The sequence below is a fragment of the Brevibacterium sp. HMSC08F02 genome (genome assembly GCF_001807555.1).
GTDB lineage: Bacteria > Actinomycetota > Actinomycetes > Actinomycetales > Brevibacteriaceae > Brevibacterium > Brevibacterium ravenspurgense.
Map to the genome: position 1 here is coordinate 9721 of NZ_KV789367.1, position 57671 is coordinate 67391.

The window sequence follows — 57671 nt, forward strand, 5'->3', positions numbered from 1 at the left end:
CCTGGGAAGGTGAGCGGCACCTCGTACTTTTTAGGACTGGATCAGCGGTGGGACTCGCGGCCGAGTTTCTTCAGAAGCTCAGCTTCGGCATTCGGTCCCGGCTGCACACCGCCGGGCAGGCGGAGCATGAGGGCGACGCCGACAGCCAGCCACAGGCCGAACATCAGCCACGACGGCCATGCAAGCTGAGCCGACCACGGGGTGACCGGCAGGTACAGCACGAACAGGAACAGGCAGAGAACGGCCGAGATGGCACCGATGACGATGCCGCCGTTGCCCTTGCCGCCTACGCGCATGGGGCGTTCCATCTGGGGTTCCTTCTTGCGCAGCTTGATGAATGCAATCGACACAAGGAAGTAGGTGATGACGATCATCGGCGAACCGGCATCGACAACCCAGCCGAGCATTGCCGAACCGAGGAACGGCGCGATAACCGAGAGCGTGCCGATGAACAGCAGAGCGTTGATCGGGGTGCGGTAGGTGGGGTGGATCTTGCCGAACCATGCCGGCAGCATGCCCGACTGAGCAAGTGCCCACATGAGGCGGGATGCTCCCATGAGGAACGCGTTCCAGCTGGTGATGATACCGGCCAGACCGCCGGCGATCACGATCTTGCCCCACGTGGGGTGACCCAGCATGGCCGAAAGAGCATCAGCCGTGACGAGCCCGCCGTCGGCGTTAAGCGCCGCGATGTCGCTGTGGGGCATCGAAATCGAGGTGGTGAAGATGATGACCACGTACCAGGCGGCGGCCATGAGCACGGCCATGACGACGAGCTTGCCGATCTGACGCGGTTTGACGTTGATCTCCTCGGCGGCTTGCGGCAGAACATCGAAGCCGACAAAGAGGAACGGCACGGTGGTCAGCACGAGGGCGAAACCGCTGAAGCCGCCGGAGAACCACGGTTCGACGTGCTTCATGTCGCCGCCGACACCAGCACCGGTGACCAGCAGCAGACCGACGATCAGCAGGAACGACACAACGAACGTCTGGACGAGGGATGCGACCTTCACACCGCGGATGTTGATGTAGGTCAGAATGACCGCGGTGACAACGCCGATGAGCGCCCACGTCAGATACACGTCAAAGCCCGCAACGTTCCACAGGAGGATCTTTTCGATATCCGGCAGCAGGTACAGCGCGGTCTTCGGCACTGCGACGGCTTCGAACATCACCACCGTGATGTAGCCGCCGACAATGCACCACGAACCGATCATCGACAGCTTCGGTCCCATGGCTCGCATGAGGTAGTTGTGCTCACCGCCGGCCAACGGCATAGCGGCCACGAGTTCGGAGTACACAACACCGACGAACGCCATGATGACGCCGCCGCCTGCGAATGCCAGGAGCGCACCCATCGTGCCGGCTTCTTCGATCCAGCCGCCGGCCAGAACAATCCAGCCGAAGCCGATCATGGCGCCGAAGCCCACGAACAGCGCGTCCAGTCGGCCCATGGCCTTTTTGAAAATTGAGTCGTGGGAAACCTCGGTATAGCTTCCCGACTGCTGTCCCGGTGCGTTCATGCTGTCTCCTTTGTCAGCGGCCGCCGCTCGTGTGCGACGAGACTGACTTCTGTGGAACTGTGCACCGCAACAATACGGTCTTTTATGTCGAAATTCACATTGTTTTTACCCAGCATGTTAGAGAACAGGCGGAATCTGCACCGGGATCGAGGTGAATTCCGCAGGGATCAGAGATCCTGCGGCCGAGGTGGTCTGGGGACTTTCGCATAAAGAAAACCGGCGCACAGCAGATGCTGTGCGCCGGCATTTCAGTGGTTCAGATGCCGCGGTAGGTCAGTCGCCGCGGGTGTCCTCCCATTCAGGGCGACGCGCTTCGGGCTTGGTCTCCAGTGCGCACATGATGTAGACGACGATGCTGGCAACAAAGCTGATGAACGTCAGCGCACCGGGGAATCCGGCGTCCTGCAGGCGGCGCCAGGCGACTGACAGCGTCGGGATCAAAGTGGCAAGGCTGAACAGGAATATGAAGCCCCACAGGAGGAACAAGACGATGCCTGTGAGCCCGACGACCGCACCGGCGGCATCGGGGTCTGATGCTGATGCCGCGGCGAACGTGACGATTATCTGAATGGCAAACAACAGCAGGGCTGGAACAAGCATGATGATGCTGTTGATCAGCGCAGGCCACCAGAATTCGGATCTTGAAGCGTATCCGGCGAACCGGAAAGACTTCTTCCAGAAGCGCTTGTACGCCTCCATCATGGAAACGCCGTAGACGGGCTGGCTCAGCGGCAGCGGCACGCCCTTCGCACGGTAGTCATCAGCTGTCAGCAGCTGAGGTGCCGGCTGGCCGTAAGCTGCGTTCGCACCGAACGGGCCGGGCTGGGCAAAGGGGTCCTGCTGGCCGGGCTGACCGTAGCCGCCAGGCTGCTGAGCGCCGGGCTGACCGTAGCCACCGGGCTGGCTGTGGGGTGTCTGTCCGCCGTATGCGCCAGGCTGCGATGGCTGGCTGGGCTGTCCGTACGCACCCGGCTGGCTGGCTGCGCCCTGCTGCTGGCCGTAGTCAGGCTGGTTCGGCTGTCCGTACGCACCCGGCTGGCTGTAGGGGTCCTGCTGACCGTACGGGTCTTGCGGGTTGTTCTGGCCGGCGCCGTTCTGCTGATTGAAGTCCGGATTGTAGGGATCGTTGCTGCCTGGGTAGCTGCTCATAGTCTTTGCTTTCTTAGCTCGCTTGGCGCTCTTGGCCAGTGTGTCGTGCAGTTATCGTAAGGTCAGCGGCCGGAGCGTAACCAGCAACCATTATGCAGATCTCGTCAACCGCGGATTATCAGGCGATGGTCAGCTGTCGGGCCCGCGGGTGCCGGAATCATCATGTTGTCGATCAGGCGGACCGGACCGACGTGAGCGGCAATGAGCGCAAGAGCGGGCAGGTTTTCGGTCACCTCGAGAGTTGCCGGATCGACCAGGGTCAGGTAGTCAAGCGTGACCCCTTCTGTGCTGTCGACCTCTTCCCGCACGCGGTCGAGGTGGAGCTCACCACCGGCCTGAGCGCGTTCGGCTAGCTGGGTGAGTGCGCGGGACAGGACGAGCGCGGTTTCGCTTTCCTCAGGGCTCATCCGCTGGTTGCGGCTGGACATGGCCAGGCCCTTGAGGCTGCGTTCAGTGGGGACGGGCTCGATTTCGACTTCCATGTCGAGGTCAGCAACCATGCGCTTGATGATCATGAGCTGCTGCGCGTCCTTCTGCCCGAAGTAGGCGTGCAGTGTGGCAGGGGAGCTGAAGATGTTGAACAGCTTCGCCACAACCGTTGTCACACCGTCAAAATGGCCGGGCCGTGATGCGCCTTCGAGCACCCTGCCCATACTTCCTGCGGTCACGCGGACCAGGGGACCGTCCGGGTAACCGGGATACATTTCTTCGACGCTGGGGGCGAAGACAAGGTCAACACCGGCACGATCAAGCACCTCGACATCAGCGTCCAGGGTGCGCGGATAGTTGTCGTAGTCCTCAGCATCGTCAAATTGCAGAGGGTTGACGAAGATCGACGCGGCAACCACGGAATTGCCCTGGGCGGCGCGGAACAGCGCTTCGTGCCCCGAATGCAGCGCACCCATCGTGGGGATAAGGCCGACAGTGTCGCCGCCTCGTTCGCGCAGCAGACGCCGCAGGGCAGCGCGCAGCTCTTTTACGGTGCGGGCAACGACAACAGACATACAACCTCCCAGGCACAGCCGGCGTTCAACCAGCCGGACCAATGGTAGACCTGCGGATACAGCGGGTGGGGACAGGCACCTCGGCAGTTTCGCGGCGGTAGGCTGGAAGCATGAGTTTGCCACGCGAAGACGTTGACCCGAACGGCCTGCAGGAATTCTCGGTGGTCTTCACCGACCGGGCCGTCAACCACATGTCCCAGAAGTTCGTCGATGCAATGCAGGAGTTCTACGGCCTGCTGCGCGAAACCTACAATGCAGACGCGGCAGTCGTCGTGCCCGGCAGCGGTTCCTTCGGCATGGAATCGGTGGCCCGCCAGTTCATGGAAGGCCAGCCCACACTGGTCGTGCGCGACGGTTTCTTCAGCTACCGCTGGTCGCAGATCATCGAAATGGGCAAGCTGACCGACCACGAAGTCGTGTCCGCTGTCGCCGCCGATGATTCAGCCACGCCCGGCTTTGCCCCGCCGGCAGTCGACCAGGTGATCGACGCAATTAAGAAGCAGGGTTCCAAAGTCGTTGCCGCAGCACACGTGGAAACCGCATCCGGCATTGTGCTCACTGATGAATACATCAAGGCGCTCGCCGACGCCGTGCACGAACAGGGCGGACTTTTTGTGCTCGACTGCATTGCCTCCGGTGCGCTGTGGGTCGACATGAAGGAACTCGGCGTCGACGTGCTCATCTCTGCACCCCAGAAGGGCTGGAGCGGCTGGCCGGGCATGGGCTACGTCATGCTGAACGAACGTGCGCTCGCCCGGTTGGAGGAAACCGAATCCAGCAGCTTCTCGATGGACCTGAAGAAGTGGCACACCGTTTCGGAAACCTACCGTGCCGGCAAGCACATGTACCACGCGACAATGCCGACGGACGCCATGCTGCACAACCTCGACGTTATGCGCGAAGCCAAGGAGCGCGGGCTGGACAAGATCATGCGCCAGCAGGTCGAACTTGGTGAGCGCGTACGCGTTGGCCTGGCCGAACGCGGCTACAAGTCGGTTGCCGCTGAAGGGTGGGAAGCACCCTCGGTTGTTGTCGTCTACACCGACGACCCGCAGGAGCAGTCCGGTGCGAAGTTCAAGGCCGGTGACCTTCAGGTGGCTTCGGGTGTTCCGCTTCAGGTGGGCGAACCGGAAGGCTTCAGTACGTTCCGCGTGGGACTTTTCGGCCTGGATAAGTGGGACGACGTCGAAGGCACCGTGCAGCGTCTGTTCGACGGAATCGACAAGGCTCTTAAGGCTTAAGGCCAGTCAGGTTTAGGGCCGTTCAGGCCTGAGTTTTCGCGTGTGCGCCGCTGGGTGGCCAGCGGCGCACACGTGTTTTCACACCGTGCCGGTCTCATGCATCTGCGCGATCTGCTCTGCAGTGAATCCGAACTGCGCGAGGACTTCGTCGGTGTGTTCGCCCAGTGCCGGCGGTGCCGTGGCGTCGGCGTTGTCTTCAACGAGCGGGCTGCGGACCATCGGCACCTGCCCGTAGCGGCCTTCGGCTTCGATCTTGATGCCGCGGTGCTTGACCTGCGGGTCTTCGAAGACTTTGTCCATCGTGTTGATCGGTCCGAACGGCACACCGGCCTCGTCAAGCACGTGCGTCCAGTAGTCCATCGGCTTCTGCTTCATGATCTGCGCGACGATGGGGCGCAGTTCGCCGATCAGCCGAATGCGGTCGCGGTTGTACTGGAAGCGGTCGTCACCGCGCAGCAGCTCGAAGTCTGGCAGTTCTGTCAGACGGCGGTACTGTTCGTCGTTGCCAACCCCCAGGATCATGTGCCCGTCTGCGACTTCGAAGACGTCGTACGGGGCGACGTTGGGGTGCGAGGTGCCGGTCTGGGTTGGCGGGACACCGCCGACCAGGTAGTTGGATGCCTGGTTTGCGTTGAGTGCAACCGAAACATCGGCCAGGGTGACGTCGATCTGCTGGCCCTTGCCGGTGCGTTCGCGTTCGTGCAGGGCCGCAAGGATTGCGGTTGTGGCGTACATGCCGGTCATGAGGTCGATGATGGCAACACCGGCGCGGATGGGGCCGGCGCCTTCTTCGCCCTTGGCGCGGCCGGTGTAGCTCATAAAGCCGCTCATGCCCTGGAACACGTAGTCATAGCCGGGGTTTTCAGCCTTCGGGCCGGTGGGGCCGTAGCCGGTAATGGACACCCAGATGAGTTCGGGGTTGATTTCGCGCAGAGTGTCGTAGTCCAAGCCCAGCCGGGCAAGGGATCCGGTCTTGTAGTTCTCAACAACGACATCGGCGTTCTTGGCCAGCCGTTTGATGACGTCTTTGCCCTCTTCGGAGCGGAAGTTGACGGTGATGGACTTCTTGTTGCGGTTGGCCGCAATGTAGTAGGCCGAGTAGCCGTCTTCGGGTGTTGTGCCTTCGAGGTAGGGAGGACCCCAGCTGCGAGTGTCATCGCCGGGACCGGGCCGTTCGACCTTGATGACGTCGGCTCCCAGGTCGGCAAGGTTCTGGGTGCACCACGGGCCTGCCAGCACGCGGGAAAGGTCGAGAACTGTGATGTCCTGCAGTGAATTCTTCATCCGGCCTAACACTCCTTAGCTCTGCGGCCTAAGCTGTCGCAGTCCGCATCGTCGCGGCTCGCGATGTCCGCCCCCATCGTATGTGGTGGCGTGGATCACCTCCCGGCGGGTGTGCTGAATGTCCCGGCGCAGGTTGGTGAAAGCATCGGCGCGGATGAACTGCCGGTGCTCAGCCCCGGTGAGCCTTCAGCTTTTCCACGAGCATGTCGATGGCGTGATCCGGTGTGTCCCACGCGCACATGAAGCGGTAGCCGCTGGGCACGGCCGGCCAGGCGTAGAACAGGAGGCCTTCAGCCTGCGCAGCCTGTGCGACGTGCGGATCGATCTGTGCGATGACAGTGTTCGCATGCACGTTCATGGGCACTGTGAATCCGGCGGCGGACAGTTTGTCTGCCAGCTGGGCGGCCTGCCGATTGGCGTGCTGGGCATTGCGCTGCCAGAGGTCGCCTTCAAACATGGCCAGCAGCTGTGCCGACTGGTAGCGAGCCTTTGAGGACAGCTGCAGCAGCACTTTGTGCAGGTATTCAATGCCGGAGACCTGTTCGGGCTGGAGCACCACCACGGCTTCTGCGTTCATGGCGCCGTTCTTCGTGGCGCCGAGTGACACGATGTCGGCCCCGGCGGTCATGTCCGGAAGCTGGGCCTCACAGCCGACTGCTGCATTGGCCAACCGTGATCCGTCCAGGTGCACGGCCATGTCGAGTTCATGAGCGGTGTGGGCAATCGCCTGGAATTCATCCGGCGAATACACGGTGCCCAGTTCGGTGGAGTTGCTCAGCGACACCGCGCAGCTTTGGGATTCGTGAATGAACGCGCGGTTCGATGCGGCCGCCCGCACGCCCTCCGGGGTGATCTTGCCGGCTTCTGCCTGCGCGGGCAGGATCTTCAGTCCGGCAGTGATTTCCGGAGCGCCGGTTTCGTCGGAGTTGATGTGTGCGCTGGGTGCCGCAATCACACTGCCCCAGCGCGGAACAACAGCTGACAGGGACAGCAGATTGGCGCCCGTTCCGTTGAACACGGGGTAGATGAGGGCCTGCTGGCCGAAGGTGTCGCGCGCCCAGTCGCGCAGCCGCACGGTGTAGGGGTCGTCACCGTAGGCGGGCACGTGTCCGCCGCTGACCCGCGTGAGCGCTTCAAGAACTTCCGGGTGCGCTCCGGCGTAGTTGTCCGACCCGAAGTGGTAGACGCTCGGGTCGTGGGATTTAAGTTCGGGAGTGTTGGATTCAGTCATGTGGGCCTTGGGATTGCTCGTAAAATTACTCGAGGAAGCTGTGTTCTTCGGACGGGAAGACGCCGTCGGCGACTTCGGAGGCGTATTCGACCGCGGCTTCGCGCAGCAGCGAACGGGCGTCAGCGTACTTCTTGGTGAATCGCGGTGTGCGGCCTGAGCCCATGCCCGCGAAGTCGGTCCAGACGAGCACCTGTGCATCGCAGTCCGGTCCCGCGCCGATCCCCACGGTGGGAATGTGCAGCGCTTCTGTTACGGCGCGGGCTGCGGCCACCGGCACCATTTCCAGGACAACTGCGAACGCACCGGCATCCTGCAGCGCCAGGGCGTCGTCAACGAGCTTCTGCACTGCGGCGTCACCGCGGCCCTGGACGCGGTAGCCGCCCAGGCCGTGTTCAGACTGCGGGGTGAAGCCCAGGTGCGCCATGACGGGGATGCCGGCGTCGGTGAGCAGTTTGACGGTGGGCGCCATCTGCACGCCGCCTTCGAGTTTGACCGCGTGGGCGAGCCCTTCTTTCATGAGCCGCACAGCGGAATGGAAGCCCTGTTCGGGGCTGGCCCCGTAGGACCCGAAGGGCAGATCCGCGACAACCAGTGTGTGGGGTGCGGCTTCGACGACGGCGCGTGTCAGCGGGATCATCTGGTCGAGTGTGACGGGCAGAGTGGTGGAGTACCCGTACACATTGTTGCCCGCGGAATCGCCGACGAGCAGAGCGGGAATCCCGGCTTCGTCGAAAATGCTGGCCGTGAATTGGTCGTAGGACGTGAGCATGGCCCACTTCTGACCGGCGTCCTTCATGCGCTGCAGGTGCACAATCCGGGTGCGCCGACGCGGCTTCTGCGCACTGTCGGATGAGGGCGAACCGCCTTCTGTCGAGGCGCCGTCCGGCTGATGCTGCTGACTTGCGGGGGTCGTGGGCCGGCTGCCGTAGGGATTCGGCTGTTCTTCTGCGCTCTGAGCGTTCATGGCCCTAACCATAGTCGGGGGGTCTGACATGGTTCAGCGTCTGACGTGCACTGAGATGCGCGGCACGATCCGCGCCTGAGAGCCTGCCCCTTTGCCCCGGCGGCAGCTTGCCGGAATGATAGGCAAAGATCCCACGGGACCTAAGCTCCGCCTCGTGATTTCGGCGGCCCGGAAACCCGGGCCCACTCCCGCGACAGGCGCGTGGAAGCGTGCGAAAGGACAGTATGAACAACGACGGCGTCAAGACCGGCTGGCGCAATTACCGGTTCCCCATCTTCGTGTTATCGGGGATTATCCTCGGCGCGATCATCGGGCTGGTGTTCGGTGAGCGGGCGGTTGTTCTCAAGCCCCTGGGCACGCTGTTCATCAACTTCATGTTCACGCTCGTGGTGCCGATGGTGTTCTTTTCGATCGGCTCCGCCGTGGCGAACATGGATTCGGCTAAGCGTCTGGGCAAGATCATGGGCTCGATGATGGCGGTGTTCATCAGCACCGGCATTGTCGCGTCGATTGTCATGCTGGCAGCGCTGGGCATTTTCCGGCCGTTCGAGGGGCTGACGGTCAGCATGGACGAAAAGCCCGATGCCGGCGAAGAGATCTCGCTGGGCGATCAGATGGTCGGCGCGTTCACGGTCGATGACTTCAGCAAGATCCTGTCGGCCGAAAGCATGCTGCCGCTCATCATCTTCGCGGTGCTCGTGGGTCTGTCGTGCGGCTCGATCGGCAGGCTGGGCCAGCCGTTCAAGGCGTTTCTCAATTCCGGCAACGAAGTCTTCATGAAGCTCACGAGCCTCGTGATGTTCTACGCCCCCATCGGCCTGGGCGCCTACTTTGCAGCGCTGGTCGGTGAGCTCGGTCCGCAGCTGGTCGGCGGCTACGTTAAGGCTTTCGCCGTGTACTACCCGGTGGCGATTGTCTACTTCTTTGCGGCTTTCACTCTGTATTCCCTGCTGGCGGGCGGTGTCCCGGCTATGCGCCGCATGTGGCGCAACATTCTGGAGCCGGCTGCGGTGTCGTTGGGCACGGGCAGCTCGGTTGCGTCGATTCCGGCGAACCTGCGCGCGGCCAAGCGGATCGGTGTTCCGCAGGACGTGCGCGAAACCATCATTCCGATCGGCGCGACGATCCACATGGAGGGTTCGTGCCTGTCGGCGATTCTCAAGATCGCGTTCCTGTTCGCCGTGTTTGAGCGCGACCTCTTCACTCCGCAGGCGCTGCTCATCGCGATTCTCATTGCCCTGCTGTCGGGAATGGTCATGTCCGGTGTTCCGTCGGGTGGTTTCCTCGGTGAGCTCATGATCATCACCATGTACGGCTTCCCGCCGGCTGCTCTGCCGGTCATTTCAGTGATTGGCACCGTGGTCGACCCGCCGGCCACCACGGTCAACGCGGCCGGCGACAACGTGTCGTCAATGCTGGTGGCACGGGTTGTCGACGGCAAGGACTGGATGAATAAGAAGGACCGGACGGAGGTTGCCGAGGCGCCGGACGCCTGACCGTTTTCTTGCCCATTTTGGGCCGCCGTCAGCAGGGTGCTGCACACTCTCGTGAGGTGGCTGTGTGACCCACCGCGCACATTTTTGGTGGTTTGCGTCACACGATGTAAGGTTCTGCCATTCCTTTCAGAGTAAATGCTCAGAAAACACACATACTCACGGAGAACATGATGGTTGATGCGATTAACACCTTCTTAGTTGCGGTCAAGGATTTGGTGTGGGGACCCTTCCTGCTTATTCCCCTGCTGCTCGGCACCGGTCTGTACCTGACCATCCGCCTGGGTGGTCTGCAGTTCGTCAAGCTGATCCCGGCAATGAACCTGGGTCTGATCAAGCGTCGCGACAAGGGCGAAGAGGAAGGCGATATTTCGCAGTTCCAGGCGCTGACCACCGCGCTTGCGGCAACCGTCGGCACGGGCAACATCGTCGGTGTTGCAACGGCCCTGAGCATTGGCGGTCCCGGTGCTCTGTTCTGGATGTGGATAACCGGCCTGGTCGGTATGGTCACCAAGTACGCCGAAGCGTTCCTCGCAGTGCGCTTCCGCACCACTGACACCGCCGGTGAGAAGAGCGGTGGCCCCCAGTACTACCTGGAGCGCGGCATCAAGGGCCCGCTGGGCAAGGTTCTCGGCCTGTCGTTTGCCATCTTCGCCGCGGTTGCCTGCTTCGGCATCGGCAACCTCACGCAGGGCAACTCGATTGCTTCGAACGTTGAGAACTCCTGGCACGTGCCCACCTGGGTCACCGGTCTGGTTCTGACCGTTCTGGCCCTGGTTGTTCTGGTCGGCGGCATTCGCTCGATCGGTTCGGTCACCTCGGCTCTCGTGCCGGTCATGATCGTCTTCTACGTCGGCGCTGCCATCTACATCCTCATTGCGAACATTTCGGGTCTCCCGGCTGCTTTCGGTGAAATCTTCCGAGGTGCCTTCTCCGGTACCGCTGCCGCAGGCGGCTTTGCTGGTTCGGTCATCCTGGTTGTCATCCAGATGGGTGTTGCCCGCGGTCTGTTCTCGAACGAATCCGGTCTGGGTTCGGCGCCGATTGCCGCCGCTGCCGCCAAGACGACGCACCCGGTGCGTCAGGGTCTGGTTTCGATGACCCAGACCTTCATTGACACGATCATCGTTGTGACCTTCACCGGTCTGGTCATCATCACCACCGGTGTGTGGAAGGCAACAGACGAAGCCGGTGAGCAGATCTCGGCATCGCTCATGACCGGTGAGGCCTTCACCTTCGGTCTGCCCGGCCAGTGGGGTCATTGGATCGTCACGGTCGGCCTGGTTCTGTTCGCCTTCTCGACCATCCTCGGCTGGTCCTACTACGGCGAGCGCAACCTTGAGCGCCTGTTCGGCCGCCGCGCGGTTGTTCCGTTCCGCATCCTCTTTTCGCTGGTCGTGTTCGTCGGCTGCACCACGGAGCTCGAGGTCGTGTGGAACTTCTCCGACGTGGCCAACGGCCTCATGGCTCTGCCGAACCTCATCGGCATCCTGATCCTGTCGGGTCTCATTGCTCGCGAAACCCGCCACTACCTCAAGCACGACCCCAAGCTGGTCGCTTCGAAGGAAGAAATCGAAGCCTTCATGGCCGACCAGCCGGGTTGGGCCGAATGGAAGGCGGGCAACCGCGTAGGTTCTTCGCGCGGCTGAGTGCCGTGTCAGTGGGCAGTGACATGATGGGTTCATGCGAACACCGCGCCTGTTGCTGCCCGCTGTTGCCTACCGGGACCTGACCTCACGCTTCGATTCCGGTGCGCTCAACCGCGGTATTGCCTACGCGCAGGAACAGCGCTTGGCAGCGGTGTCGTGGTTTGCCGACGACAGCGTGATCGAAGCCGAGGTTGTCGGCACTGATTCCTATTCCGTACACGTTGAGCTCGCGGGGGCTTCTGCTCCCCGCGAGCTCGACCTTTTGGATTTGCCCATGCCTGCACGCAGCCGGGCTGAAGAACTCCAGTGGTTCACTCCCACAGCGTGCATGTGCACCTGCCCAGTGGGCAGGGACTGCAAACACGCGGCAGCGCTTCTGCGCTGGACTACTTCGCTGGCCAGCGTCCAGAAGTTTGGGGGAGTGGGCCACCTGTCGCCATTGGCGAGTGCTGACCTGAGCTTCGTCGCGGACTGCGTCGAAAAGTCCACGGGACACATTGACGAACTTGACGTTCCCATTCGCCAGCTGGCCCCCGTTCCACATGATCGGCGCACCACTCCGGCGTGCGAAAACCCCGTCGGCTGGCCCACGGGTCTCAGCGGACCCGGGCAGACAGCGGAAGTCGACTCCACCTCGGCGGCTTGGGGTGGGGAGCCAGTCCTAGTTGAGGACGGCGGAGAAGTCGATCCCGACCTTCTGTTTACCGACCTGCCGACCGAAGACCCCGTGCGCGCACCCGAACCGCAGTGGCGGCAGGCCTTGCGGTTCCTCCAAGCGCCGGAAGCTCCGGCGCGCGGCGGTCTGGCCATTGCCTTTGAACTGCAGCGGCGCATCAGCTGGTTCGAACAGCGGGCTGGTGGCGGGACCTCGGTGTCTGCCGAGGATGCCCTGGACCCCAATGTGCAGCTGGTCATCCGTCCCATGCGGCGCGGCCAGCGCGATGCCTGGATCAAAGGCGGGCTGACCTGGCGCTCGCTTATGTCCGGCGGTGATCCTGGGCTCGACCCCGAACAGGCCACAATTCTGGGGCAGATCTACCGTCTGCACCTGTCCGAAGGTGTGGGCCGGGCCATGCGGGAAGATCACATCGATCTGGCAGACACCGGCAGCAGGCTCATGTGGGAACTGCTGGAGAGCGCCCTGCAGACCGGGGTCGAATTCATTGGACTGGCCCCGATTGAATCGGTCCGTTGGGGAGGTACGGCTTCGACTGAATTCTCCATTGCCAGCGCGGAGGGCACGCGGGCACACGGCGGGCTGCAGCTGACACCCGCCCTCAGCATTGACGGTGAACCCGTCCGGCGGCCCAAGTTCTTAGGACCGTACGCGCTTGCCGACATTGTTCTTCCCGGTGATGGGGCAGATGAGGGTGGTCACGGATCCGGTGCTGCGGGTGGTTCTGGTGTTCGTGTTCGCATTGCGCGTTTAGACCGTCCGGCGCACGAAGGCCTGCAGAGGCTGCTGCTGTCCGACGGCTTCAGTGTGCCCGCTGAGGATCGGCAGGAGTTCTTCGATGAGGGTCTGACCGTGCTGAGTCAGTCGGCTGCCGTAGTGAGCGCGGATTCCTCGGTGGAACTGCCGGACTCGACAACCCCGCAGCTGAACCTCACGGCCTCTTTCACCGGCGATCACGTCGACCTTTCGTGGCAGTGGCGGTATCGGATGCCCAATCGGCGTCTGCCGCTCAACCCACCCGCCGGCAGTGGGGCTGGCGGTGCTGCCGGAGGTGCTTCCGGCGGTGCCGGAGGCGCCGGAGGTGCCGGTGCCAGCGGGCAGCGCAATATCGAGGCTGAACGCGACATCCTCGTGGAAGTCCACCGGCAGTGGCCCGATCAGGCGCGCGAAGACACGTTGTCTTTTGACGGTGTTGAAGCCGCCCAGTTCACGGCCGAAGTTCTGCCGCAGCTGGAAGAATCGCCGCTCATCGAGGTGTCGGTTTTCGGCACACGGCCCGATTACGTGCACATTGAGGGAACACCGAATGTCAGTGCGGTGGTCAATGAGCGCAACGACTGGTTCGACCTCGCCATGTCAGTGCACGTGGGCGATCGCGAACTTCCCTTCGCCACGGTGTTCACGGCGCTCGCCCGCGGACAAGACGCTGTGCTCATGCCGGATAAGTCCTACCTCAAATTGGACCACCCGGTATTCGACAAGCTGCGCGACCTCATCCGCGAAGCAACGGTCCTGCAGGAATGGTCGCCCACCAAACAGCGCATCGACAAACACCAGGTGGGTCAGTTCAAAGCGCTCGAAGACATCGCGGACACCATTGAAGGCGACACTGAATGGTTTGAGCGCATTCGCGCGCTCGCCCAAGTGGACGAACTTCCGACCGCCCCGCTGCCTGCGGGGCTGAAAGCCACACTGCGCGATTACCAGCGCGAAGGCTTCCAGTGGCTGAGCTTCTTGTACGGGGCTGGTCTCGGCGGAATCCTCGCTGATGACATGGGCTTGGGCAAAACCATTCAAACGCTCGCGCTCATTGCCCACGCCCGCGAAACCGCGGCGGGTGCGGTGGCAGAGACCCCTGCCGGCACCTCGGCCCCGGCAGGCACAGACCACCCGGCAGAGGCAGACGACCGGGCCGGCTCCTCGGCCCCGTTCCTGGTGGTGGCGCCGTCATCGGTTGTGGGCGTGTGGCAGGCGGAAGCCGCCCGGTTCACCCCCGGGCTCGATGTGCGGGTGGTCAGCCAGACCAGCAAGAAACGTGGAACTTCGCTGGAAGAAGCGCGCAGCGGCGCGGATGTCATTGTCACGTCCTACACCCTCATGCGGCGCGATTCCGAAGAATACACGAAGCTGCCGTGGGCCGGTGCGGTGTTTGACGAAGCGCAGGCGGTCAAGAATCGGCAGTCCAAGGGCTTTGGTGCGGCCTCAAAGATTCAGGCGCCGTTTCGCCTGGTCATCACGGGTACGCCCATGGAAAACGCGCTAGCTGATTTCTGGTCGCTGCTGCGGATTGCGGTGCCGGGGCTCGTGGGGCCCTATCGGCGGTTCAACGAGGAGTTCGCCAAGCCGATCGAATCCGGTGAAGCCCCAGAGCGCATGCTTCTGCTGCGGCAGACGGTGCGGCCTTTCATGCTGCGGCGCACCAAGGAGCTCGTGGCGAAAGACCTTCCGGAAAAGCAGGAGTCGATTATCAGCGTCGAACTCACTCCCGCACACGCCAAGGCGTACAACACGCTTCTGCAGCGTGAGCGCAAAAAGGTTCTGCGGCTGTTGGACGACATGGATGTTGACGGCAACCGGATGACGGTTTTCCGGTCGCTCACGCTGCTGCGGATGATGGCGCTCGACCCGGCGATTGTCGAAGGCGGCAGCTATTCATCGATCGAATCGTCGAAAATGCAGACACTCCTTGAATCCCTGGGCCGGGTGATCGACGAGGGTCACCGGGTGATCGTGTTCAGCCAGTTCACGTCGTTCCTGCAGCGCATTTCGGACGAACTCACTTCCCGAGGTGCCGCCCACCTGTATCTGGACGGCTCGGTTCCCATGAGCGAACGAGCGGATTTGGTGACGGCGTTTCAGGAGGGCAGGGCGCCGGTGTTCCTCATATCGCTCAAAGCCGGAGGAGCTGGGCTTACGCTTACCGCCGCTGACTACGTGTTCATCATGGACCCGTGGTGGAACCCGGCAGCCGAAGCGCAGGCGGTCGACCGCGCTCACCGCATCGGGCAGGACAAAAAGGTCATGGTCTACCGGCTGGTGGCGCAGGGGACAATCGAAGAAAAGGTTGTCGACCTGCAGCAGCGCAAGGCGCGTCTGTTTGATTCACTCATGGACGGCGGAGCGGGCTTTGCACGCGGAATCTCCGCGGATGACCTGCGGGAGCTGTTTGGTGGGGGCGATGCTTAGGCGGCAGCCGGCAGGCACCTCGTTAGCCCAGGCGTTTTCCCTTCAGACCGCAGCGGATGGAATAAGCCGCTTGGATGTCGTGCTGTACGTGACGCCCACGATCTGAGGAGGTCTCATGGCACGCATTACGATCATCGGCGGACACGGAAGAATCGCCCTGCTGGCAGCACCCCTGCTGGTCAAGGCAGGCCACGAGGTCACGTCGGTGTTCCGCAACCCCGACCACGAAGCCGACGTCGCCAAAACCGGCGCGACTCCGAAGGTCGCTGACATTGAACAGCTCGACACCGCTCAGCTGGCCCAGCTGCTTGAAGGACAGGATGCGGTCGTCTGGTCCGCTGGTGCAGGTGGAGGAAACCCCGCCCGCACAAAGGCAGTCGACCAGGATGCTGCGATCCGCTCCATGGACGCCGCCCAGCAGGCAGGCGCCAAGCGCTATGTGATGGTCTCCTACTTCAACGCCAGCCGCGATCACGGTGTGGACCCTGACGACAGCTTCTGGCAGTACGCAGAAGCAAAGAGCATCGCGGATGAACACCTGCGCGGGACGGAACTCGACTGGACGATCCTCGGACCCAGCCTGCTCACGCTCGAACCGGGCAGCGGCACAATCACCGTTGACGGAAAGGGCAGCGAGGTTTCGCGCGAAAACGTCGCGCAGGTCATCGCTGCCGCGGTCGAGGACGACAACACCATCGGCCGCACGATCAACTTCGACGACGGCGACACTCCTATCGCTGAAGCAATTCACTGATCAAACCCGTGCGCCCGCGGTGCTGAGCACAGCCGTCCAGCACCGCGAGCGCACAGCCCTGTTCTGGGCGCTGATCTGGGCTTAGGGTAGAGCCAGACATCAACCACGATCCACTGCAAGGGGGCAGCAGAGAGTGTCAGCCAAACCGTCCGCGACAGCAGTCCAGACCAGCCTGAGCACGCAAGTGCACCATGACCCCACCTCGTGCGCGGGAGAACACGAAAGTCCCCTCGACTGCGCGGTCCGCGAAGGCGGGCACGCGCTCGTCGAACAGCTGGTGGCCAGCGGGGTGACGCGCGTGTTCGGGGTGCCGGGCGAAAGCTACCTGTCGGTGATCGACGGGCTGTACGACCACACCGACGACATCGAAATCATCGTCACCCGGCAAGAAGGCGGCGCCGCAATGGCCGCAGCCGCCCACGGTGCTCTCACCGGCGAACCGGGCATCTGCATGGTCACCCGCGGACCGGGTGCGACAAACGCCAGCATCGGCGTGCACGTGGCCAAGCAGGACGCCAGCCCCATGGTGCTGTTCATCGGTCAGATTCCACGCGACCACCAGCACCGCGAATCCTTCCAAGAGGTCAACTACCGACAGATGTTCGGCGAACTGGCCAAGGAAGTCATCGAAATCAACACCGTCGAGCGGGTTCCCGAACTCACTGTGCGCGCCCTCAATGCCGCGGTGTCCGGCGAGCCCGGTCCGGTGGTTGTTGTGCTGCCCGAAGACATGCTGGTCGAACAGACCGACGCCCCGCTGAAATCACGCACCACGCCTGCGCCGGTGCTGCCCGATGCGCACTCGGTGCAGGAAGCGCACCGCCTGCTGAGCGAAGCTGAAAAGCCGCTCATCATCCTGGGTTCCACCGGCTACGCGCCGGAACTCGGCCCGCTTGTCACCGACTACTGCGAGCGAAACGGGATTGCGCTGGCGGCCGCGCACAGGCGGATGCACCTGGTGGACAATTCATCACCCGCCTACGCGGGAACCTTCGAGTTCGGCAGGTCAGTGCTGGAAAACAACGCTGACGAGGCGGATGTCATCTTCTTCCTCGGCTCCCGCCCTGATCCCAACACGGGGGAGGAATGGGAGAACTACCGTGGCGGCGCGGCCAATGGCCAGGCTGGGCCTGGAGTTATTCACGTGTACCCCGATCCGAACGTCATCGGCCGGTTCTTCCCCGCTCATGTTGGGACTGCCGCCAGCCCACTGGAGTTCATGCGCGCGCTGGTTGAACACGAGGGTGGTGCTTCGGCTGGTGCTGGTGCTTCGGCTGCAGCGGCTGGTGGTGCGGCTGACGGGGGAGCCGGAGATTCCGCGCTCGCCGATGCCCGACGGGCCTGGCAGAAGAAGCTGCACGACGACTGGGCCGGCTACATCGAGCGGAACCTGCAGACATCGCTCGGCGGGCCGTTCATGCAGAAGTTCAACGCCCGGTTCGACGCGGAAACCATCATCACCAACGGCGCCGGGAACTACACGGCTTGGGTGCAGAAGAACCGCACCTACTCGACCTTCCCCTCGCACGTTGCTTCGCAGTCCGGGTCGATGGGCTACGGAATTCCGGCAGCGCTCGCGGCCGCCTTGGAGCACCGCGATCGGACAGTTGTGACCTTTGCCGGCGACGGCTGCTTCATGATGAACGGCCAAGAGCTCGCCACGATGGCCGCCAACAACCTCGACGTGCTGGTGATCGTGGTCAACAATTCGCTCTACGGCACCATCCACATGCACCAAGAGCGCGAATACCCGGGCCGCCCCGTCTTCACCAGTCTGGACAACCCCGATTTCGCCGCACTCGGAGCGGCCTACGGGGCCCGCACCGCCAAGGTGAGCACACCGGAAGAGTTCGATGCGGCCCTTGCCGAGTTCGCCTCGGCCCCGGGTCTGCGGTTCATCGAAGTCGTCACAGAAGGCTACTGAGCCGCGGGGCCTCTGGCGCGTTCTCACGCGCAAATGCAGATTCACGCTTTAATGCAGCGCATTAGCGCGTGAATCTGCATTAAAGCGTGAGTCTGTGCCACCTAGACGGCTGGTCGCCGCCGTGCCCGGGTGACTGCGCCGTGGCAACCCGCCCTCAGGCATTGAACACGTCGGTGAGCACGTCGACGACAGTGCGCGCCGCCGGTGTCAACGGCGCATCGGTGGACGTGAGGATGACAATGTCGCGGCTGCCGCAGATTGTTCTGGGAAGAATGTGGACGTTCGCGGGGGCCATCCGCATCAGGTAGGGCGTGGCCAAGGTGACACCCAACCCTGATGAAGCCATGGCCAGTGCCACCGCGGAGTCAGTGACAAGGTGCTTCTCTCGAGGCATAACGCCGAGTTCCCGGCAGGCCAGCCGGAACGCCCGACCCCACGTTGAATCAGCCGGCGGCAGAATCCACGGTACGCGGCCCAGTGCGCGCCGCAGGATTTCCTGATCGCGGAAAACATCACCGCGGCCTGGCGCCAACCCAAGTCCGACAGGAGACCCACCGGCGCCTCGGGTGCTTCCGGCGGCACCTCCATCGTCAACCCCGCCAGCCCCGTCGCCAACCCCGCCAGCCCCGTCGCCAACTCCGCCCGAGTCCACAGGTGCGGCTTCGTGAGCCGCTGCATCCACCTCGTGAGTTTCGTCGATGCTGGGGCCGCCCTCGAGCCCAGCGGAAAGGCTCTTTACCTCGCGCCCTTCGGCGGTAAGGGCCGCCATGCCGCCGGGGCCGACGGCCACGGACAGCCGTTCGCGGCGGACGGGTTTCATGTGCACACCGCGGCGCGGGGGCAGGCGCGCATCAAGGTAGTCGATGCCGATTCCAACATCGATCAATCCCGAGGCCACCGCCTCCTGCATTTCTTCGACGTCAACTTCGATGGTTTGAACGTCGATGCCTTTGCCCTCCAGCTGCTGCGAGGCTGGCTGCATGGCTGCGACTGAGGCCGATCCGAAGACCCCCACGGTCACGGTTGTGTCGGCGGAGGCTCCGCGCATGGCTCGGGCGGCTTGGCGTTCGGCGGCAACGACCGCTCGGGCGCGGGGCAGCAGCGCCCGCCCGGCTTCCGTGAGGACAACGGACCGCCCCCGAGGTGAAACTACGGGTGATCCGACTGCTCGGCTGAGTGCCGACATGTGTTGGCTGACCGCGCCGGCCGTGTATCCCAGGCGGGTGGCGGCCGCGGCCATTGTTCCCTGCTCGGCGACTGCGACGAAGGTGCGCAGCTGTGTCAACGTCCACTGCATATGAGCAAGCTACACGATTCATCAGCAAAGCTAAACGGAAGCTTAAAAATATATCGCTTGTCCTTACGGCTCAGTGGGTTCACGATGGTGGTGTGGCCCGTTGGGACCACCGGCGAACTGGTCAGCGTCGACCTCATCGCCGTATCCCTCGGGCACTGTTCAGCGTTGAACAGCCCGCTGCCATCAGCGTTGATCGGCAGCCCGACGAGAGGAGCTTTCGTGAATGTGAATGTTCCCCAGACTGTTCCCACGTCCGCGTCCGTGGTCATCATCGGCGGCGGCATCATGGGCACAGCCACTGCGTACGAACTGGCAAAGGCCGGCGTTGAAGACATTGTGCTCATTGAGCGCGGCGAACTGGCCGGCGGTTCCACAAGCCGTGCTGCCGGTGGTCTGCGCTGCCAGTTCTCGGACGAAGCGAACATCATGCTCGGCGCGCGCAGCTTGGAGATCTTCCGCCGCTTTGAAGAGCAGATGGGCCAGAACATCGACATGGTCCAGTCCGGCTACCTGTTCCTGTTGGACAACGAAGCCGATGCCGAAAAGATGGCCGCCAACGTGGAACTTCAGGCGTCCTTGGGTCAGTCGTCTCGCATGATTTCCCCGGCTGAATGCGGCGAACTCAACCCCGTCATCCGCACCGACGACCTGGTTGCCGGCGCTTTCAACCCCTTCGACGCCCACTGCACACCCGAGGCCGCTGTGGCCGGCTACGCCAAGAACGCCCGCCGGCTGGGGGTCACGATCGTTCGCGGGGTGGAAGTCACCCGAGTCATCGCAGAGGGGGACGAGGCGGAGCCCGGCTCCCGCCGGATCACTGGTGTTGAAACATCGGCTGGACCGATTGCCGCTGACACCGTGGTGTGCGCGGCCGGAGCGTGGTCGAAGAAAATCGGTGCCGACGTGGGCATTGACCTGCCGGTTGAACCGCTGCGCCGTCACATTGTGGTGAGCGAACCGGTGAACTTCGACCCGCGCCGGCTGCCGTTCACGATCGACTTTTCGACCAGCTACTACTTCCACTCCGAAGGTGCTGGTCTGCTGTTGGGTGCTCCGGAGGTTGAAGACACGTGGGGCTTCAGCACCCAGCAGGACCCCGCGTGGCTTGAACTGCTCGCCGAACTCATGGAGCGGCGCACCCCCATGCTCGACGATGTTCAGCTGCGTCGCGGCTGGGCGGGCCTCTATGAGATCACCCCGGACCACAATGCGCTCATCGGCAAGTCTTCGCAGGTCGACGGCTTCATGTACGCCACCGGCTTTTCCGGTCACGGATTCCTGCAAGGCCCGGCGGTCGGCGAAATCATGGCGGACCTCTACCTGGACCGCACTCCGCTGATCGACATTTCGGGCCTGAGCCTGGACAGATTCGCATCCGGCGAAGTCCGCAAAGAAATGAACGTCGTGTAAGCGCGGGCGGCAGCTTTAGATCGTGGCGCCGGCACTCCCGCCGGGCTGGTACGGCGCAGCTGGGCTGGTACGGCGCCCGTGGGACGAAACCCCGCAGCGCCAGTACTCCAACCGCAAGCCCCAAACTCACCAATCTTCCGAACTCACAAGACTGAAGAACCAACTCAGAAAGGACACGCACATGTCACTGCCGACACAGCAGCAGATCCTCGAGACCACCAAGAAGGCGCTCGCCGCGTGCGGTGCCGATTTCGACCAGCTGACCTCCGCCTCGTCAGGTGGTGCGGGAAGCCTCACCCTGCGTTCGCCGATCAACGGTGCCGAACTCGGCCAGGTGCCGGCCGATGACGAAGCGGCCATGGGGCGCAAGCTCGACGCTGCCCGCGAAGCCTTCAAGCAGTGGCGCGATGTCCCTGCGCCGGTGCGCGGCAAGGTCGTGCAGCGCTGGGGCCAGCTGCTGGAGGAACACAAGTCTGACCTGGGCGAACTTGTCACGATCGAGGCCGGCAAGATTCCGTCTGAAGCTGCCGGTGAAGTGCAGGAGATGATCGACATCTGCGAACTGGCGCTCGGTCAGTCGCGTCAGCTGTTCGGCAAGACCCTGCCGTCGGAGCGTCCCGGCCACCGCCTGATGGAAACGTGGCACCCGCTGGGCGTTGTCGGCATCATCACGGCGTTCAACTTCCCTGTGGCCGTGTTCGCGTGGAACACCGCACTCGCCCTCATCGCCGGTGACACGGTGGTGTGGAAGCCGTCGGAAACCTCGTCGCTGTCGGCCATTGGTGCGGAGGCTCTGCTGCGCCGTGCCGCGAAGGACTGCGGTGCGCCGGAAAACCTCAGCCAGGTGCTGCTGGGCGACCGCGACCTCGGTGCGGCCATGGTTGCCGACAAGCGCGTCGACCTGGTTTCGGCCACCGGTTCGGTTGCCATGGGTCGCAAGGTCGGCCCTGTTGTGGCTGAGCGCTTCGGCCGGGTGCTGCTGGAACTCGGCGGCAACAACGCGGCAATCGTCGCACCCAGCGCAGACCTCGACCTGGCTCTGCGCGGCGTTGTCTTCGCAGCCGCGGGCACGGCCGGCCAGCGCTGCACCACGCTGCGCCGCCTGATCGTGCACTCCTCGATCGCCGATGACCTCGTTGACCGTGTGGCCAAGGCCTACGGCACGCTGGCCATCGGTTCGCCCACCGACGACGGCACGCTGGTCGGTCCGCTCATCAACAAGGCTTCCTTTGACGCCATGCAGAACGCACTTCGCGCGGCAGAAGAACAGGGCGGAACGGTTGTCTGCGGCGGCAAGCGCGTGCTCACCGACGAAGCTGACGACGCCTACTACGTCGAACCGGCCGTCGTCCGCATGCCGTCGCAGACGCAGATCGTGGAAGACGAAACCTTCGCACCCATCCTCTACGTCATGGAGTACGACGACTTCGACGCTGCCGTGGAACTCAACAACGCGGTTCCGCAGGGCCTGTCGAGTGCCGTGTTCACCTCGGAACTTGCAGAAGCCGAGCGTTTCCTCGCCTACTCCGACACTGGCATCGCGAATGTCAACATCGGTACGTCCGGTGCTGAAATCGGCGGCGCATTCGGCGGCAATAAGGAAACCGGTTGGGGCCGCGAATCCGGCACCGATTCCTGGCAGGCCTACATGCGCCAGGCGACGAACACCATCAACTACTCGGGCGAACTGCCCCTGGCCCAGGGAGTCGAATTCATCTGATGTAAGGGTTTGACTGCGGGGTTGGGGTTAGGGCTCTGAGTTGGGCCTGGCTTTGGCTTTGGCTTTGCGTCCTGACACTGCCTGACTCTGCTCCTGCGTGCAAAAACTCCGGTTTCTGCTGCCACGTGCAAAAACTCGGTCGGAATCGCTGATTTCGGCCGAGTTTTTGCACTTCAGAGCAGAATGTAAACGCAGGCAAACGAAGCGCTTCCGTCCCTGTTAGGCAAGGCATAGCTTGCTGGCGGAAATCCGCGGAATGGGCAGTATCGGAGTATGGGAACCGTGATGCGCATTTTCCGTGAGTACAAGCTGCTGGCCGCGGTGCTGGTGGAGCTCATCGTTGTTCTCGCGCTGCACTTTTCCGGCCTGACCACCGCTGCGCAGCTGGTGGCGACGGTATTCGTCGGATTCGTCATCCTGCTGACCGTCATCGACATGGTCAAGCAGCTGATGCGGCGGGAGTTCGGGCTCGACATTCTGGCCGTCGTGGCGATGACCGCCTCGCTTGCGGTCGGCGAGTATTTGGCGGCGTCGATTATTGCGCTCATGCTCACCGGTGGCGAGGCGCTGGAAGACTACGCGGCCGCGCGTGCCCGCCGTGATCTGCGCAGCTTGTTGGACCGCGCCCCGCAGCGGGCACACCGACTGCCGGCTGTTGATGCCCCCGTTGACCAGGCAGAAAACATTGAAATCGACCGTGTGGAGCCCGGCGATGTTCTGCTTGTGCGGCCTGCCGAAGTTGTTCCCGTTGACGGCGAGGCGATTGACGCGGGTTCGTTCGATGAATCGTCTTTGACGGGTGAGTCGGCGGCTGTCGCGAAGGATGTCGGCGACACGATTCTGTCTGGTTCGGTCAACGGCACGCAGGCCGTGCGGATGCGCGCAACGCGTTCGGCGGCGGATTCGCAGTACCAGAAGATCATTGCTTTGGTGCGCCAGACTGAGGATCAGCAGGCGCCGATTGTTCGTGTGGCCGACCGCTACGCCATGCCGTTTACGGCAGTGTCTCTGCTGATCGCAGGGCTTGCGTGGTGGCTCAGCGGTGACCCTGTCCGGTTTGCCGAGGTGCTGGTTCTGGCCACGCCGTGCCCGCTGCTGATTGCTGCTCCCGTTGCGTTCCTTGGTGGTATGAGCCGGGCGTCGAATGCGGGAATCATCGTCAAGGGCGGTGCCGTCCTTGAGGCGTTGGGTTCGGCTTCGACCGCTGCCTTCGACAAGACGGGCACACTGACTTACGGCCGGCCGACGGTTGCCAAGGTGCGCGCCGTTGGTGTCTCTGAGGACGAACTGCTGGCTGTTGCGGCTGCTGCCGAACAGTTCTCATCGCACGTTTTGGCACTCGGGGTGATTGAGGCTGCTGAAGGGCTTTCATTTCCCGAGGCGCGGAATGGGCGCGAGGTCGCGACCGAGGGTGTCGAGGCTGAGGTCAGCTTTGGTGCTGGCTCGGATGGTGCGGCTGCTGGCGCGGCCGGCGGCGCGGGTGGCTCCGTTGTTCGCGTTGGCACGCTTGGTTTTGTTCGCGGCATGGCGCCGGAGGCGTTTGAGGTTGAGTTCGAGGCCGGACAGACTGTCGCTTATGTGTCGATCGGCAGTGAGTATGCCGGTGCGCTGATCCTTGATGATCAGGCGAGGGACAACGCCGGACAGTTGGTTTCGGAGCTTAGGCGTCATGGCTTTGAAAAGGTCACGATGCTCACTGGCGACAATCCGCACACTGCGCAGGCGATTGCTGCGGAGGTCGGGATTGACGATGTGCACGCTTCGCTTCTGCCGGAGGACAAGGTTCGTCTGCTGCACGAGATCGAGCCGAAGCCGGTCATCATGGTCGGTGACGGTGTCAACGATGCGCCGGTTCTCGCGGCTGCCGGGGTTGGCATTGCGATGGGGGCTCGCGGCGATACAGAGGCCTCCGAAGCTGCTGATGTCGTGATCACCCGTGACGATATTTCCCGTGTTGGCAAGGCTGTCGACATTGGGCGTTGGACTTTGGCGGTGGCGAAGAGTGCCATTTGGATCGGCATCATTTTGTCGCTCGTGCTGATGGGCTTCGCCTTCTTCGGTTTCATTCCAGCCGTTGTGGGTGCGCTGCTGCAGGAAGTCATCGACCTGGCCGCGATCGTCTACGCACTGCGAGCACTGAAGGGCCCCGAACGGTTCAAGGTGTAGTCAGGGTTTCCAGCCTCGTGCTCGCAGGGCGTCTCGAATCGCCTGTAGGTATTCGGCGGACGGCATTGATTTGGTCACTCGGATGACAGTCCAGCCTGCCGCCTCGAAAGCGCGGTATCTGCGGATATCGCTGGACCACTGTTGTGAATCGGTCATGTGGTGGATGCCTTCGTATTCGCAGCACACCTTGTACTCTTCCCAAGCCAGGTCGGGTTTCCTGTACTCGCCGATGCTCGGCAGATAGACCCGCGGGTTGACTGCCGGTTCGGGCAGTCCGGCACGAATGATCTCGAGGCGCAGGCTCGTTTCCCGAGGTGACTGCACCCCTGACCTGGTCAGCGGCAGGGCTTTGCGCAGAGTTCTGTAGGTGCGGGACTGCGGCAGCTCCCGGATGAAGCTTTTAAGTTTGGCGTGTTCGACTTTCGGGCCGCCATTCCACGTGCCCAAGAGTCCATCAAGAAGCTGCACCGCCTCACGGAAGTTCAATTCCGCAGCGATTTGAGCCATAACTTCCAGTCCGGATGCGACTGGCAGGTCGAACCAAAGGACTCTTTTATCTATGGGTTTGCGGTTGGACCTGACGTTCTTCATGCGAATCTGTCTGCCTCCGCGGCCGGTACTTACGAATACCAGTTCTTCACGCTGGAGTCTGTAAGGCAAAACCATGCCGTAGAGCGCCCCCGCAGTAGGCCCTACTCCGGTCGCTTCCGGGTATTTGCTCTGCACGGCAGAAAGCAGTTCCCGCTGTCTAAACCACAAGTCATCTGCCCAACGTGGCGCACTGCCGATGCTTCGAATGTCACCGAACGCTCGTACGCCGTGAACCAGCTGTCGGCTGTTGGCATCGATTGTCCACCTGGTTACACCGTTGTTCAGAAGGCTTCCCGTGGTGGCAATACCTGTGGCCGGTTTCCATAAACCGGACGTCGTGTTTTCTCCATGCCCCATATTCGGAAGGTAGGGGCGCTCGAGCAGCGGGCGCCACGGGTTTCTGGACCCTGTGGATAGCACCGGAGTTGTCCCCTGCACGGAGCACCGAAGTCAAAGCTCTGGAGAATCTGCTCCTGCGTGCAAAAACTCGGTTAAAAACGCGGTTTTGGGCCGAGTTTCTGACCACCTAAGCAGATTCCGGAGTTTTTGCACGCAGGAGCAGAAGCAGAAGCGAAGGTCGGGGCGGGGCTAGTCGGCTGGAGTTCTTGAGTTTGCCTGTAGGCCATGCCGGTGCGTGTTGCCGTTTGTGCTTTACGCCCCGGTGAACGCGTCGATGAGCGCTTCTGCGCTCGCACGGCCCTCGGCGATGGCGGTGGGGTAGTCCTCGCGCAGCATCAAGGACATCGTGCCCGTGTACGCGACCATGAGCGCCGACGCCAACGCCTCCGCTCGGCTGCCTAAGCCTGCCGCACCACCACCCGCCGAGGTGCCGCTCACCTCTTCACTCCCACTTCCCGGGGCGTCACCCGCGTGGGCGGACGAGGCGCCGCTCACCTCTTCACTCCCATTTCCCGGGACGTCATCCGCCTGGGCGGACGAGGCGCCGCTCACCTCTTCAGCGCCCTCACTTCCTGCCGCCTCGCCTGTGATTTCGCGGGCCGCGGCCAGGAGTCGTGTGCGCAGCAGCTGGGTTTCTTCGTCGAGAACGGCCTGCAGCTGAGCGCTGGGGTGTTCGATGGCGGCAGCGGTCCCGCTGAAGGCGCACCAGCGTTCGGTCATGTGTTCGCCCTGGTACGTCGTAAGCGCGTCCCAGAGGGCCAGTGCCCGGTCCTTCGGACAGTCAGCCGCGGCGATTTCGGCGTCCCACACGTCTGTCCAAATATGCAGGCGACGGCGCAGAGCAGCCGCGATCAGCCCTTCTTTGCTCCCGAAGTGTGAGTAGAGACTCGGCGGGGAGGCCTGTGCGTCTTTGAGGATCCGGTCGACTGGGGTGGAAATAACTCCGTGGATGAACAGCAGCGCGTCGGCGGAATCCAACAGTCGTTCGCGGACCGGCTTGGTCGTTTGCTTACGCACCGAACTTGCCGCAGGCCTACCCGCCTGCTTACGCACCGAACTCGCCGCAGGCCTACCCGCAGGCCTACCCGCCTGTTCAACAGGCTGATTGCCTGCTGACCCATCCGCGGGTGCACTCGGAGATTGACCCGCCTGGCTGCTGGCCTGGCTTGTCGGCTTCATGGTTCGCAATCGTACTCCTGCAGCTTTACTCAACTTGAAGGTCACGCTGTCGCAACAGCTCGTCTGCGCAGCACAAAAGTATAACGCTCGTTTTATTTTCGATATAACGTGCGTTATCGTTGCAAAGAGGCGTGAGGCTGGGACGTGCAGCTTTCGTAAGCGAAGCCCTCGCCGCGAGAAGCACCAACAAGCGAAACGTCCGCCGTGCGAAACCCCCGCAAGGAAAACCAGCCAGCAAACGCAGCAAACCTACAAGCCAAAAGCGAAGGAAGTGCCGTGCCGAGCATTTACATCAACGGACAGTGGCAAGAAGCGGAATCAAACGAAACCCGAGACATCCTCTGCCCGGCCGATGGATCGCACGTCATCACTGTCAGCGAAGGCGACCGTGCTGACGCCCGCCGCGCCATCGAAGCCGCCCGCACCACCTTCGACGAAGGAACCTGGGCCACGACCCCGGCAGCCGACCGCGGCGCCATCGTCAACCGCCTGGCCGACATCCTTGAGCGCGACAAAGACAAGGTCGCCCGCATGGAATCGCAGGACACGGGCAAGCGCTTCGTCGAGTCCCAGCAGGACATGGACGACATCATCAACGTCTTCCGCCACTTCGCAGCCCTGGCGGACAAACACGCAGGCCGCGTGGTCGACCCGGGCGACCCGACCATCTCCAGCCGCGTCGTCACCGAACCGGTGGGCGTGTGCTCGCTCATCACCCCGTGGAACTTCCCGCTGCTGCAGACGGCCTGGAAGATCGCTCCGGCCATCGCCGCCGGAAACACCTTCGTGCTCAAGCCGGCCGAGCTGACTCCCCAGACCGCCATGTGGCTCATGGATGCCCTTGACGAGGCGGGGCTTCCGGCCGGTGTCGCAAACCTCGTCACCGGACCGGGTGCCACCGTGGGTGCCGAAATGACGGAAAACCCGCAGGTGGACCTCGTGTCGTTCACGGGTGGTCTCGAAACCGGCCGCGTGATCATGGCCGCTGCCGCTCCGACCGTGAAGAAGGTCGCCCTGGAACTGGGTGGGAAGAACCCCAACATCATCTTTGCCGACGCTGATCTCGAAGCAGCAATTGACAACGCGCTCACCGCGATCTTCCTGGACTCCGGCCAGGTGTGCTCGGCTGGTGCTCGTCTGATCGTCGAAGAGTCGATTCACGATGAGGTCGTCGACGAACTCGTTCGCCGCGCCGAACTGATCCGCCTGGGCGGCCCGTTTGACGAAAACGCCGAGACCGGCCCGCTCATCAGCGAAGACCACCTGAACAAGGTGCACCGCTACGTCGAAGAGGCCATCGAAGACGGCGCTGTTCTGCGCACCGGCGGCAAGCGCGGCGAAGGCGAACTGGCGCAGGGCTCCTACTACCTGCCGACCATCCTCGACCGCTGCGACCAGTCGATGCACTGCGTCCACGACGAGTCCTTCGGCCCCGTGCTGACGGTCGAAACCTTCTCAGGCGACACCGTAGAGGCGGCCGAAGACGCCGCAGTGGCACTGGGCAATGACACCATCTACGGCCTCGCCGGTGCCGTGTGGACCGAAAACGCCGGCCGCGCCGAACGTGTCGCCGGCCGCCTGCGCCACGGCACCGTCTGGATCAACGACTTCCACCCCTACGTCCCGCAGGCCGAATGGGGCGGCATGAAGCAGTCCGGCATCGGCCGTGAACTCGGCGAAGACGGCCTGGCCGAATACCAGGAGGTCAAGCACGTCTGGCACAACACCAAGCCGGCACCGGCCGACTGGTTCTCCGGCCGCAAAGCCTGACCCACCCCTCAATCTTCTGTTCTCAATTCCAAGGAGTGTTCCCGTGAAGAAGCACTATGACTATGTGATCGTCGGCGGCGGTTCCGCCGGTTCGGCGCTCGCCAACCGCCTGTCGGCTGACCCCAGCACCAGTGTGCTCGTGCTGGAGGCCGGCCGTGCGGACTTCAAGTTCGACCCGCTGATCCACATGCCCGCAGCGCTCATGTTCCCGTCGGGCAACCCGATGTACGACTGGCGCTACCAGACTGACCCGGAACCGCACATGGGCGGCCGTCGCGTGGCGCACACCCGCGGTAAGGTGCTGGGCGGTTCGAGCTCGATCAACGGCATGATCTTCCAGCGCGGAAACGCCGGTGACTACGACAAGTGGGCCACCTTCGAAGGCATGGAGGACTGGGACTACGCCCACGTCCTGCCGTACTTCAAGCGCATGGAAACGACGCTGGCCGGTGCTGATGAGTGGCGCGGCGGTTCGGGCCCGCTGACCCTTGAGCGCAAGAAGGCCAACAGCCCGCTGTTCCAGGCGTTCTTCGAGGCCACCCGCCAGGCCGGCTATGCTCCGACCGATGACGTCAACGGCTACCGCCAGGAGGGCTTCGCCCCCTTCGATGCGAACACCTACAAGGGTTCGCGCATGAGCGCTTCGCGTTCCTACCTGTGGCCGGTTAAGAACCGCAAGAACCTGGACATTGCGACTCTCGCTTTTGTCACCCAGCTGCGCTGGAACGGCACCCGTGTGACCGGGGTCGACTTCGTACGAGGCGGAAAGAAACCGCACAGCGTCTCCGCCGGCGAGGTGATCCTCTGTGGAGGTGCCTTCAACTCACCTCAGGTGCTGCAGCTGTCCGGTGTGGGCGACCCCGACCACCTGCGTTCGGTGGGCATCAAGCCGCGCGTTGATCTGCCGGGTGTCGGTGAGAACCTGCAGGACCACCTCGAGGTCTACCTGCAGCACGAATCGGTGCAGCCGGTTTCGATCCAGCCGTGGCTGAAGATGTGGAAGGCCCCGTGGATCGGTGCGCAGTGGCTGTTCGCCAACGCCGGTGTGGGTGCTTCGAACCACTTCGAGGGCGGCGGCTTCATCCGCACCAACGACGATGTCGTCTACCCGAACCTCATGTTCCACTTCCTGCCGATCGCCGTGCGCTACGACGGCACCGGTGGCGACCACGAACACGGCTACCAGGTGCACATCGGCCCGATGAACTCCGATGTTCGCGGCCACGTGAAGATCAAGTCGAACGACCCCAAGCAGCACCCGTCGATCCTGTTCAACTACCTGTCGACCGAAAACGACCGTCGCGAATGGGTTGAGGTTGTGCGCGCTGCACGCCACATCCTGTCCCAGCCGGCGTTCGCACCGTTCGACGGCGGCGAACTGTCGCCCGGTAAGGACGTTGAAACCGACGAGGAGATCCTCGACTGGATCCGCCGTGACGCCGAAACCGCTCTGCACCCGTCGTGCTCGGCGAAGATGGGTGTCGACGACATGTCGGTTGTCGACCCGTCGTCCATGAAGGTCCACGGCACCGAGGGTCTGCGCGTTGTCGACGCTTCAGTCTTCCCGACCATCACCAACGGCAACATCTACGCACCCGTCATGATGGTTGCTGAGCGCGCTGCCGACCTCATTGCCGGCAACACCATGCTCGAACCCGAATACCCGCCGGTTTACAAGGCTAAGTCCGGTATGCCGCTGTACCCCGAAGGCGATCCGCGCAACAGCGCGTGGAACGCCCGCACGGACATCCCCAGTGCGCTTGAGGCAATGGCTGCGGGTGATGACAAGTGAGCAGCACCCCATCAAACCCCAAGCCGCAGTCCCAGACTGCGGCGGGCGGCACCTCGTCAGCTGTTGGAGAAGTCGAACCTGAGCTTCGGCCCCAGGTGACCAGCCCCAAGGTCAAGCCGGTTGTGCTCGGCGTGACCGGCGTGTTCATCGCGCTGGTCGCCGGGTGGGCGCTGTTCTTCACGGAGTCGGCCGAGGCGACACTCGGCGTGCTCGTGGGATGGATCGGCAACTGGTTCGGCTGGTTCTACATCTTGCTGGCCACCGCGATTTTGGTGTTCGTGGTGGTACTCGCCCTGCGGTACTCAAAGATCCGCCTGGGCAAAGACACGGACCGGCCCGAATACTCGACGTTCGCGTGGGCATCCATGCTGTTCGCAGCCGGCATCGGCACCGACGTGATGTTCTTCGCGGTTGCCGAACCCGCCTCGCAGTACCTGGCGCCTCCCGTCACGGAGGCCGGATCGCTTGACGCGGCACGCGAAGGCACCGTGTGGACGCTGTTCCACTACGGCATCACCGGCTGGGGCATGTACACGCTCATGGGTATCGCCCTGGGCTACTTCGCCCACCGCAAGGGACTTCCGCTGGCAGTCCGCTCGGCGCTCTACCCGCTGTTCGGCAAGCGCATCAAGGGCGGCGTGGGCAACGCCGTCGACATCGCAACGGTGCTCGGCACGATCTTCGGTGTTGCAACCTCGCTCGGTATCGGCGTGGTCATGCTCAACGTGGGCCTGGACATCATGTTCGGCATCGACCAGGGCACTCCCGCTCAGGTGGGCCTCGTGGTCGTCGCGGTTCTCGTGGCAATCGTGTCGGCGACATCCGGTGTTGATAAGGGCATCCGCATCCTCAGCCAGCTCAACGTGGTGCTCGCACTCGTGCTGGCCGGCTGGGTTCTGGTGTTCGGCGACACCGCATTCCTGCTGCGTGCCGCAACCATGAACGTCGGCGACTTCATCAGCATGTTCCCCGGCCTGACGCTCGACACGATGGCATACGACCACCCGGCCGAATGGATGAACCTGTGGACCCTGTTCTTCTGGGCCTGGTGGGTTGCCTGGGCAAGCTTCGTCGGCATGTTCCTGGCCCGCATCTCCAAGGGCCGCACGCTGGGCCAGTTCGTCATCGGCACGCTCACCATCCCGTTCATCTACATCCTCATGTGGGTGACGATGTTCGGCAACACGGCCATTGCGCGCATCCGTTCGGGCGACACCGCGTTTGCCGAAGCTGCAGTCGAGACACCGGAATCCGGTTTCTACATGCTGCTGCAGCAGTTCCCCGGAGCGTTCTTCCTGGTGGGACTGGCAACGTTCGTCGGTCTGCTGTTCTACGTGACATCGGCTGACTCCGGTGCACTGGTCATGGCAAACCTCACCAGCCGCCTGCCGGATGCCGAAACCGACGCCAAGCCGTGGGTGCGCATCCTGTGGGCCGTGGCAACCGGTGTTCTGACGATCGCCATGCTGGTGGTCGGCGGCATCACCGCGCTGCAGTACGCCACGGTTGTTATGGGTCTGCCGTTCGCATTCGTCATGATCTTGGTTGCCATTGGTCTGCTGCGCGCACTGGAAGGCGAACGCAAGCAGACGCACGCCATGATGGATTCGCTGCGCTCGCAGGTTGTCGGTGCTGGTGGTGTTGTTGGCAGCGGTGCTGGTGCTGGTGCTGCGGGTGGCACTGGTGCTGGCAGCTGGCGGAATCGTCTGCGGCGCCAGTTCGGCAATGTGTCGCTGCGATCCACGCAGGAGCGCATGTCCGAGGTCGTCATCCCCGCGCTGGAAGAAGTCGCAGCGGAACTGCGTGAGCAGGGTGTTGACGCGCAGATCACCCGCGAAGACGACGTGTCGAAGAAGATCAAGCACTCCGTGTCGCTAACTGTTCAGGGCACGCACGAAATGCTGGAGAACTTCGACTACACGGCGCAGATTCGCCAGATCAAGGCCGCAACCTACGGCACCCGCATGCGCGAAGCAGACGATGTCTCAAGCCAGCTTGAGGTCAAGGTGCCCGGTGGCGGAACCTACGACATCTTGGATTACTCGCGTGAGCGGATCGCCCACGACGTTCTCGACCACTACACGTGGTGGCTGAACTCGAACGTCGCTGTGACGGAGGAGACCAAGGTAGGGGAGTAACTCTGCTGCCACGTGCAAAAACTCCGGATTCTGCTTATACGTGCAAAAACTCGGCCGAAAACTGCTGTTTCGGCCGAGTTTTTGCACGCCAGAGCAGATTCGGCCCGCTTACGCCGTCCGGCCTAGGCGTTCAGCTAGGCGGTGGAAGCCCGGGTCTGGGTCGCCGAAGCGGTGCAGCGTCATCGAGATTGCCTGCTCGTGCAGGTAGTAGCGGCCTTCGATGCGGCCCGAGGCGGTCACCGGTTCATCGAGCACGGCCACTTCCGGTCGGTCGACAATGGCCTCGAGCACTTCGGGTTCCGCCGCGCCAATGTTGCGCACGCGGGCTGCTCCGTTCACCAGAAGCTGGCCATCGGACAGGCGCTTGCCGAACTCCCCGGCTGATTCAAGGGCGACGCCGCCACCCGTGCCGTTCGCGCTTCCGCCAGCGTCCACCCCAGAACCAGCGGCCGCAACCGCTGCCGCGCGGACAGACCCTTCAGCATCAGAGGCAACACTCCAGGTTAGCGGTTTACCCAGACGCTGAGCAGCTTCGGCAACGCGGGTGATTTCCACAGGCTTTGCCTCAGCAGTCACGCGCACGGTCACAGCCGTGGGCAGGTAGCGGAAGATGTTCGCTTCGGCGGCGAAACCGTCCGAGTCGCGGGCAACACCGAACTCGTGGCGAATGGCTTCGTCATCAGAGCGGCGGGCGCGTTCAAGCCAATCGCGTTCATCACGCGTTGTCGCAGTGCCCGAAACTGAACCACCCGCAACACCCGAAGATGTCGAGGATCCGGGGGCCTCCACCTCGTCAGCCTGACCAGCAAATTCTCCCGAACCAGGCCTGTCCGCCCAGGTGCCCATCATGTGGACGTAGTTGGGGCCGCCGGCCTTTGATCCCAGCCCGACCGACGACTTCTTCCAGCCGCCGAAGCTCTGGCGGCGCACAATCGCGCCCGTGATTCCGCGGTTGACGTACAGGTTTCCGGCCTGCACGCGACCGAGCCATTCGTCGACTTCGCGCGGATCAAGCGAGTGAATACCGGCGGTCAGACCGTACTCGACGGCGTTCTGCAGGCGGATGGCTTCGTCAAGATCGCGCGCGTGCATGAGCCCAAGCACCGGCCCGAAGCACTCCGTCATGTGGAAGAACGACCCCGGCTGCACGCCAGTCCGAATACCCGGACGCCACAGTGGTCCGGGCATGCCCGGTGTCCGCTGGTCCGAATCTGACGAGGTGCCGCCGGCTCCCACCCGCTTCTCACCAGGGGAAATGTCTCCGGTCGGCATGCCGGGTGCCGCAGCGAGCAGTTTCGGTTTGATGAGCCATTCTTCGCCGACTTCCAGGCGGGTCAGCCCGCGCTGGAGCTTGTCACTCGGGGCTCCCGTCAGCGGTCCGACTGTGGAGGCCAGGTTGAGCGGGGAGTCCACAATGAGAGATTCCGTCGCGTCGACCAGCTGGCTCAGGAAGCGCTGTGAGTCGTACATCGAGCCCACCAGAATACCCAGCGAAGCGGCCGAGCACTTCTGTCCGGCGTGTCCGAATGCTGAGTTCACAAGGTCGGCCACGGCGAGGTCGCGGTCGGCGGACGGGGTGATGATCATTGCGTTCTTGCCGCTGGTTTCTGCGTTGATCGCCAGGGAGGGGCGGAAGGAGCGGAAAAGTGCGGCTGTGTCAGAGGCTCCTGTCAGGATGACCCTGTCAACGTCCGGATGGCTGATGAGCGCCTTGCCGGTTTCGCTTTCGATCGGCGGCACCAGCTGCAGGACGTTGCGCGGGATGCCGGCTTGCCACAGCGTTTCGACGATCATCCGCGAACATTCGGGCGTCATGCCCGAGGGTTTGTGGATGACGGCTGAACCTGCGGCGAGTGCTGCCACGGTCGATCCCGTTGGGATTGCTACGGGGAAGTTCCACGGAGGTGTAATGACAGTTACTTGATCAGGTGTGAACTGCACGCCGTCGCGGGTTTCGATTTCTTCGATCTCGAGGGCCTGGTCGGCGTAGTAGCGGATGAAGTCGATGGCTTCGGACAGTTCGGGGTCGGACTGGGCGAGTGTTTTGCCAGCTTCGGCCGCTGCGACTGCGAGGAATTCGCCGCGTCGCTGTGCGAACAGTTCGGCTGCCCGCTGGAAGTAGGGCAGGCGGCCGCGTGCGCCGAGTGCTGCCCAGTCGGCTGCTGCCTGCTTGGCGGTCTGCACGGTTGTGTCGACGTCGAAGTCATCTGCGGTTCGCGGGCTGATGTCGATGCGCTCTGCCGCTGCGATCACCTGCCTGGACCATTCTTGGTTGGCCGGCAGGGCGGGGTCGGTGTTCGGCTCGTTTGCGAAGCCGCGGACGGGGGCCGCTGCGGGGGCGGTCTCCGCGGGACCCACGCCCGAGGCGCCTTCGGGGTTGGCCGCGGGTGTTTCACCCGATGCGCCCGCATCTGCCGCGTGTTCCTCACCTTCACCGGTACCCGCGCTCTCACCCGAGGTGTCGGGCTGGGAGCTGAGCGGCGCCTCGTGCAGTCGGTTCTGCGTGCGGTTGGGGCCGGGAGGTGTGTCGCCTTCGCGGGCGAGCACGGTTTCGAGGTCGCTCAGCGAGGCCAGGAAGCGGCTGCGTTCGCGCTGGAAGATGGGCCCGCCGTCGGTCAGGTCGAAGATGCCGGACATGAAGTTTTCGTTTGCGGCGTTTTCTTCTAGGCGGCGCACCAGGTAGGAGATCGCGACGTCGAACTGTTCGGGTGCGACGGCCGGGACGTACAGGAGGACGTCGCCGACGTCTGCGGCAACCTGCTCGGACTGTTCTTCGGCCATGCCGTGCAGCATTTCGAATTCGATGCGGTCGTCAACGCCGCGCCGCTTTGACAGGTGGTGGGCGAAGGCGATGTCGAACAGGTTGTGTCCGGCGACACCCAGGCGGAGTCCCTTCATGTTCTCTGGGGTCAGCAGCCAGTGGAGGACGCGCTTGTAGTTGGCGTCGGTGGCCTGCTTGGAGGGGTTGACGGTCAGGGGCCATTCGGCGGTTTCGGCGTGCACGCGTTCCATGGAAAGGTTTGCGCCCTTGACCAGGCGCACTTTGATGCCGGCGCCGCCGTCGGCCACGCGCTGTGCCCCGAATTCGGCCAGCCGCTGGGTGGCTGCGAGTGCATCCGGCAGGTAGGCCTGCAGCACGATGCCGGCTTCCAGGTTCTTGAACGCCGGTTCGCTCAGCAGGCGTTCGAAGACGTCGATTGTCAGGTGGAGGTCCTGGTATTCCTCCATGTCGAGGTTGATGAACTTCTGGCCGCGGCCCGCGGCTTCGAGTTCGACGGCGTCTTCGTACAGGGGGCGCAGGCGGTTCACCACGTAGTCGACCGTGCCCGGGTAGTCCCACATGCTGATCTGCGAGGCAACGGAGGACACTTTGATCGATACGTAGTCGACATCGCTCCTGGCCAGAAGCCTGCGGGTGTCCTGCAGGTGGCGGTCGGCCTCTTCTTCGCCGAGCACCGCTTCGCCCAGAAGGTTGATGTTGAGGCGGTGTCCGGCTTCGTGCATTGCCTTGACAGCTTTGCCGAACGGTTCGGGGCGGGCGTCGATCACCATGTGCCCGACCATCTGCCGCAGGCGAGCCTTGGCGACGGGGATGACGACGTGCGGCAGCTTCTCAGCCATGGCGGCGCCGGCCTTGATCTGCATGCGCTCCGCTAGTGGCAGGGATTTGGGGGTGAGTTCGGCGATTTCGGTCAGTGCTTTTGCTGCGGCCCGGGGGTCTTCCGCGCGGATGACTCGGTCCACAAAGCCCTGCGTGAACGGCAGTCCGTTGGGGTCTTTCAGCACCGCCGCCAGGAGGCGTGCGCCCTTGTCGGCCTGGCGGGTGGCCTTGTTGGCGGCCTCTTTGGCCGAGGTGGTTGTTCCGGTTGTGCCAGCTGCCGAGGTGGAACTCGCCTCACCCTGCTGGTTCGCCTTGCGCAGCCACTTGCGGACGGTGCTGATGGCTTCGGCGCTGACTGCGGACAGTTCGGCGTCGGTGATGAAATCTGCTTCTGTATGCGACACGATCGCTCCTCTTCACTGAGATGCTCAGGCCGCCGGATGGCTGTGGTCTTCTGACTTCGGCCGCCCGGTGTGTGCTCACGCCACGGTGCATGAGCCGTTTTCGACATTGTGGAGCCGAATGGCTGACATCAGCGCACAACGGGCGATAATCTGAGTCAAAACTCGCTGGTGCCCGAGTGGGCAGTCTTTGTGGGTCAGGCTTCGACTGGGAGGTGTCGTGGCAGGTGTGGAGCGCGGGCAAGCCGCCCAGCGGGCGCGGATGGGGCGGCCGGAAAAGCAGCCGAGCGCGAACCGAGCAGTGGCACGAGCTTTGGCGCTGGCTGGGCGAGATGTCGTCGGCCAGGCCTACGGGACTCGCGGGTTGGCCGAAGAATTGGGTCTCTCGCAGACCCTTGTTTCACGTGCCTGCCGGTGGTTGGAGGGTGAGGCTGACAGTGCGCCGAACGCGGATGAGTTGCCGACTTGGGTGCTCATCGATGAAATCCGGGTGGAAGACAGCCGCCTGACGCTCATCTTCAGGGCAGGGGAGGGGATGAGTGCCTCGCGCCCTCAGTGGGGTTCTACGAACAGACGGCGTCGCGGCTGGGCGTTTTTGGGCGCTTTGCAGCAGTGGGCGGATAGGGATGTGTTCAGCATCCACACCGTCACACCGAATGGCTTGGCCCGTGTATGCGAGTTCCATGACTTTGACGCTTTCGCCGGAGCGGTCGCTGGACTCCTCACCCACGTGGGCAGTGGGGTGGGGCTGGCAGGTTCACCCGGCCGTGAAAGTGTCCCCGCTGCGGACGGCGTTCCCTTCGATGTCCTGGAGTTTTTGGCCGATGCGGTTTCCGCGGACGTCAACACGTTCTTCTGGAGGAGGCCCGTTGAGGCGCTCCAAATTCCATCTACTTTTGACTCACTTTCTGGTGCTGTTGGCGCTCTTGGTGCCTCAAGCACTGCAGACAGCTCAAGCGATTCAGCTCCGGCAGGCAGAACAGACAGCTCGGGCGGCCAACATCGGGGCGACCAAAACCAGGACGATAATCGCTCCGATACTCGACGCCCGTTCCTGCATCCGTGGCGCGAAGTCGGTGACATTGTGTGGCGGCGAACCCTGGTGGCGGAGCTTGAAGCTGACATCCGCGAACGCGATCTGCATGCCGGTGATCAGGTGTCGGTGAGGCATTTGGCTGCTCGGATGGGTGTGGCGCAGAGGGAGATTGTGCGCGGCTTGGGCGAACTGCAGACCAGCGGTGTGCTGGAGCGAGCGGGCAATGTGTTCCGGCTGCCGGTTGTCTCCGGTGAGAGCGTGCTCGACCTCTACGCTGCGCGGTACGCGGTGGGGATCGTGGTTTTGCGAGGCGCCTCGGCAGGTAGGACCTCGCACCAATCCGCATCCGGGCGCGCTGCCGCGGGAGTTTCCAGCGCCCACCAGGCGACAGCCGCCCGCCCAACCTCCAGCCAGCGCACCCCAAGTGAGCTGAGTGGGAGCCGGGTGGCGCCTCGTGCGGAGCGGGCCCGGGGATCCCTGCACATTGCGGACCGCGCCCTGTCGCGGCTCGAGGCGGATGATTCATTGGGCCCGCGGTCGGTGGATCGGCTGGATTTGCAGTTTCAGCAGGGGCTTGCGGAGGCGTCGGGTTTGGAGCACACGGCGGATGTTTTTGATTCGCTGGGGCAGAGGCTGCGGCTGTTGATTGCGATTCTGCGAGTGGATTACGCGCCCGCGGCGGCGAAGATCCGCTCGGATAATGCGGCGATTCTGGCGGCTGTGCGCAAGGGTCGGGCAGACGAGGCTATTGCGGTGTGGCGCAGCAAGATCGAGAACGCGGTGCGCCACATGTCATCCGTCGCGGGTCTGCGCCGCTTCGATGTGGCCGCCTGGCTAAGCCTGGTTGAGTAGGCAAAGGCCGCAAGTGGCAACCAAATGCCCCCGCTACTGATTGAAACTTCAATCTGCAAGTGTGACAATCGAAGCATGACCGATCGCGAAAAGCAGCACCCAGAACACTCGAAGCCGGGCGTTTACGTGTCCAAGGGCAAGGCGTTCGAGCGCGACATGCGCTACATCGACGACCGCATTGTGGCCGACCTGGCCAACACGCCGAAAAAGCACGATGACCAGGTTCTGTGGCCCGTTGAGGCCGGACGGTACCGTCTGGCGGCGGCGAAGGCGTGTCCGTGGGCAAATCGCACGCTGATCGTGCGCAGGCTGCTGGGTTTGGAAGACGCGATTTCGCTTGCGTTGGCTGGACCGACGCACGATGAGCGTTCCTGGACCTTCGACCTGGATGAGGGTGGCGTCGACCCGGTGCTCGGCATCGAGCGGCTGCAGCAGGCCTACTTTGCCCGCTTCCCCGACTATCCGCGGGGGATCACTGTTCCGGCAATTGTCGAGGTGGAAAGCGGCCAGGTGGTCACGAACGACTTCAATCAGATCACCTTGGATTTCTCGACGGAATGGACCGCGTTCCACCGTGAAGGCGTGCCGGATCTGTACCCTGAAGCGCTGCGGGATGAGATGGACCAGCTGATGCACTGGGTGTTCACCGAGGTCAACAACGGTGTGTACCGCTGTGGTTTCGCGGGATCGCAGGAGGCTTATGACGAGGCCTTCGAGCGCCTGTTCACGGCTTTGGACCAGCTTGAGAAGCGCCTGACAGGCCAGCGTTTCCTGATGGGTGACGCGATTACCGAGGCGGATGTTCGCCTGTTTACGATGCTCGCGCGGTTTGACGTTGTGTACTACTCGCACTTCAAGTGCAACCGTCAGCAGCTGCGCGACTTCCCGGCGCTGTGGGCGTATGCCCGCGACCTGTATCAGATGCCCGGTTTTGGTGACACGATCGACTTCCAGCAGATCAAAGATCACTACTACATCGTGCAGAAGTCGGTAAACCCGACCGGCATTGTGCCGTTGGGTCCGGACACTTCGGTGTGGATGGAACCGCACGGGCGTGAGGCACTGTCGGACCGCCCTTGGGGCGACGGCACAGCGCCACAGCCGGTGGGCTGATTTTCAGTTCCGAACTCACGAGGCGCCGGGCCGGTTCGCGCGCCAAACTCACGAGGCGCCGGGCCCGGGTGGCGGGCCGAGCCTCGCCACCCGGCCGGGCCTCACCTCCCGGCCGGCCTCACCACCCGCCGGCCACCCCGACGCTGGAAACTCACAGCCCTCGGCCGATGAGTTCCTTCATGATTTCGTTTGTGCCGCCGTAGATCTTCTGTACGCGGGACGATGCGTAGGCCCTCGCGATGGGGTATTCGTTCATGAAGCCGTAGCCGCCGAATACCTGCAGGATTTTGTCGACGATGGTGTTCTGCATGTCGGTTGCCCAGTATTTAGCGGCTGAGGCCTTTTCGGTGGAAAGCTTGCCAGCGGTGTGTTCGGCAATCGCGTGGTCAACGAACGTGCGTACGGCCAGTGCTTCGGTGGATGCTTCGGCCAGAACGAATTTGGTGTTCTGGAATTTGACGATCGGCACTCCGAACGCTTCACGGTCCTTGGCGTACGCAATGCCAGCACGCACTGCGGCTTCGGCAACTCCGGCACCGCCGACGGCAATGGCCAGGCGTTCCTGCGGCAGCTGGTTCATCAGCTGGTAGAAGCCCTTGCCTTCGCCGGCTTCGCCGCCAAGCACGTTGCCCACCGGAACGCGCATGTCGGTGAAGAACAGTTCGCGTGTGTCCTGGCCGCGCATGCCCATTTTGTCGAGCACACGGCCGCGCTCAAATCCAGGCGCCCACGTTCCAGAATCACCGACAACGTCTTCGCCGCCAACTTCGGCAACGATAAGCGAAATCCCCTTTGCGCCCGGTTCGTCCGAGGTGCGGGCCACGATGATCACGATGTCGCAGTGGGTGCCGTTGGTGATGAAGGTTTTGGAGCCGTTGATGACCCATTCGTCGCCGTCGCGCTCGGCCTTTGTGCGGATGGACTGCAGGTCGGATCCGGTGCCGGGTTCGGTCATGGCGATTGCGGCGACGTATTCGCCGGAGGCCAGTTTCGGCAGCCAGGCTTTTTTCTGTTCTTCGGTGCCGTATTCGAGGATGTAGTGCGCGCAGATGGACGAGTGCACGGAGTAGCCCCACGCGTCGTCGAAGGCGAGTCCCTGTTCGTGCAGCACAACCGCTTCGTGGCGGAAGTCGCCGCCTCCGCCGCCGTATTCTTCGGGTACGGAGATGCACAGCAGGCCGGCCTGCCCGGCTTTGCGCCACACGTCGCGGTCAACGCGGTGCTGCTGCGCAAAGCGTTCCTGGTGGGGTGTGATTTCGTTGGCGATGAATTCGCGGGTCAGTTTGCGCAGTTCGCTGGTGTCTTCGTCTTCCCAGGTTCCGCGGTAGTCATCGAGGATCATGGTGTCTCCTTTGTGTGGGGTTCGGTTGTGTCGCTTGTGTAGGTGACGCGGACGGCAAGGTCGGTGGTGCTGCGCGGGGGCAATCCGTCTGAGTTTTCGAGGCCGTCCCATATGTGGTCGAGCATGGGCACCAGGAAGAGCCTGCCCAGGTAGCGCACCAGGAGTTCGGCTACTTGGACTGCCTCAGGCCCAGTCGAGGTGGAAAAGCCGGCACTGCGGGCACCCCGGATCACGTCGCGGGTGAGTTCGGTTATCCGGTGGGCCAGGCCCGAGGTGCCCTCGGCCTCCGCTCCCGGGGCCAGCAGGATGCGCCGGGTGTAGTCGACGATCTCGGGGTTGGCCTCCAGCAAGCGCCCGACGTTGGCGTCGCGGATTCGGCGCAGTTCCTCGGCGGTGCTGATGTCGGGTGGGAGGTCGTCGAGGGCTTCCCTCAGGCGGGCGAGGATGTCGTCTTCGATTGCCCGGATGAGCCCGGCTTTGCTGCCGAAGTGGTGGACAACGGAGCCGTGGGCAATCGGGGTGGCTTCGGCGATTTGGCGCAGTGACACGGCGTGGTGGCCATGTGCTGCGAACAGTTTGAGTGCGGCTGTGCGGATGCGCGCTTTTGAGGACATATCGCCGTGTGTCACGTCTGCCATGTGCGTGTCCTCTCGTGTTGTGGGCCTGTTGTGAGGCCGGTCGTAGGCCTGTCGTCGGCCCTGGATTTCGGCTGTTTCTGAAGCCCCGGCCCTAACTCTTCTCCAAATGGATAATAACCAATACACTTGGAGAACGACAGGGGTTTGAAGGAGAGCCCCCCGTAGGTCGGGATGACCATCTCAAAGAAGCGAAAGGATCACCCATGGCCCACTTGTCCACCATTCTTGAACGCACAGCACAGCGCCGGCCTGAGGCCACAGCGCTCATCAGCGACGAGCTCACCATGTCCTATCCGCAGCTGAACGCGGCTGCCAATCAGTTCGCCCGAGTGCTGGCCGATCACGGTGTGGGCAAGGGTGACCGCGTGGTTCTCAACAGCATCAACAGCCCGTACTTCGTGGTTGCCGCCTATGCGGTGTTCAAGCTCGGGGCTGTCCTGTCGCCGGCGAACCCGCAGTCCACGGGCCCGGAACTGGCGTACTTCCTGCGCGATTCCGGTGCGAAGGCCTTTGTTGCCCACCCGGCACTCGTCAAGCCGTCAGCGGATGCCTTCAACCACCTCGGCGGCGGGGAAGAAGAGACTCCCGCCCCCATCGGTCTTAGCCTCGGCCCGGTTGACCTCTCGACCCCGGGTGCCGACCGGTTCACAGACGCACTCGCCCTGACAACCCAGGCCGATGACACCAACCTGGGCACAGCGGTGGAGGAGAGCGATAACGCGCTCATCCTCTACACCTCGGGAACTACGGGTAATCCCAAGGGAGCGGTCCTGGATCATCACGCGGCCATTTGGGCCGGTCTGTCGCTGGGCTTGAGCACGGGGCTGCATGAGGGTGAGCGGGTGCTGATGATTGCGCCGATGTACCACTCGGCGCCGTTGACGAACGTTCTGTTCCCCACGATTCTGGCCGCCGGCGCGATTGTCATCCGCCCGACGTTCGATCCGCAGGATGCGCTTAACGCAATTGAAAAGCACAAGTGCACGTTCACGTTTGCGGTGCCGACCATGTTGGCGCTCATGCTGCGGGTGCCGAATGTGGAAAGCACTGATGTTTCGTCGATGCAGCGGATCTTCTACGGGGCGGCTCCCATGCCGGGTTCGCTGGTCACCAGGGTTATTGATGCGTTCCCGAATGCTCGGCTGACCCAGGGTACGGGCCTGACTGAGGGCGGTCCCGGTGGGGCAGTGCTCACACACGAGGAGATTCTTGAGCGCCCGTGGGCTTCTGGCCGTGGTGCCAACCCGAATGGCGTGTACCGGATTGTCGACCCTGAGGGCAATGATGTTGCCGAAGGTGAGGTCGGCGAAATGATCCTTAAGTCCGAATCGATGATGAAGGGCTACTGGAACAAGCCGGAAGAGACCGCGAAAACCATCCGGGATGGTTGGCTGCACACCGGTGACCTGGCAAAACGTGAATCTGATGGGTTTATGACGCTGGTCGACCGGATGAAGGACATGATCATCTCCGGTGGGAAGAACATCTATTCCGCCGAGGTGGAGAATGCTGTCTCTGGTCACCCCGGTGTTCTGGATGTGGCTGTTGTGGGTGATCTGCACGAGGTGTACGGGGAGACGGTTGTTGCGGTGATCGTGCCGGCTGATTCGGAGAACCCGCCCACGCTGGAGTCGATTCGTGAACACGCAGCGCAGACTCTCGCAAAGTTCAAACTGCCCAGGAAGGTGCTGTACAGGGACATTCCGCGCAATCCGTCGGGCAAAATCCTCAAGCACCGCCTGCGTGATGCCGTGAGGAGCGAATCCGCGGGGGGAGTGAGCCCGGTAGGTGGCTCGTGAGGAGTGAAGGGGCGTTCCGGGTCTTCCTGGGACGCTCCTTCATTGTCATGGTGTTTCGTTGATGGCAGTTCAGAGATATTGCTTTTCATAACCCAGGGGTATGTCCACTTGCGATCCCTAGAATGAAAGACACCCGCCGCTTATAGTCTGTTCCGAAACGCTTGCGTCGGCTGGGGAAGTGTACGTTGGACAGTCCGGTAGAGGCAGAGAGTTGCTGATGAGTAACAGTGAGAGCCGACGGTCTGAGGCTTTGGACGGCCCAGAAAGCGGCCATGTAAAAGGCGAAACTGCTTCGGAATCTGCCATCACGCGCGGGTACACCGAGCAGTCGCTTCGCGCTGAGGGACCCCGCAAACCTGGGGCTTACGCTGTGGATGCGAGAGCGGCGGATGTCGACAGGCTTTTGAATCAGGCTCGGGCCGACTGGCGCGAAACGTTGGACATCCTTGCTAACAGATGATCGCAGCTGAGTTTGTTGAAATCACAGTCGTGAAAAATCGGGGCAGCGTCGCTGAAATTGCTGATTTCCTCAACCGGCACCAAGTTCTGCCTTAAGTGGATTTCGATGTGGGCCGACCCTTGTTTCAAGGGAACGCCACGAGTAGAGTCAATTGCGATCGATCCCCGACCAGGCCTCTTGCCCTAGGGCAATGCACAAATGGTCGGGGCCTTTTCTTGCCTCGTGAGGTTTGCGCGGGTGCTTACGCAGTCCCTTATGCCGGTTCGAGGGCTGCGTTTCTGTCTTTTCGCCCCTCTTGTTGCTCTCCTCGGTTCGGGGCAGCGAGAAGAGTTCGCGGAGGGTCAGCAGGGTTGCGTTGTGTGGAAGCTTGAGGGTAAAGGACGTCTTCTGCTGGCGCTTGGCATTGCCGGCAACTCAACGAAAACAGCTGCCCATTGGAACGAACCAATGGGCAGCTGTTTTCTTTGTTCAGCTAGACCGTGGGTGGCTTATTCCTTATAGAGGACTTCGGGCAGCCACGTGACGATCTCGGGGAAGATCGAGAACAGGACAATCGCCAAGCCCAGCACCACGATGTACGGGGTCGATCCTGCCAGGATGTCCGTCAGTTTGATCTTCGGTGCGATTCCCTTGATCACAAACAGGTTGAGTCCAACCGGTGGCGTGATCAGGCCCATTTCCATGTTGATAGTCATGACGATGCCGAACCAGATGGGGTCGAATCCCAGTTCCAGAATCAGCGGAAGCAGGATGGGGGTCACCATGACGACGATGGACACCGGTGGCAGGAAGAGCCCCATCGCCAGCAGCACAATGTTGATGAGGATGAGCACGGCCCAGCGGTTGAGCTCAAGGTCGGTGATAGTCGATGCCAGTTCTTGCGGCACTTCCAGGTAGCTCAGCACCGTGGCGATCACTGCTGAAAACGCAGTGATCATCAAGATCATCGAGGACTGGGATACCGAAGATTGCAGCACCCCGAGGAGCTCTTTGCCGTTGTGTTCGCGGTAGAACACGATCACGAGCAGAGCCACTAGGATGACACCGATTGCGGCTGCTTCGCTCGGTGTCGCAATGCCACGGTACAGAACAAATAGGACTGCCGCGACGAGAGCACCAAACGGCAGAACCTTCACCAAGGCGGAGAAGCGCTCGCCCCAGCTCCACGTGACCGGGCCGTCTTCGGACATTCCGATCACGCGGCTGGACTCGCCGTTTGGCTGCTCTGCGCTGAGGCGTTTCTGATCGCGTGAGACTGCAATATAGATCCAGATGCAGAACATGATCATGACGACGATGCCCGGAATGATGCCAGCCGCGAACAGTTGACCGATGGACTGTTCCGAGGCAATGCCGTACAGGATCAATGTGACGCTTGGTGGGATCAGGATTCCGAGAGTTCCGCCTGCCGCCACAGCACCCGTTGCGATCCGTGCGGAGTATCCGCGGGCCTGCATTTCAGGGATCGCAACGCGCCCGATGGCTGCTGCCGTTGCAGGGGAGGACCCTGTCATCGCTGCGAAGACAGTCGAGGCGACGACCGAACTCATCGCCAGTCCGCCTCGGATGCGCGATAGCCATGCTTCACCGGCGACGAACAGCTGACGGGACGCCTTCGAACCGCCGAAAAGGTTGCCCATGAGGACGAACAGAGGGATCGCCAGCAGCCCGAAGTCGTTGAGCGAATCGAAGGTGAGTTTGCCGAAGAGCTCGGTGTGCTCGGGGCCAAGGAAGATGAGGATGGCTATCAGGGCGGTGATCGCCAGGGCAAAGGCGATCGGCATGCCCGATGCGAAGAGGACAAGCGAAATGACAATGATCAGTCCGCCTGAAAGCAGGGGGTTCATGGCCGTTCCTCCTGTCCTGATGCTTCAAGCAGAGTGTCTGCCTGTGCTTCGGCGGCTTCACTCGTGCTTCCCAGCAGGGTGACGTGTTTGGGATCCAGGCGGCCGATCAAAGCGAGCACCGCTTCGATGAGTTCGCCTACGTACTGGAGAAACACCAGGCCCATCCCTAAGGGGATCAGGGCGTACGGAATCCACAGCGGCGGTGCCCAGGCGCTCGCCGAACGCGTGTCGAGCGCGTAGGACTGAAGCCAGATCTTTCCGCCGGTCCACGCAACGACTGCGACAACGGCGAGGACCATGATGGTCGTGATGATTCGCAGGACGAGGCGGGGCTTCAGCGGGAGGGCTTCTGGCAGGAGGTCGACGCCGACGTGGGCGTTGTGTCTGACTCCGTAAGCCGCGCCGAGGAACGCCACGCAGATGAGCAGGTAAATGGTGGCCTCAGTCTGCCAGCCGGTTGGCTCTTTGAGCACGTAGCGGACAAACACTCCCCACCCTGTGACCAGGGTTGCGGCGATCATGGCAATGCCCGCAACGAGTCCGGAAACTTCGGAGATTGTGTCGATGATTCGGCAAACAGCCGGCTTAACCGTGTTGTTCTTCGTACTCATTGGTCACCGTGTCCGTTCTTCCTGGCGAGCTCCATGAGCTCATCACCGCCGGGCACATCCTTGCTGTAGGCATCCCACTGCTCGCGGGCAAGCGGAAGCCATTTGGCGAATGCTTCATCGTCAATTTGAACGACCTCAACACCAGCGTCGGCAAAGATCTTTTCGACTCGTTTGTCATCGGCTTCTGAATCGGCGTAGGACTGTTCTTGCAGGTCTGCCGCTACGTCCCACAGAATCTCCTGCTGCTCAGGGCACAGCTGTTCGAAAGCGCTTGTTGTCAGCACCAGAGGTTCGTACATGAACCAGAAGGTGTTCTTGGTCGGCGAAACGTAGGACTTCACGAGCTCTTCGAGCCGGTAGGACGCAAAGGAACTGGATGACGTGACAGCGGCGTCAAGAACACCGGTCTGCATGGCCGAATAGATTTCGGAACTGGGCAGACTGGTAATACCAGCGCCGGCTTCATGGAGCATGTGCTCCACGTAGTTGCCGGCGGCCCTCAACGTCGTTCCTGAAGGAAGGTCCTCAGGCGTGACAATTGGGGCTGATTTCGAGCCGATGCCTCCGGCGTTCCACACGTGAACCAGGCGGACCAGACCGTTGTCCAGCATTGACTGATCGATTGCTTTGCCCATGGGACCTTCGTCCCATTCCTGTGCTTCGGCATGACTGCGGACAAGGCCCGGCATCAACGTAATCGACCATGCGGGCACATGGCCGGATGCGTAGTCCAGAGGCATGATCGAGCCGTCGATCGAACCGGCAAGCATGGCATCGTACTGGTCGTTTGGCTTAGAGAGAGTCGAGTTGGCGAAAACCTTGATGTTGACTTCGCCATCGGTTTCTTCCGTGACCTTTTCGGCGAAGTCTTCGGCCAACTGTGATCGGAAATCACTGTCGCCATCGCGGGCTGCGGGCCATTGGTGTGACAGTCGGAGACTGTGACTGGTGCACGTTGATGCTGCGGCGATCGTGCCGTCTCCGCTTTCTGTGTTCTTTCCGTAGCCTGGCGCACATCCGGCTGCAGCGAGCAATGCAAAGGCTGTTACTGCTGAAATAAGAGCGCTAGGGCGTACCATGTCCACCTCCTTGTGGATTGAGCGTAGGTATAACCTATGTCACAAGGCCGGGTGGTGGTAGGACCAAATCACTATCTGAGCAGGGCTTTTGCAGCATTGTGATCCGCGCTGGCATCAGCGGCGCGCTGAGGAAACGCAAGCCTTAGTTTCTGAGGACTAACCGTTTAGTCTGATGAACGATGTGAAGTTCGGGTCTGACCCGTATGCCCCGGTATGTGGAGGTTGTTGTGGGAGCTCTTTCGCGTGAAGTTCAGCGTGATCGTCTGCACCGGACTATCTGGGAGGTCGCAAACGAACTCCGCGGCTCCGTCGACGGCTGGGACTTCAAGAGCTATGTGCTGGGGCTGCTGTTCTACCGCTTCATCTCTGAAAACCTCTCGAACTTCATTGAAGCGAACGAAGGGGAAGGCTTCCGCTACGCCGATCTGACTGATGCTGAAGCTGAGCCGATCCGCGAAATGATGGTGGATGAAAAGGGCTTCTTCATCCTGCCCTCCCAGCTGTTCGAAAATGTGCGCGCTCGCGCCGCACAGGATCCCAACCTCAACGAAACACTGGAAAAGGTCTTCCAGAGCATCGAAGGGTCGTCGCTGGGCCACCGCAGTGAAGATGACATCAAGGGGCTGTTCGACGACCTCGACGTCAACTCGAACCGCCTGGGCAACACGGTCGAGCGCCGAAATGACAAACTGAGGAACCTTCTCAACGCCATCGGGGACCTCGACTTGGGCGAAAAGCACGATGAAGGCATCGATATGTTCGGCGATGCCTACGAATACCTCATGCAGATGTACGCATCACAGGCCGGAAAATCCGGTGGTGAGTACTACACGCTGCAGGAAGTCAGCGAGCTGCCGGCACGGTTGAGTGTCATCGGCAAAACCCAAGTGGACCGCGTGTATGAAGGCTTCAAGCAGTAATGGGTGCAATCGTGCGTGAACTGTGAATTGCGGCTTTGTTATCTCAAATTGATTGTCTCTAAATTTGATTGAAGTTGAAGATGATAGCGCGGGTGCTTACGTGTTTATCGCTGGCACAATAAAGGGATTGGAAAGGCGGGGCAGATGACGAAACAACGACTCCAACTCACCTGGTACAACAAAGACAAAGCCCTCATCCCCACCGAGACCGGCAAATACGGCTACACGTGGGTTGACCCATCGGATCCGCGATACTGCGAAACCCACACCCTCGTGCTAGACGACTACGTGCAAGGTGCGCAGACACCGAAGTTGGACGAGTTCGAGTACTCCGAGCGCGCCGACCTCGAACCCCAAGACGACAACCTGCTCATCCTCGGAGAATCCGGAGACGTGCTCGAAGCCCTCACCCGCGTGCCCGAGCTTGTCGAGAAGTACGCCGGCAAAGTGAAACTGATCTACATCGATCCGCCGTTTAACACCGCGCAGACGTTCGCTTCGTACGAGGACAACCTAGAGCACTCCATCTGGCTGGCCATGATGCGCGACCGACTGCACCATATGAAGAAGCTGCTTGCCGACGACGGCTCCATCTGGGTTCACCTGGACGACGTCGAAGTACACCGGATGCGCGTGCTGATGGATGAGGTATTTGGGGCGGATCGATTCATCGCCACTGTTGCGTGGGAGAAAGACAAAGGGCGCAGAAATGACACCGACATATCTGGAGCCCACGACCTTATACTGATTTACGCGCCGAGCGGCAGGCAGTGGAAGAACGTACGTAATCTGCTCCCTCGACTAGCATCGCAGGATGCCCGGTACCAGAACCCAGATAACGATCCAAGAGGGCCTTGGCTGCAAGGGGACAACGGTACAGCGAAAAGCGGCACCGAAAAGAATCGGTTTCCAGTAACGCTGCCATCTGGGCGAGTAGTCACACCGAAGGGACGTTATTGGCGATTCAGCCCGGAGGGCTTGGCGGAAGCTCGAGCAGATGGTCGAGTTTGGTTCGGTAAAGACGGAGATTCTCTCCCGGTTATAAAGCGCTACCTAACGGACGTTCAAACAGGTCTTGTTCCTAGAACTTGGTGGAACGCGGATCAAGCTGGACACAATCAAGAAGCTAAACGGGATCATTTGAATAAGATGTTCCCGGAAGTTGAAACCCCTTTTTCCACTCCAAAGCCGGAGCGCCTTCTCGAACGCATCATTCATATCGGTTCGAGTCCTCGCGACATTGTGTTGGATGTGTTTGCTGGGTCGGGGACGACGGCGGCGGTGGCGCAGAAGATGGGGCGGCGTTGGGTGACGTGTGAGTTGTTGGAGTCGACGTTCACCACGTTCACGAGTCCCCGTCTCGAGAAGGTCGTCAACGACGAAGACCCGGGAGGGGTAACCCGGACGAAGGGCGAACGAGTCGACGCGACGGAAGACGGGCTGCCTGATGGTGTCTCTCCGGAGGACGCCGCGAAATTCACGAGTGTACTCAACAAGCTGATCAAGGACGACCCGGAATTAAAGAAGAGCGTCGAGGTGAAGACACTAAAAGCTTCCTCGAAGACCAGACGCACGAAAGAAGTGGTCAACTGGCGTGGTGGCGGCGGTTTCCAGGTGGCGCATCTGTCGCCTGCGTGTTTCGACTACGACCCGGCGTTAGATCGCGTCATCCTCACCCCGGAGGCTACTGGTGATGTGCTTGTGGCGTCGGTGGCCGCGAACCTCGGGTTTTCGCTACTGCATCCAGACGATGACATTATGTTTGACGGGCGCCGTGGCAACTCCCTGCTCAAGGTCGTCGAGGGTGTTGCGACCATAGAAGAAATCGATCGGTTAGTGGAGCAGGTCGAGCCGGGTGAGAGGATCGTGTTGGCGGCCACTGTGGTGTTGGACGGGGTCCGTCAGCATCTGCGCCGGGCGTGTAAGGGATCGCGGGTGGTTGCGATCCCGGATGACATTTTTCGTTACTCCGAAGGCGGTGACCGGTAGTGACTAAGCGTCTAAACATCAGGTTCGATTCTGATCTGCTCGAAGCGATCAGCGCCGACTTTGATCTGCGTGCCCCGAACAGGGAAGCCCTCCGCCAGCTCATCTTGGCCCTGGACGGTGATTATGATCCCGAGGTTCAGCAGGTGCTGAACCTGGCTACCGGTGTGGGCAAGACTTACCTGATGGCCGCATTTGTGGAGTATCTGCGCTATCAGGGCGTGGGCAATGTCGTGATCATTACCCCTGGCAAGACTGTTCAGGCTAAGACAGTGCAGAACTTCACCCCAGGGGCGCCGAAGTTCATTACGGGTTCCCCGGTCCCGCCTGAGGTAGTGACCCCACAGGATTATTCAGCCTGGATCAACCGTACGAACGGGGCAGCCAGGTTGTCTCATGGGCGTGAGGTGCCGATGTTGGCGTTTATCTTCAACATCCAGCAGCTGATTGCTCCGAAAGATGTGGAGGGAGACACGCATGGTGGCACGCAAGAGGCTATGCGTCGTAAACCGCGCCGCTTCGACGAGAATGCCGGGGTGCTTTTCGATTACCTGAAAGACCAGGATGACCTGGTGGTTATCGCTGATGAGTCACACCTCTACGGCACCACCGCGAAGGCCTTTAACGCGGCGCTACGCGAGCTGGAGCCAGCGGCATCGATTGGGTTGACGGCCTCGGTGGACAAGAAGAAGGACCATGTCATCTTCGAGTATCCGCTCTACCAGGCGATCAAGGAACAGTACGTCAAAGCCCCCGTGCTGGCTTTCCGCAAAGACGGTTACGGCACAGACCAGGCATCCGAGGAACAGCAACTGCGTGACGCACTCCAACTGCGTCGGATCAAACAGGCATTCTACGATTCTTACGCTTCAAGCAACAACCGCGACAGCGTCAACGCCGTGGTATTCATCGTCTGTTCCGATGTGGAACATGCAACCCAAGTTGCTGACCTACTCCGCACCCCGGAGTATTTCGGACGTGGCTCTGCGGTGCTGCAAGTGGACAACCAGCACGACGACGACGCCACGCAACAACTTCTGAACCAACTCGACCAACCAGATTCCCCAGTGTTGGCGGTTGTGAGCGTCAACAAGCTCAAAGAGGGCTGGGACGTGAAGAACATCGCGGTAGTCGTCACACTACGAGCGATGGCCTCTGAGGTGCTCACGCAACAGACGATGGGACGCGGGTTGCGCCTACCGTTTGGGCGTTACACCGATGTGAGCCAGATCGACCAGCTCGACATCATCGCCCACCAGTCCTTCAAAGAACTCTTAGCAGCTGAAAACGTCCTTCAGCAGTTCGGCCTTGACGAGGCAGTCAAAGACATTGATCAAGGAGAAATCGAAAAGGGCATTCTTGAAGCGGCCGAAAGCGGCGGACCTACCGAAGGCAAGGCGTCAACAGTAGGTGGTATCTCACCCGTCCAACCGGTAACCAGCACAGGTCAGCAACCCGGAGAAACCGATGCGCCAGCATCGGGCCACGGAGAGGCGATGCTGGATGCTGATAGGAAAACCCCAGGCGTAGCCGTGCGTCTGCTTGACACCACTGCAGATGGCAACGTCGAGTGGGAGATCGTCTCAGTCGACCGTAACCGGGCCTTCGCCGATATTTCCTACCATTTCCCGGTCACAACGATTACCGTTCAACAGCCTCCGATTGAGCTATCGGAGATTGCTGATGAGCAGATCGAACAAGTGGCTCGGAGAGTGACCTCTGCAGGGGACGTGATGTACCGCAAGGAGATCATCGCCGCAGTGGGGAAGGGACTGCGGGCAGCTGACGCTGAGAGCGCGGAAGTCGACTCCATCCCAATCCCTGACGATGACGCCAGCCAGGCGCTGGCCAAGCTCATCATGAACATGAATCTGGTGCCTAAAACTGAGTCGACGGCACGCTACATCGGCACCTACCTGGTGCCGAAGTTTATGAAGCGTGTACCCTTTGGAGATTGGACAGTCAAGTCCCTGGCTTCGGCACAATCGCTGCTCCAACAGCTCGTTCACGCCTATGTTGCGAACACCTTGAGCTCCACCCGCGAGGTGCCGAGCATTCATCCAAAGAGACTGCCCGGCGACGGCTATAGCCTGCCCCTAGGCGAAAAAATCCACGACCAGATTGACTCCCGGGACGAGTTCGTGCGCGGACGGGTCTACGGCGGCTGGTTCAAGTCTCTATTCGAAGCAGAGCACTTCGATTCCTATAGTGGTGAGTACCAGCTAGCGAAACTGCTCAACACCTCCCCCAACATCGAGTGGTGGCACCGCCTGCATCCGCAGGACAAAGCGTTCATCTACTTCAACTCCAAAGACCGCTACTTCCCAGACTTCGTCGCCAAGGACACTGACGGCGTCCATTGGATCATCGAGGGCAAGAGCGAACAAGGTCGAGACGACGCCCAAGTTCAAGCTAAGCGGCAGGCAGCCGAGTCGCTGGTGCGCCGGATGATCGCTGACGATACTTACGCAGACCAACACTGGGGCTATCTGATTGCCTACGAGAAGGACATCGAGAACTCTGACTCGTGGTCTGATCTCAAGGCGCTGGCGCAACCAGTCAGCAACGCCCTGTGAGATTTTGCTGGGTGTAAAGCTTCGGCTTCCATCGCATCGGCAAGTTAAGAGTCATCACGTCATTGGTGCTGAAGACGAAATCCAGGCGATGCGCGTTTAGCACATCTAACCTTGCCAGGCGATCCTGCCTTAGTAGGCAAGGTTGTGAAGAAGAAAGCAGGCAAAGTGATAGAGCATCTTGTCTTTGACTGTTCAAGATGGAGCGCAGGTTTTCATGATGGATGTCTTTCTAATCGGTATCGGCTTGATTACATACACGCTCTGGTCGGTGGGGATATTCAGTTCTGATGGCCGTCATCTGGGGAATTCAAACATTTAAGTAGCACTGCGGTCCGGGTTGCATTGGGCACGCGGAAACTGCACTGGTTCATGCTCGCGCCTACACTTGGGAGAGCCACCCAAGGGTGGCTTCCTTCAACTTAGGGCTCTCAGTTTGGGCAGAGTCCAACGACTCAAAAACCCTTATCAATGGGTGTTTTGAGCGACCCGACGCTTCGGTGCGGCTATGACCTCAGCCCGCGCGATATGCAGGACCTGCAGAGCGTCTACCTCGAAATCCGGGAAGAACTCGGTGGGGGCGACGAAGGCCCCACGGACGGCTCGGAGTCCTATGAACAGCAGGAACTCGAATTTGAAATCGAGCTGCTGCGCCAGGTGGACGTCAACGTCGACTACATCCTCATGCTCGTAGAGAAACTGCACACGCCGAAGTCGAGCTCCACACCGTCTGACGACGACGTCAAAGAACAGATCCGCCAGGCGATCGACGCAAGCCCCACGCTGCGCGGCAAACGCGACCTGTTCATGGACTTCATCGAAGCCGTCGACACGAGCAAAAACGTTGTCGACCAGTGGAACGCATTCGTTCAGCAGAGACGTGAACGAGAGCTCGGCAACCGCATTCAGGAACAAAACCTGCGAGAACCGCAGGCGCGCGCCTTCGTGGACTACGCCTTCGAAATAGGCGAGGTGCCGACTACCGGAACCGATATCGTTGAAATCCTGCCGCCCATGAGCCTTTTCGGCCGCACCGCCGCCGGGGACAGTCGCGAGGACGTTAGAAAACGCGTAGTCAAAAAGTTCATCGAACTTTTCGAACGGTACGGAACCCTCGGCTGACAACAGCCCGGCACACACCCCCATACCGCACCTCCACCTCGTCATCCCACAGGACCGGTGCAGGGGGCGTGCCGAATCAGTCCAGACTCCGGTAGTACGTTCTTCCAGGATCTTTTCGGCAGCGCACCACAACCAGCGCGTGGGCGCTGCCGCTGTCACGGGAAGGGAAGTTTTGTCGTTCGTAGGAAGAGCCTGGCGCTACATGAACGTCTACTGACCGATCGGAGGCTTGATGACACCGTTTCGGTCAATGAAGCGTGCTGCCGGCACATGCGTCTGCATCAGGGAATCGAAGTACTGATCAAACGCCGTTGCCGCACGATCACGTTCGGCAGGCCTGAATTCGAAAACGGTGCCCAGTGGTTGCACAGTTTCACCGTGCTGAGTCAACGTCTCAGCCATTCTGACGAACGGATTTGGCCGAGAACCTTCTTCAAGAGCCTTCAAGAACCATTCCCGGCACTCCGTTACATTGGCTTGCCACGTCCGATACTCTTCGCCCGTCAGATTTTCATGCCACTCGTAGTCATCACCGTGGGCTTCGAGAGCCCAGCCGGGCCAGAGCGCTTCGAACTCTTCGGGGTGAATGGTTTCATCGGACAGCGACCACCACGAAAACGTTGACGACGCGAAATCAATGATGACGCCTGATGTAGGCGGGTTGTTCAACACCATCTGGGCCGAGGGCGCGGACTCTGCCGACATGCGCGTGGAGACTTCGTCAGCAAGTTTGCCAACACCTTCGGGACCGAGGTGGACAAGGTCGTCCATGAATCCACAGGCGCGCCACGTCACGAGTTTGCCACTCTGCAGTTTCACCGTAATGGGATCAGTTCCGCGCCGTTGTTCCCATTGGCTGAGGCCAGGGGCGCTCACAATGACGCTCAGATCAAAGTCCCCGTGACTGTAGATCGGCGTGGGATCAGCACCTGCCGCACGGAGAGTTCCTCGCGTTCCAGATGTAAACCAGCAGGACTAGGAGTAACCAGCTGGGAGCTACGATTTCGTTGAGTTGGCGGTAGAAACTGGATGCGTAGATGTAGAGCGGTATCAGCAGCATCGCGGGAAGTCGCCATTTGAGACCTTGTTGGGTGCGGCATCGAGGACGATTTTGGTGGCCGTGTCGCGCCGCATGAAAAAGTGGATATGAACGCTGACGCTCCAGATCAGGTAGGTCATGGGGACCTTACTTCTTGTACGCACAGCTCTACTAGCGGTGAGACTGTGCGGTAGAGAGCGGACCGAAGGTCTGCCGTGCGGTGCGCATTGGATAGGGAGCACTCACATCCCTGCCAGGGGAACTCCCCGGCAAGCAGCCGGGTATGGGTAAAACCGGACTTTAGAACCGCTTGGCGTAACCTACCGGGCACGCTACCGCCACTTGGCCCCAGAAGTGAATAGAGTGGGGAGAGACGGACTGGCACGTGTCTTCGTTTTAGCGGTGCCGGGAACCTCAGACGAGCCCGAAGGCAGGACCCTCTCATGACCGCAACTCCCCAGCAAACGAATGGTTCAACGACGAACATCCTGAAAGTGCGTGAGGATACAGAACCTGTCGAGTTCTCCTTGGACGAATCAGGCGCGCAGCGTGACGCGGAGCCCGTACCGGGTTGGGCAGAGGAAGGCATTGATCGTCCACAACTTCGTTCCCGCATCGAACCTTGGTTGACTTCTCTCGTCCAGGCCGACCACTTGAATCTTCTCGTCGGCTCGGGGCTCACGACCGGAATGCAACACCTCGCCGAGGCAGACACCCCGAAAAGTATGGATGCAGGACAGTTCAATATCCATCAAGAAGCCATCAGCCGGGCCGCAAAAGTCTCGGCCGAAGCTGCTCGACGCGACACCCCCAACATAGAAGACGAGATACGCACAGCCAATCAACTACTACGCGGCCTTGAGATTCTTGAGGACCCTGATGCGGTGCCATTAGCAGAAGACCTAAGAAAGGTAATGACTGCTTTCTCGGCTTCAATCCTGGAGGGTGAACGAAGTCTCGCGACAGCTGGCGAAGGGAAACGCGAGCAAGCGTTCACTACTTTGGTTGCGTTCCTGATGAGTTTCGCTAGCCGTACAGGCACTCGGGATCGACTTGGTCTCTTCACTACGAACTACGACCGAGTGCTTGAAGTCGGCGCGGAGCTTGCAGGGCTTCGCCTTATAGATCGGTTCGTCGGAAACCTCTCGCCAATCTTTCGGTCGTCGCGACTCGACCTAGACCTCCACTACAATCCTCCCGGTATTCGAGGTGAGCCCCGCTTCGTCGAAGGAGTCGCACGGTTCACTAAACTTCATGGTTCCTTGGACTGGGTGGATACAGGTGCCGCCATACGCAAGGTCGGAGTGCCATTTGGGGCAGCAACGCTAGATCCTTACCTTGAAGTTCCGGGGTACACCGAAGCCGATGCCCGACGTCTAATGATCTATCCGAATGCCAGTAAGGATCGAGAGACAGCCGAGTTCCCATACGTTGAGTTATTCCGCGACTTCGCCTCGGCAGTAGCACGACCAAATGCCGTGACAGTAACCTACGGTTATAGTTTCGGGGACGAGCACATCAACCGAGTCCTCCAAGATGCGCTTACTATCCCCTCCACCCACCTCGTTGTGATCTCCTATGACGACAACCTTGGTCGAATCATGGACGCCTTTGAAACGTGGGGCCACAAGTCTCAGATGTCGCTCCTGATCGGGTCTGAACTCGCGGATCTGACAACACTGACAAAACACTACCTTCCCAAACCCTCCATTGACTTCGCGAGCCGTCGCATGGGTGAGTTGCTTCGACAGAGGCATGGGGAAAGTAATGCGACAAGCGCTAGGTCAAAGACCGACGCCGCAGAGGAGCTGTTCTCGTGAGCACTACTCCACTGGGTTTCGCAGATTCGCTGCGCGTCGGACGGGTTGAATTCGTATCACCAGACAAGATCGAAGTGATGCTGGATATCGAAGCTCCTGATGCCACGGCTCTGAACACTGGCATGGTAAGTTCGTTTCCTCGGGTGAACGAGTACATTCTTGTTCCGGGTGAAGCAGGCTTTACTGTAGGACAGATCGAGTGGATCACGGTTGAACGGTCCCCCTACCCTCAGCGAAAAGGCATGCGTGATTTCGGGCTGGTAGACGTCCCCTACCCACTTAGGAAACTCAGCCTGAGCCCCGTTGGAGTTCTTTCACTGTCTGTTTCACCTCAAGGCGATGAGACTTTCAACTTCAGTAGAGGTATCCGCTCCTTTCCTACTGTGGGAGACCCGGTCATGTTACCGACCAGCGCCCAGCTGAGAGCCGTGATTGAATCAGGCGATCGTAGACGAGTCAAGATCGGCACAAGCCCCCTGGCTGCAGGCGCTGACGTAACTGTAGACCCCGACCGGATTTTTGGCCGCCATCTTGCAGTCTTGGGAAGTACTGGAAGTGGGAAGTCATGCTCAGTAGCGGGACTGATCCGCTGGTCTCTCGAAAGCGCCAGAGCCAGCAGCGCAGGTAACAATCCAGCTGACCCCAACGCCCGTTTTATCGTTCTTGATCCGAATGGCGAGTACTCTCACACCTTCAGAGACTTAGGAGCCAAAGTTTTTTCAGTCGCTCCAGGTGATCAGGCCGCTCAACTGTCCGTGCCACTCTGGCTGTGGAACACGGATGAATGGGCTTCATTCACTCAGGCGACCCCCAAAACTCAACGGCCTGTTCTGACACACGCGCTTCGGGCTTTGCGTGACGGGCAGCTTGAAACCGAACCATCCCCTAGTCA

Annotated in this window: 37 protein-coding genes and 1 pseudogene (1 of these 38 running past the window's edge); 21 read left to right on the plus strand and 17 right to left on the minus strand. The window is 61.6% G+C overall.

Annotated features, from left to right (window positions below; translation table 11 throughout):
* Positions 1-41: 41 nt before the first annotated feature.
* From HMPREF3172_RS09540 to panC, 3 genes are all read right to left on the minus strand, one after another.
* Positions 42-1523 (minus strand): APC family permease, encoded by a 1482-nt coding sequence (locus tag HMPREF3172_RS09540; protein ID WP_070517077.1) that lies wholly within the window; start codon positions 1521-1523, stop codon positions 42-44.
* A 273-nt stretch (positions 1524-1796) separates the two neighbouring features.
* The gene (locus HMPREF3172_RS09545) at positions 1797-2672 is read right to left on the minus strand and encodes a DUF805 domain-containing protein (RefSeq protein ID WP_070517079.1); all 876 of its coding nucleotides are present in this window, start codon (positions 2670-2672) and stop codon (positions 1797-1799) included.
* A gap of 104 nt (positions 2673-2776) precedes the next feature.
* On the minus strand, positions 2777-3676 hold the full coding sequence (gene panC / locus HMPREF3172_RS09550; protein WP_070517081.1) for a pantoate--beta-alanine ligase: 900 nt from the start codon (positions 3674-3676) through the stop codon (positions 2777-2779).
* A 110-nt stretch (positions 3677-3786) separates the two neighbouring features.
* Between panC and HMPREF3172_RS09555 the strand changes: the two genes are divergently transcribed.
* Positions 3787-4917 carry an aminotransferase class V-fold PLP-dependent enzyme gene (locus HMPREF3172_RS09555; RefSeq protein WP_070517083.1) on the plus strand — a complete coding sequence of 377 codons (1131 nt, stop codon included), beginning with the start codon at positions 3787-3789 and terminating at the stop codon, positions 4915-4917.
* Positions 4918-4995: 78 nt separating this feature from the next.
* On the opposite strand, the gene HMPREF3172_RS09560 is transcribed toward HMPREF3172_RS09555, so the two are convergent.
* The 3 genes from HMPREF3172_RS09560 to panB all read right to left on the minus strand — a co-directional run bounded on the left by HMPREF3172_RS09560 (position 4996) and on the right by panB (position 8396).
* Entirely contained in the window at positions 4996-6201 is a 1206-nt protein-coding gene (locus tag HMPREF3172_RS09560) for a CaiB/BaiF CoA transferase family protein (RefSeq protein WP_070517085.1), read from the minus strand.
* 169 nt (positions 6202-6370) lie between these two features.
* Complete coding sequence (locus HMPREF3172_RS09565) at positions 6371-7432, minus strand: threonine aldolase family protein (RefSeq protein ID WP_070517087.1); 1062 nt, start codon at positions 7430-7432, stop codon at positions 6371-6373.
* 25 nt (positions 7433-7457) lie between these two features.
* The gene (gene panB / locus HMPREF3172_RS09570) at positions 7458-8396 is read right to left on the minus strand and encodes a 3-methyl-2-oxobutanoate hydroxymethyltransferase (RefSeq protein WP_070517089.1); all 939 of its coding nucleotides are present in this window, start codon (positions 8394-8396) and stop codon (positions 7458-7460) included.
* Positions 8397-8620: 224 nt separating this feature from the next.
* On the opposite strand from panB, the gene HMPREF3172_RS09575 reads away from it, so the two are divergent.
* The 5 genes from HMPREF3172_RS09575 (at position 8621) to HMPREF3172_RS09595 (ending at position 18078) form a co-directional block, all read left to right on the plus strand.
* Positions 8621-9892 (plus strand): dicarboxylate/amino acid:cation symporter, encoded by a 1272-nt coding sequence (locus HMPREF3172_RS09575; protein WP_070517091.1) that lies wholly within the window; start codon positions 8621-8623, stop codon positions 9890-9892.
* Between the two features lie 170 nt (positions 9893-10062).
* Positions 10063-11538, plus strand: coding sequence for an alanine/glycine:cation symporter family protein (locus tag HMPREF3172_RS09580; RefSeq protein WP_070517093.1), 1476 nt, complete (start codon positions 10063-10065; stop codon positions 11536-11538).
* Positions 11539-11572: 34 nt separating this feature from the next.
* The gene (locus HMPREF3172_RS09585; RefSeq protein WP_141741629.1) at positions 11573-15400 is read left to right on the plus strand and encodes a DEAD/DEAH box helicase; all 3828 of its coding nucleotides are present in this window, start codon (positions 11573-11575) and stop codon (positions 15398-15400) included.
* Positions 15401-15515: 115 nt separating this feature from the next.
* Positions 15516-16154: an SDR family oxidoreductase gene (locus HMPREF3172_RS09590; RefSeq protein ID WP_070517096.1), complete on the plus strand. Its 639-nt coding sequence runs from the start codon at positions 15516-15518 to the stop codon at positions 16152-16154.
* 133 nt (positions 16155-16287) lie between these two features.
* The gene (locus tag HMPREF3172_RS09595) at positions 16288-18078 is read left to right on the plus strand and encodes a thiamine pyrophosphate-dependent enzyme (RefSeq protein ID WP_083281509.1); all 1791 of its coding nucleotides are present in this window, start codon (positions 16288-16290) and stop codon (positions 18076-18078) included.
* Positions 18079-18232: 154 nt separating this feature from the next.
* Here the strand turns inward: HMPREF3172_RS09595 and HMPREF3172_RS09600 are convergent, their stop codons facing one another.
* Complete coding sequence (locus HMPREF3172_RS09600; protein ID WP_070517099.1) at positions 18233-19375, minus strand: LysR family transcriptional regulator; 1143 nt, start codon at positions 19373-19375, stop codon at positions 18233-18235.
* A gap of 219 nt (positions 19376-19594) precedes the next feature.
* On the opposite strand from HMPREF3172_RS09600, the gene HMPREF3172_RS09605 reads away from it, so the two are divergent.
* The 3 genes from HMPREF3172_RS09605 (at position 19595) to HMPREF3172_RS09615 (ending at position 24671) form a co-directional block, all read left to right on the plus strand.
* Complete coding sequence (locus tag HMPREF3172_RS09605) at positions 19595-20785, plus strand: NAD(P)/FAD-dependent oxidoreductase (protein ID WP_083281511.1); 1191 nt, start codon at positions 19595-19597, stop codon at positions 20783-20785.
* Between the two features lie 181 nt (positions 20786-20966).
* Positions 20967-22505: an L-piperidine-6-carboxylate dehydrogenase gene (locus tag HMPREF3172_RS09610; protein ID WP_070517100.1), complete on the plus strand. Its 1539-nt coding sequence runs from the start codon at positions 20967-20969 to the stop codon at positions 22503-22505.
* 285 nt (positions 22506-22790) lie between these two features.
* On the plus strand, positions 22791-24671 hold the full coding sequence (locus tag HMPREF3172_RS09615; protein ID WP_256173404.1) for a heavy metal translocating P-type ATPase: 1881 nt from the start codon (positions 22791-22793) through the stop codon (positions 24669-24671).
* Here the strand turns inward: HMPREF3172_RS09615 and HMPREF3172_RS09620 are convergent, their stop codons facing one another.
* Positions 24672-25178 carry an endonuclease domain-containing protein gene (locus HMPREF3172_RS09620; protein ID WP_070517102.1) on the minus strand — a complete coding sequence of 169 codons (507 nt, stop codon included), beginning with the start codon at positions 25176-25178 and terminating at the stop codon, positions 24672-24674.
* A gap of 735 nt (positions 25179-25913) precedes the next feature.
* Positions 25914-26678, minus strand: a complete 765-nt coding sequence (locus tag HMPREF3172_RS09625; RefSeq protein WP_070517104.1) for a TetR/AcrR family transcriptional regulator — start codon at positions 26676-26678, stop codon at positions 25914-25916.
* Positions 26679-27116: 438 nt separating this feature from the next.
* On the opposite strand from HMPREF3172_RS09625, the gene HMPREF3172_RS09630 reads away from it, so the two are divergent.
* The 3 genes from HMPREF3172_RS09630 to betT are packed head-to-tail and all read left to right on the plus strand — an operon-like array spanning position 27117 to position 32540.
* Positions 27117-28610 (plus strand): aldehyde dehydrogenase family protein, encoded by a 1494-nt coding sequence (locus tag HMPREF3172_RS09630; protein WP_070517105.1) that lies wholly within the window; start codon positions 27117-27119, stop codon positions 28608-28610.
* A 43-nt stretch (positions 28611-28653) separates the two neighbouring features.
* Positions 28654-30402, plus strand: coding sequence for a choline dehydrogenase (gene betA / locus HMPREF3172_RS09635; protein ID WP_070517107.1), 1749 nt, complete (start codon positions 28654-28656; stop codon positions 30400-30402).
* A complete protein-coding gene (gene betT / locus HMPREF3172_RS09640; protein ID WP_070517108.1) occupies positions 30399-32540 on the plus strand; it encodes a choline BCCT transporter BetT in 2142 nt (713 codons plus the stop codon). Before betA ends, betT begins: the two co-directional genes overlap by 4 nt.
* Positions 32541-32648: 108 nt before the next feature.
* Here the strand turns inward: betT and HMPREF3172_RS09645 are convergent, their stop codons facing one another.
* On the minus strand, positions 32649-36545 hold the full coding sequence (locus tag HMPREF3172_RS09645; RefSeq protein WP_070517110.1) for a proline dehydrogenase family protein: 3897 nt from the start codon (positions 36543-36545) through the stop codon (positions 32649-32651).
* A gap of 217 nt (positions 36546-36762) precedes the next feature.
* Here HMPREF3172_RS09645 and HMPREF3172_RS09650 point away from each other — a divergent pair, with 217 nt between their 5' ends.
* Positions 36763-38430, plus strand: a complete 1668-nt coding sequence (locus HMPREF3172_RS09650; protein WP_070517113.1) for a GntR family transcriptional regulator — start codon at positions 36763-36765, stop codon at positions 38428-38430.
* A 75-nt stretch (positions 38431-38505) separates the two neighbouring features.
* A complete protein-coding gene (locus HMPREF3172_RS09655) occupies positions 38506-39543 on the plus strand; it encodes a glutathione S-transferase family protein (RefSeq protein WP_070517115.1) in 1038 nt (345 codons plus the stop codon).
* A gap of 151 nt (positions 39544-39694) precedes the next feature.
* On the opposite strand, the gene HMPREF3172_RS09660 is transcribed toward HMPREF3172_RS09655, so the two are convergent.
* Together HMPREF3172_RS09660 and HMPREF3172_RS09665 are read right to left on the minus strand one after the other, a co-directional pair.
* Positions 39695-40885: an acyl-CoA dehydrogenase family protein gene (locus HMPREF3172_RS09660; RefSeq protein ID WP_070517117.1), complete on the minus strand. Its 1191-nt coding sequence runs from the start codon at positions 40883-40885 to the stop codon at positions 39695-39697.
* The gene (locus HMPREF3172_RS09665) at positions 40882-41523 is read right to left on the minus strand and encodes a TetR/AcrR family transcriptional regulator (RefSeq protein ID WP_070517119.1); all 642 of its coding nucleotides are present in this window, start codon (positions 41521-41523) and stop codon (positions 40882-40884) included. The genes HMPREF3172_RS09660 and HMPREF3172_RS09665 overlap by 4 nt, the downstream gene beginning before the upstream one ends.
* A gap of 203 nt (positions 41524-41726) precedes the next feature.
* On the opposite strand from HMPREF3172_RS09665, the gene HMPREF3172_RS09670 reads away from it, so the two are divergent.
* A complete protein-coding gene (locus HMPREF3172_RS09670; RefSeq protein WP_070517121.1) occupies positions 41727-43322 on the plus strand; it encodes a class I adenylate-forming enzyme family protein in 1596 nt (531 codons plus the stop codon).
* Positions 43323-44270: 948 nt separating this feature from the next.
* Here the strand turns inward: HMPREF3172_RS09670 and HMPREF3172_RS09675 are convergent.
* Genes HMPREF3172_RS09675 through dctP form a run of 3 tightly spaced genes read right to left on the minus strand, consistent with a single transcriptional unit; the run spans position 44271 to position 47118 of the window.
* On the minus strand, positions 44271-45629 hold the full coding sequence (locus HMPREF3172_RS09675) for a TRAP transporter large permease (protein WP_070517123.1): 1359 nt from the start codon (positions 45627-45629) through the stop codon (positions 44271-44273).
* Positions 45626-46240: a TRAP transporter small permease subunit gene (locus HMPREF3172_RS09680; protein WP_070517125.1), complete on the minus strand. Its 615-nt coding sequence runs from the start codon at positions 46238-46240 to the stop codon at positions 45626-45628. The genes HMPREF3172_RS09675 and HMPREF3172_RS09680 overlap by 4 nt, the downstream gene beginning before the upstream one ends.
* Positions 46237-47118: a TRAP transporter substrate-binding protein DctP gene (dctP, locus tag HMPREF3172_RS09685; protein ID WP_256173408.1), complete on the minus strand. Its 882-nt coding sequence runs from the start codon at positions 47116-47118 to the stop codon at positions 46237-46239. Before dctP ends, HMPREF3172_RS09680 begins: the two co-directional genes overlap by 4 nt.
* A 404-nt stretch (positions 47119-47522) precedes the next feature.
* On the opposite strand from dctP, the pseudogene HMPREF3172_RS09690 reads away from it, so the two are divergent.
* The 4 genes and pseudogenes from HMPREF3172_RS09690 to HMPREF3172_RS09705 form a co-directional block, all read left to right on the plus strand.
* Positions 47523-48224, plus strand: a pseudogene (locus tag HMPREF3172_RS09690) (type I restriction-modification system subunit M); the annotation flags it as partial.
* A 159-nt stretch (positions 48225-48383) separates the two neighbouring features.
* Positions 48384-50228: a site-specific DNA-methyltransferase gene (locus HMPREF3172_RS09695; protein ID WP_070517132.1), complete on the plus strand. Its 1845-nt coding sequence runs from the start codon at positions 48384-48386 to the stop codon at positions 50226-50228.
* Positions 50228-52801, plus strand: coding sequence for a DEAD/DEAH box helicase family protein (locus tag HMPREF3172_RS09700; RefSeq protein ID WP_070517134.1), 2574 nt, complete (start codon positions 50228-50230; stop codon positions 52799-52801). Before HMPREF3172_RS09695 ends, HMPREF3172_RS09700 begins: the two co-directional genes overlap by 1 nt.
* A 477-nt stretch (positions 52802-53278) precedes the next feature.
* Positions 53279-53920 carry a type I restriction endonuclease subunit R, EcoR124 family gene (locus tag HMPREF3172_RS09705; protein ID WP_218078939.1) on the plus strand — a complete coding sequence of 214 codons (642 nt, stop codon included), beginning with the start codon at positions 53279-53281 and terminating at the stop codon, positions 53918-53920.
* A gap of 210 nt (positions 53921-54130) precedes the next feature.
* On the opposite strand, the gene HMPREF3172_RS09710 is transcribed toward HMPREF3172_RS09705, so the two are convergent.
* Both HMPREF3172_RS09710 and HMPREF3172_RS10725 read right to left on the minus strand, forming a co-directional pair.
* On the minus strand, positions 54131-54691 hold the full coding sequence (locus tag HMPREF3172_RS09710) for a hypothetical protein (RefSeq protein WP_070517138.1): 561 nt from the start codon (positions 54689-54691) through the stop codon (positions 54131-54133).
* A gap of 279 nt (positions 54692-54970) precedes the next feature.
* Positions 54971-55099, minus strand: coding sequence for a hypothetical protein (locus tag HMPREF3172_RS10725; protein WP_256173410.1), 129 nt, complete (start codon positions 55097-55099; stop codon positions 54971-54973).
* 303 nt (positions 55100-55402) lie between these two features.
* Between HMPREF3172_RS10725 and HMPREF3172_RS09715 the strand changes: the two genes are divergently transcribed.
* Both HMPREF3172_RS09715 and HMPREF3172_RS09720 read left to right on the plus strand, forming a co-directional pair.
* Positions 55403-56779 (plus strand): SIR2 family protein, encoded by a 1377-nt coding sequence (locus HMPREF3172_RS09715; protein WP_070517139.1) that lies wholly within the window; start codon positions 55403-55405, stop codon positions 56777-56779.
* On the plus strand, positions 56776-57671 hold the beginning of the coding sequence (locus HMPREF3172_RS09720) for an ATP-binding protein (protein ID WP_070517142.1). 1186 nt of this gene lie beyond the right edge of the window; 896 of the gene's 2082 nt are visible here — the first part of the coding sequence; it begins with the start codon at positions 56776-56778; the stop codon falls past the right edge of the window. Before HMPREF3172_RS09715 ends, HMPREF3172_RS09720 begins: the two co-directional genes overlap by 4 nt.

Coding starts and splice junctions, on each gene's coding strand:
- HMPREF3172_RS09620 (WP_070517102.1), bottom strand. CDS start 25,178: ATGGCTCAAATCGCTGCGGAATTGAACTTCCGTGAGGCGGTGCAGCTT.
- HMPREF3172_RS09600 (WP_070517099.1), bottom strand. CDS start 19,375: ATGCAGTGGACGTTGACACAGCTGCGCACCTTCGTCGCAGTCGCCGAG.
- HMPREF3172_RS09565 (WP_070517087.1), bottom strand. CDS start 7,432: ATGACTGAATCCAACACTCCCGAACTTAAATCCCACGACCCGAGCGTC.
- HMPREF3172_RS10725 (WP_256173410.1), bottom strand. CDS start 55,099: ATGACCTACCTGATCTGGAGCGTCAGCGTTCATATCCACTTTTTCATG.
- panC (WP_070517081.1), bottom strand. CDS start 3,676: ATGTCTGTTGTCGTTGCCCGCACCGTAAAAGAGCTGCGCGCTGCCCTG.
- HMPREF3172_RS09660 (WP_070517117.1), bottom strand. CDS start 40,885: ATGATCCTCGATGACTACCGCGGAACCTGGGAAGACGAAGACACCAGC.
- HMPREF3172_RS09675 (WP_070517123.1), bottom strand. CDS start 45,629: ATGAACCCCCTGCTTTCAGGCGGACTGATCATTGTCATTTCGCTTGTC.
- HMPREF3172_RS09665 (WP_070517119.1), bottom strand. CDS start 41,523: ATGGCAGACGTGACACACGGCGATATGTCCTCAAAAGCGCGCATCCGC.
- panB (WP_070517089.1), bottom strand. CDS start 8,396: ATGAACGCTCAGAGCGCAGAAGAACAGCCGAATCCCTACGGCAGCCGG.
- HMPREF3172_RS09710 (WP_070517138.1), bottom strand. CDS start 54,691: ATGGACGACCTTGTCCACCTCGGTCCCGAAGGTGTTGGCAAACTTGCT.
- HMPREF3172_RS09695 (WP_070517132.1), top strand. CDS start 48,384: ATGACGAAACAACGACTCCAACTCACCTGGTACAACAAAGACAAAGCC.
- HMPREF3172_RS09545 (WP_070517079.1), bottom strand. CDS start 2,672: ATGAGCAGCTACCCAGGCAGCAACGATCCCTACAATCCGGACTTCAAT.
- HMPREF3172_RS09590 (WP_070517096.1), top strand. CDS start 15,516: ATGGCACGCATTACGATCATCGGCGGACACGGAAGAATCGCCCTGCTG.
- HMPREF3172_RS09585 (WP_141741629.1), top strand. CDS start 11,573: ATGCGAACACCGCGCCTGTTGCTGCCCGCTGTTGCCTACCGGGACCTG.
- HMPREF3172_RS09670 (WP_070517121.1), top strand. CDS start 41,727: ATGGCCCACTTGTCCACCATTCTTGAACGCACAGCACAGCGCCGGCCT.
- HMPREF3172_RS09615 (WP_256173404.1), top strand. CDS start 22,791: ATGCGCATTTTCCGTGAGTACAAGCTGCTGGCCGCGGTGCTGGTGGAG.
- HMPREF3172_RS09655 (WP_070517115.1), top strand. CDS start 38,506: ATGACCGATCGCGAAAAGCAGCACCCAGAACACTCGAAGCCGGGCGTT.
- HMPREF3172_RS09580 (WP_070517093.1), top strand. CDS start 10,063: ATGGTTGATGCGATTAACACCTTCTTAGTTGCGGTCAAGGATTTGGTG.
- HMPREF3172_RS09540 (WP_070517077.1), bottom strand. CDS start 1,523: ATGAACGCACCGGGACAGCAGTCGGGAAGCTATACCGAGGTTTCCCAC.
- HMPREF3172_RS09680 (WP_070517125.1), bottom strand. CDS start 46,240: ATGAGTACGAAGAACAACACGGTTAAGCCGGCTGTTTGCCGAATCATC.
- HMPREF3172_RS09560 (WP_070517085.1), bottom strand. CDS start 6,201: ATGAAGAATTCACTGCAGGACATCACAGTTCTCGACCTTTCCCGCGTG.
- HMPREF3172_RS09610 (WP_070517100.1), top strand. CDS start 20,967: ATGTCACTGCCGACACAGCAGCAGATCCTCGAGACCACCAAGAAGGCG.
- HMPREF3172_RS09575 (WP_070517091.1), top strand. CDS start 8,621: ATGAACAACGACGGCGTCAAGACCGGCTGGCGCAATTACCGGTTCCCC.
- HMPREF3172_RS09715 (WP_070517139.1), top strand. CDS start 55,403: ATGACCGCAACTCCCCAGCAAACGAATGGTTCAACGACGAACATCCTG.
- HMPREF3172_RS09555 (WP_070517083.1), top strand. CDS start 3,787: ATGAGTTTGCCACGCGAAGACGTTGACCCGAACGGCCTGCAGGAATTC.